Source organism: Pseudomonas sp. P108 (genome assembly GCF_032613195.1).
Classification (GTDB): Bacteria; Pseudomonadota; Gammaproteobacteria; order Pseudomonadales; family Pseudomonadaceae; genus Aquipseudomonas.
On the sequence record NZ_CP126691.1, the window covers coordinates 6,316,446 to 6,373,206 of the forward strand.

Genomic DNA, 56,761 nt, shown 5'->3' on the forward strand with positions numbered 1-56,761 from the left:
GCCCCGGGTCCTAAGATGCGCGATTAGCGCCAGACCGTGACTGACAAGTCAATCGTAACCTTGTATGTCTACGACCAAGGTCTAATCGCAGTGATTTGGTCCGTGCAGAGTAAAGATTTCCTGATAAACCCAAAAAGAATTTATTCATTCTTTTTCATATCATTTCGGAATATGGCCAGTATCTTGCCACCTCCGCCGGGAAACAGCGTATCGGCGACTAAGCTCATTCCTAAATGGTATTTGTTAGCCTTTTTTTATATCGATTAGCTTTGGCGTAACCCCAAATCGTCAAACCCTATCGAAAAGGCGACGCCATGATGGCCAAACGCGCACTATCTAGTCAATTTGTTACAGTTTGTGTGTCAGCACTGATTTCTTTTTCGGCCCATGCCGCCAACCTCACCGTGGGTTATCAAACCGGTATCGACCCGAGCAAAGTCCCCCAGGCTGACGGCGTCTACGAGAAGACCATCGGCGAAAAAATCGACTGGCGCCGTTTCAACAGCGGCCCGGAAGTTGTGACAGCCATTGCTTCGGGCGACGTGCAGATCGGCAACCTCGGTTCCAGCCCGTTGGCCGCCGCCGCTTCACGCAATCTGCCGATTGTGGCGTTCATCGTTTCAGCACAGATCAATGCCGCCGAAGCACTGGTGGTGCGTAATGGCAGCGGAATCAATACTCCGCAGGATCTGGTCGGCAAAACCATCGCCACTCCTTTTGTGTCCACCTCTCACTACAGCCTGCTCGGCGCACTCAAGCACTGGGGGCTGGATAGCTCGAAAGTCAAAGTGGTGAACCTGCAACCGGCAGAGATCGCAGCGGCGTGGAAGCGTGGCGATATCGATGGCGCGTTTGTCTGGTCGCCGGCGCTGGGGGAAATCCGCAAGACCGGCAAGACCCTGACCGATGCAGCACAGGTCGGTCAGTGGGGCGCGCCGACCTTTGAAGTCTGGGTGGCGCGCAAAGATTTTGCCGAGAAGCATCCAGAGGTTGTCGCGAAGTTCGCCAAGGTTACGCTGGACTCATTTGCCGATTATGCGGCGCATAAAGACAGCTGGACGGCCGACTCGGTGCCGGTACAGAAAATCGCCAAACTGACCGGTGCCAACGCCGCCGACGTGCCGGAATTGCTCGCGGGTTCAGCGTTCCCGGATGCCAAGGCGCAGCAAACCACGGCGCTGCTGGAGGGCGGCACGGCGAAGGCGATTGGCGAGACGGCGAAGTTTTTGAAGGAGCAAGGCAAGGTTGAAACGGTGCTGCCGGATTATTCGCCGTATGTCAGCGCGAAATTCATCACCCAGTAAAAAGCTTCGCGAGCAGGCTCGCTCCCACATGGGTTCATTGAACAAATGTGGGAGCGAGCCTGCTCGCGAATGGAACGCCTCGGTTACAGAGTCTTTTCGAAGATCTTCGAATTACGCTGATAGTTGTACAGCGACGCCCGCGCCGCCGGCAGACGCTCGACGCTGCTCGGCTCGAACCCACGCTCGCGGAACCAGTGCGCGGTGCGCGTGGTGAGGACGAACAAGGTCTTCAAACCCTGCGCCCGCGCTCGGGTTTCAATGCGTTCCAGCAACTCATCACCGCGACCGCCATGGCGGTACTCCGGGTTCACCGCCAGGCACGCCAGCTCACCGGCATCGGAATCGGCAATCTGATACAGCGCCGCACAGGCGATGATCATGCCTTCACGCTCGACCACGCTGAACTGTTCGATCTCGCGTTCCAGCACTTCGCGCGAACGACGCACCAGAATCCCCTGCTCTTCCAGCGGACTGATCAAGTCGAGCAAACCGCCGACGTCTTCAATCGCCGCCTCGCGCACCAGTTCGAATTGCTCCTGCGCCACAAGCGTACCGCCACCGTCACGGGTGAACAGCTCGGTCAGCAGCGCGCCGTCTTCGGCGTAACTGACGATATGGCTGCGCGCCACACCGCCACGGCAAGCTTCGGCGGCGGCATCGAGCAGTTCCGCCTGATAGTTGCTGCCCAGACGCTGCAAATGTGCCGGTACTTGTTGCGGACGCAGTTCGCGAACCAGTTTGCCGTTCTCGTCGATCAGGCCGAGGTCGGCGCCGAACAGCAGCAGTTTGTCTGCGCCGAGGTCGATGGCGGCGCGGGTGGCAACGTCTTCGCACGCCAGGTTGAAGATTTCACCGGTTGGCGAGTAGCCCAGCGGCGACAGCAGCACGATCGAGCGCTCATCGAGCAGACGGTTGATGCCCTTGCGGTCGACACGGCGCACTTCGCCGGTGTGGTGATAGTCGACGCCCTCGAGCACGCCGATCGGCCGCGCCGTGACGAGGTTGCCGCTGGCCACGCGCAAACGCGAACCCTGCATCGGCGACGAAGCCATGTCCATCGACAAACGCGCTTCGATGGCGATGCGCAATTGGCCGACCGCATCGATTACACATTCCAGGGTCGCGGCATCGGTGATGCGCATGCCGTGGTGGTAATGCGGGGTCAGGCCGCGGGCAGCGAGGCGGGTTTCGATTTGCGGGCGCGAGCCGTGCACCAGCACCAGGCGCACGCCGAGGCTGTGCAGCAGGACGATGTCGTGAACGATGTTGCCGAAATTCGGATGCTCAACGCCGTCGCCGGGCAGCATGACGACGAAGGTGCAGTCGCGGTGGGCATTGATGTAAGGAGACGCGTGGCGAAGCCAATTGACGTATTCGGGCATGAACCTGGGCCTGTAATAAATAGCAGCCTAAAAAGGGGCGAAACGGAAAACTCACAGCGGGCTGATGGTTATCGTCGGAACAGGCTTGGCGACACGCGCGCTCTCCTCATGAATACGGGTTGGATTCCCACTAATTTAACGACTTGCCCCTGTAGGAGCTGCCGCAGGCTGCGATCTTTTGATCTTCTGAAACAAAAGCAAAAGATCGCAGCCTTCGGCAGCTCCTACAAGGGATGCGTTCAATTCTTCAGGCAGTAATGTTCAATCAGTTGCCGTAATAGATGCACGGTAGGCTGCAAACGTGACATTTCAAGGTATTCGCCAGGCTGATGCGCGCAGGCGATATCGCCGGGGCCGAGCACGATGGTTTCGCAGCCAAGGCGCTGAAGATAAGGCGCTTCGGTGCCGAACGCTACTGCTTCGGCGCTATGACCTGTGAGCTTTTCGGCGATGCGCACCAGTTCGGCGTCTTCAGCCTGCTCGAATGGCGGCACTTCCGGGAACAGCGGTTTGTAATCGATCTTCACCTGATGGTGCTCGGCCACGGGGTTGAGCTTGCGCAGAATCTCCGCGCGCAGGACTTTCGGGTCCATGCCTGGCAGCGGTCGCAAATCGAACTCCAGCGAACACTGGCCACAAATACGATTGGGGTTGTCGCCGCCATGGATGCAACCGAAGTTCATCGTCGGCTGCGGCACGCTGAACTGCGGGTTGTTGAATTCACGTTGCCACAACAGGCGCAGGCCGCGCAGTTCGCCGATCGCATCGTGCATCGCTTCGAGGGCGCTGTGGCCCAGACGCGGATCCGACGAATGGCCGCTCTGCCCGAGGATGTCGATGCGCTCCATCATGATGCCTTTGTGCATGCGGATCGGCTTGAGCCCGGTCGGCTCGCCGATCACCGCTGCGCGGCCCAGCGGACGTCCGGCCTCGGCCAGCGCGCGGGCGCCGGACATCGAGCTTTCTTCATCGCAGGTGGCGAGGATCAGCAGTGGTTGCTTGAACGGCTGATCGAGCAGCGGCCGCACGGCTTCGATGATCAGCGCGAAGAAGCCCTTCATGTCGCAACTGCCCAGCCCGACCCAACGGCCATCGACCTCGGTGAGCTTCAGCGGATCGGTCTGCCACAACGCATCGTCGTACGGCACCGTGTCGCTGTGTCCGGCCAGCACCAGCCCGCCGGGACCGCTGCCGAAACTGGCGAGCAGGTTGAATTTGCCGGGGCTGACCTGCTGGATGTCGCAATTGAAACCCAGATCCCCCAGCCAACCGGCGAGCAAATCGATCACCGCGCGATTGGATTGATCGAGGTTCGGTTGGGTACAGCTGACCGATGGCGCGGCGATCAGCGCAGCGAACTGGTCTTGCATGGACGGCAAAGGCATCGCTGACTCCAACTCCCGATTTGAAGTCCATCATAGAGCCATCCGGCGTCAGGAATAAACCGCCGCAGGGCGTAGGACGAATCAGTCCTGTACACTGCACGGCCTTGGCAGCCACATATTCCCCGGCTGCGCTCCCGATCCTGGATTTTCCGGCCATGCAGAAAGAAACCGAAATCAAACTCCGCGTCAGCCGCGAAACCCTCGCCGCCCTGCGCGAGCACCCGTTACTGAAAAAACGCAACAAAAGTGGCTGGGAACGCCGTGAGTTGATGAACCAGTACTTCGACACCCCCGAGCGCGATCTGGCTCAGGCCAAAGTCGCCCTGCGCCTGCGCAAGGACGGTGACGAAGTGATTCAGACCCTCAAGACCCGTGGCCAGAGCGTCGCCGGTCTGTCCGAGCGTAATGAATACGACTGGAAATTGCCGAAAGCCAAGCTCGACGTGAAGAAACTCGACGGCGAATGCTGGCCCGAGTCGCTGGCCGAACTGGACAAGAAAACCCTCAAGCCAATCTTCACCACCGATTTCGTCCGTGAGCGCGCCGAAATCGCCTGGGGCCGTGGCAAGAGCAAAGTGGTCATCGAAGCCGCGCTGGATCTTGGTCACGTTGTCGTCGGCAAGCAGAAAGAAGAAATCTGCGAACTGGAACTGGAATTGCGCGAAGGCGAGCCTGCCGCGCTGCTGGAACTGGCCGCTGAACTGGCGGAAACCCTGGCGCTGATGCCGTGCGACATCAGCAAGGCTGAACGTGGCTATCGTCTGTACGACGCCAACAGTTACTCGCTGAGCCTGCCGGCGCCGGAGCTGACTGCGGAAACCCAACTCGACGACGCCTTCGCTGCGTTGAGCTGGCACTTGCTCGGCAGCAGCCAGCGTCTGGCCGAACAGTACCGTTTCAACGGTCACTGGCGCCTGTTGCTCGACTGGGTCGAGAACCTCGCGGAAATGCGCGCCCTGCTCAGCAGCCTCGGCCAGGCCGCGCCGCGTCAGTCGACCCACGACTTGCGCGTTGCTCTGGATGCGTTGCTGGAAGACTGGCGCCCGCTGGTGCAGGCCGGTATCGAAGACGAAGACGTGCGCAAAGCCGCGCCAGAGCAGTTCATCGAAGAACTCGAAGACCCGCGCTGGGGCTTGTTCTCGCTGAACACTTCGCGTTGGTTGCTGGCCCGCACCTGGACCGCCGAGCGCAACGTGCGTGGCAACCGTCAGGGTGGCGCGCAGTTGCACAGCTGGTTGCCGCGCACATTGGGCGAAGAAGCCACGGCCCTGCAGTTGCAGCGTTATCAGCAGCAGCCGGAAGATCTGGCTGAACAACTGCCGCGTATCGAGCGCATTCAGGTCTGGCTGCACCACGCACGCAATGTGCTGGAAATCCCGGAAATGGATCGCTTGTACGGCGAGCTGAACAAACTGGCGCAACTGGCCAACGAACCGACGATCACTGACGAACTGCTCGACGCACGCAAGCAGCAGGCGATTGCGGTTTACCAGAATCGCGCCTGGAAAATGCTGCTGCGCATGTAATACCGCTAAAAGATCGCAGCCTTCGGCAGCTCCTACAGGGTGTACACCCGCCCCATGTAAGAGCTGCCGCAGGCTGCGATCTTTTGCTTTATCGCAAGACAGGCAAACTGGTGGTGGACTTGATCTCCGACAGCGCCACAATCGAATTCACCTCCTGAATCCCCGGCACCAGCGACAGCTTCTCGAAGAAGAACCGCTCATACGCCTCAATGTCCGCCGCAACAATGCGCAGTAAAAAATCCACCGCGCCCATCAGCACATAACACTCCAGCACTTCCGGAAAGCCGCGAATCGCTTCGGTGAACTCGGTGAAGTTCGAACGCCCGTGCGCGTTGAGTTTGATCTCGGCAAAGATCTGCGTATTCAGGCCAATCTTCTTGCGATCGAGCAAAGTCACCTGGCCACGAATGATCCCCTCCTCCTTCATCCGCTGAATCCGCCGCCAGCACGGCGATTGCGACAGGCCGACCTGCTCGGCGATCTGCGCACTCGAGAGCGATGCGTCCTCTTGCAGCAGGGCGAGAATCTTGCGGTCGTAGCTGTCCAGTTCGCTGTGCATAAAAAAAGCTCAAATAACGCACTCTACGAATTGATCCAATCGATCAATCATCAATAACGCCGATCATAGCCAAGAAATACCCCGCACCGAATGTAAAAATTCCTCCAGAGATTTTGGAGACTCGTCATGCCGCACCTCGAAGCCGTAACCACCGCGCCAACCCGCGCCGATGTCTGGAACGTCAGTAACGCCCATTGCCTGGCGCAGTATCAGATTCTCGCCGAGGCTGAGCCGGACTTGCTGGTGCGGGTGCTCAACCTGTTCGCACTGCAATTCCTCACACCGGAACAAGTCAACGTGCAGCGCATGGATGACTTGATGTCGATCGACATTGTCATGGGCGGTTTCAGTTGGCATCGCGCGCAAGTGATCGCGGAAAAACTTCGTAACTTGATCAGCGTTTGCTCGGTGAACCTGCAAAACGCCGACAGCTTCTGGGATGCACCCGCGCAAGCCGCTGGCTGACAAATCCGGCAACGGCTTCGTCGGGTAGTGGCCCAACGGTCTGCGGGGCCACGACTATCCTTTTGCGCACTGTCGCTCAAAAGGAAGCCCGCATGTCCGTTCAACTCGCCACTCAGGACCGCTGGCTGGAACTCAACGAGGTGCTGCGTGAACTGGTCGCCCAAGGCTTTATCGGCCAGGACTCGGCGGAGCAGGCACTGAATGCCCGCCGTCGCCATGCAGCTCACGGCCAGATGCACCCGCTGGAATTCATCGCCAGTCAGCAACTCGATGACCTTAGCCGTCCAGGCAAACACCTCGACCTGGAAAGCCTGACCCTGTGGCTGGCGCAGCAGGCCGGTCAGCCGTATCTGCGCATCGATCCGTTGAAAATCAACGTCGCCGCGATCACGCCGTTGATGTCTTACGCCTTCGCACAACGGCACAAGATTCTCGCCGTAGCGGTCGACCGCGACTCGGTCACCGTGGCCAGTGCCCAGCCTTACGTCACCGGATGGGAAGCCGATCTCACCCACGTATTGAAACTGCCAATCAAGCGGGTGGTGGCCAACCCGGCGGATATCCAGCGCTTCAGCGTCGAGTTCTTCCGCCTGGCCAAATCGGTCAGCGGCGCCAGCAATGGCGATCAGCAGAGCGGTAACCTCGGCAACTTCGAACAACTGCTCAACCTCGGCGCCAGCGATCAGGAGCCGGACGCCAACGACGCGCACATCGTCAACATCGTCGACTGGCTGTTCCAGTACGCCTTCCAGCAGCGTGCCAGCGATATCCACATCGAGCCACGGCGTGAACAAGGCACCGTGCGCTTTCGCATCGACGGCGTGCTGCACAACGTCTATCAATTCCCGCCACAGGTGACCATGGCGATTGTCAGTCGCCTGAAAAGCCTCGGGCGGATGAACGTCGCCGAGAAGCGCAAACCCCAGGACGGCCGGGTCAAGACCAAGACCCCGGACGGCGGCGAAGTGGAGCTACGGCTTTCAACCCTGCCCACCGCGTTCGGCGAAAAAATGGTCATGCGGATTTTCGACCCTGAAGTGCTGCTCAAGGATTTCGATCAACTGGGCTTCAGCGCCGACGATCTGAGGCGTTGGCAGGACATGACCCGCCAGCCCAACGGCATCATTCTGGTCACCGGGCCGACCGGCTCGGGCAAGACCACCACGCTGTACACCACGCTGAAAAAACTGGCGACGCCTGAGGTCAACCTCTGCACCATCGAAGACCCGATCGAAATGGTCGAACCGGCGTTCAACCAGATGCAGGTGCAGCACAACATCGACCTGAGCTTCGCCGCCGGGGTGCGTGCACTGATGCGGCAGGACCCGGACATCATCATGATCGGTGAGATCCGCGACCTGGAAACCGCTGAAATGGCGATTCAGGCAGCGCTCACCGGGCACTTGGTGCTGTCGACCCTGCACACCAACGACGCCCCCAGCGCGATCAGCCGCCTGCTCGAACTCGGCGTGCCGCATTACTTGATCAAAGCCACCGTGCTCGGGGTCATGGCCCAGCGTTTGGTGCGCACCTTGTGTCCGCATTGCAAGGCGCCGCTGACCCTCGAGGACGAAGACTGGCAAACCCTGACCCGCCCGTGGCAGGCGCCGTTGCCGGGCAACGCGCAACGTGCCATTGGTTGCGTGGAATGCCGCGATACCGGCTATCGCGGCCGCGCCGGGGTCTACGAAATCATGCAACTGAGCGACAGCCTCAAAGCCTTTATCACCCCGGACACCGACCTCACCGCCATTCGGCGGCAGGCGTTCAAGGAAGGCATGCGCAGTTTGCGTTTGTCCGGCGCGCAGAAGGTTGCGGCAGGGCTGACCACAGTAGAGGAAGTGCTACGGGTGACGCCGCAGAGCGAGCAGAAATAAGTCACCATGGAACCGGATCGGGGAAATGGCGATCCAAGGCCCTAGTTAACCCCCAGGAGTCATCTCATCATGCGTCTCAAACTTGCTGTCGCCACTCTGGCCTTGCTGTCCCTTCCCGTTGGTTCGGCCATGGCGGACAGCTTTTGGCGTAACGTCATCTCGTCCGGTGCCACCACCGGTTCGACTTACCTGACCTTCAAGGATCACAAGCTGATCATCGCCGCACAGGACGATGCCGGCAGTTTCGTTGCCAGTGACGGCGGCATTCGCGGGCCGTATCTGGAAGCAGCGATGCAGAAGGTTCGCGCCGACAATCCGGGCCTGCAGGCGTCGGACATGGAACTGGCGAATGCGATTCTGGCGAAGAACGCCGTGGCTTCCGAGTAAGCCGTTCGCAGAAGCACAAATGCCGCTCATATGAGCGGCATTTTTTTGCCTGTCTTCTGAGCCCAGCACAAAACCCTGTGGGAGCGAGCTTGCTCGCGAAGGCAATTTCACATCCGAAATATGCGGCGACTGACACGCCGTCTTCGCGAGCAAGCTCGCTCCCACAAGGACTGCATACAGTCTGAATGTCAGCGGTAATCATCCACCGGGACACAGGCGCAGAACAGGTTGCGATCGCCATAGACATTGTCGACCCGATTCACCGCCGGCCAATACTTGTGCGCTTTGGTATGCGCATCCGGGGCAATGCCCTGCTCGATGCTGTAGGGCCGCTCCCAAACCCCGGTGACATCCGCCAGGGTATGCGGCGCGCGTTTCAGTGGGTTGTCCTCGGCCGGCCAGTTGCCGTTCTGCACTTCGGTGATTTCCGCGCGAATACTCAGCATTGCGCCGATAAATCGGTCCAGCTCAGCCTTGGACTCACTTTCGGTCGGCTCGACCATCAAGGTCCCCGGCACCGGGAAGGACATGGTCGGCGCATGGAAGCCGTAATCCATCAGACGCTTGGCGACGTCTTCCTCACTGATTCCGGTCTGCGCCTTCAAGGGCCGCAGATCGAGAATGCATTCGTGGGCCACGCGCCCATTGCGCCCGGTATACAACACCGGGAACGCGCCGGATAAATGCTGCGCCAGGTAATTCGCCGCCAGGATCGCCACTTCACTGGCGTCCGCCAATTGCGGCCCCATCATGGCGATGTACATCCAGCTGATCGGCAAAATACTTGCGCTGCCCCATGGCGCCGCGCTGACGGCGCCGTTCTGCGCCAACGGCCCATCGATTGGCACCACCGGATGATTGGCGACGAACGGCGCCAGGTGCGCGCGAATGCCGATCGGCCCCATGCCCGGGCCGCCACCGCCGTGGGGGATGCAAAAGGTCTTGTGCAAATTCATGTGCGACACGTCGGCGCCGATGTCCGCCGGCCGCGCCAGCCCGACCTGCGCATTGAGGTTGGCGCCGTCCATGTACACCTGACCGCCATGCTTGTGGATAACCTCGCAGATCTCGCTGATGCCCTCCTCGTACACACCATGGGTCGACGGATAGGTCGCCATCAGGCACGACAACTTATCCCCAGCCTCGGCGGCTTTCGACTTCAAATCTTCCAGATCGACGTTGCCGGCCTCGTCGCACTCGACGATCACCACACGCATCCCGGCCATTTGCGCTGAGGCCGGGTTGGTACCGTGAGCCGAGGACGGAATCAGGCAGATATCCCGCGCGCCCTGCTGTCGGCTCTCATGATATTTGCGGATCGCCAGCAGCCCGGCGTATTCGCCCTGGGCGCCGGAGTTGGGCTGCATGCAGATCGCATCGAACCCGGTGATTGCGCAGAGCCAGCGCTCCAGTTCTTCGATCATCAAGGTGTAACCAACTGCCTGCTCACGCGGCACGAACGGATGCAGGTTGGCGAATTGCGGCCAGGTGATCGGGATCATTTCGCTGGTGGCGTTGAGTTTCATCGTGCACGAGCCCAATGGGATCATCGACTGGTTAAGCGCGAGATCCTTGTTCTCCAGTTGTTTGAGATAGCGCAGCATCTCGGTTTCGCTGTGATGAGCGTTGAATACCGGATGGCGCAGATAAGGCGTCTTGCGCTGAAGGTTGTCGGGGATGCCGGAAACCAGTACTTCGGCGTCGAGATCGTCGACGTTCAGCCCGTGATCGGCACCGAGCAGTACATCGAACAGTTTCGCCACGGTGCGTTCATCGCAGGTCTCATCGAGACTCAGCCCGACCCGCCCACGCCCGAGAATCCTCAGGTTGATCTGTGCAGCCTGGGCGCTCTCGATAATCGCGGTTTGCGCACCGCCGACGTCCAGCGTCAGCGTGTCGAAGAACTGCGTATTGACCCGGCTGATGCCTTTGCGCTCAAGCCCCGCCGCCAGAATGCAGGTCAACCGGTGCACACGCTGGGCGATGCGTTTCAAGCCTTCCGGGCCGTGATAGACCGCGTAGAAACTGGCGATGTTGGCCAGCAGGACTTGTGCGGTGCAGATGTTCGAATTGGCCTTCTCACGACGAATATGTTGCTCACGGGTTTGCAGGGCCATGCGCAGCGCCACGTTGCCCCGGGCGTCCTTCGACACACCGATGATCCGCCCCGGAATCGCCCGTTTGTATTCCTCCCGACTGGCAAAGAACGCCGCGTGCGGCCCGCCATAACCCATCGGCACGCCAAAACGCTGAGAGGAACCGAACACCACATCGGCGCCCAACTCCCCCGGCGGTGTCAGCAATAGCAAGCTCAATAAATCGGTAGCGACACAAGCCAATGCCTGTTGCGCATGCAAGTGATCGATCAGTGGACGCAGATCGCAAACCTCGCCATGGGTGTCCGGATACTGCAGCAGTGCGCCGAACACCTGATGCTGTTTCAGGTTATCCACAGCGTCGATGATCAGCTCGAAGCCGAAGCCTTCGGCGCGGGTCTGCACCACGGAAATGGTTTGCGGGTGGCAGTTCTCATCGACGAAAAACAGATTGCTCTTCGACTTCGCCACACGCTTGGCCAAAGCCATGGCTTCCGCCGCCGCCGTGGCTTCATCGAGCAGCGAGGCGTTGGCCAATTCGAGGCCGGTGAGGTCGATGGTCAACTGCTGGAAATTCAGCAGCGCTTCGAGCCGGCCTTGAGCGATCTCCGGTTGATAGGGCGTGTACGCGGTGTACCAGCCGGGATTTTCCAGCACGTTGCGCAGGATGACGGTCGGCGTGAGGGTGCCGTGGTAACCCATGCCGATCAGACTGGTCCAGACCTGGTTCTGCTCGGCGTAACCGCGCAGTTTGGCCAGCGCGGCCTGTTCATCGAGGGCGGGCGGCAGATCCAGTGCGCGATTGAAGCGAATGCCCGGCGGCACGGTCTGCTCGATCAGTTCGACCCGGCTGCCGAGGCCGAGGCTGTCGAGCATCGCCTGTTGTTCGGCAGCATCGGGGCCGAGGTGACGGCGCAGGAAGGCATCGGGATCGCGTAACTGGCTCAGGGACGGCAACTGGGACATGACGGGCTCTCTCTTGGCTGGCGCTCAGCGTCAATGCAACACGGTCAAACCAGCATAGCAGCCGATGTGGCAACCCATTTTCAGTGCACCGCGTACCTCTGTAGGAGTGAGCCTGCTCGCGATAGCGTTCCTTCAGACGCCTTAAGGCTGACTGACACACCGCTATCGCGAGCAGGCTCACTCCTACAGGGGATTGCATCGTGCATGAAAAAGCCCCGACGAGTCGGGGCTTTGGGGTGTTGCTTAAAGCTTACTCGCCGATGGCAGCCTTATAAGCAGCAGCATCCAGCAGCTTGTCCAGCTCAGCCTTGTCGCTTGGCTTGAGCTTGAAGATCCACGCACCGTACGGATCGGAGTTCAGCAGCTCCGGCGAGCCGCCCAGCTCTTCGTTGATTGCGATGACTTCACCGCTGATCGGCGAATAGATGTCGGAAGCAGCTTTCACCGATTCAACGACGCCAGCCTGATCTTCAGCGGCGAACACCTTGCCCACTTCGGTCAGCTCGACGAACACCACATCGCCCAGCGCTTCCTGCGCGTGATCACTGATGCCCACGGTGACGGTGCCGTCAGCTTCCAGACGTGCCCATTCATGACTTTCGGCAAAACGCAGTTCAGCGGGGATATTGCTCATCTTCGGTGTCCTCGGAATTGGGTCAGCGGTCATGCCCGCCGGAAAAAGGTTAGATCAAAGTTTTGCCATGGCGTACGAAGGTCGGTTTGACCACTCGTACCGGGTACCACTTGCCACGGATTTCCACTTCGGCGCGGTCGGCGGTGGCCATCGGAACACGCGCCAGGGCAATCGATTTGCTTAGCGTAGGAGAGAAACTACCACTGGTGATCTCCCCTTCGCCAACATCGGCGATACGAACCACTTGATGAGCACGCAAAACACCGCGCTCTTCCAGCACCAGGCCGACCAGTTTGTGTGCAACACCGGCGGCTTTTTCCGCTTCCAGCGCGGCGCGGCCGATGAACTGGCGCGAGGCCGGCTCCCAGGCAATGCTCCAGGCCATGTTCGAAGCCAATGGCGAAACGTCCTGATGAATGTCCTGACCGTAGAGGTTCATTCCGGCTTCAACGCGCAGAGTGTCGCGGGCGCCGAGGCCGATCGGGGAAATGCCGGCGCCGACCAGATCGTTGAAGAACCCCGGCGCCTGACTGGCCGGCAGGCAGATTTCCAGACCATCTTCACCGGTATAACCGGTACGGGCGATAAACCAGTCACCGTCGGTGTAGCCTTCGAAGGGCTTGAGGTGCTGGATCAGCGTAGCGCGCGACTGGGTCACCAGTTCGGCAATCTTGTGCCGGGCCTGCGGGCCTTGTATGGCGAGCATCGCCAGCTCGGTGCGCTCCTGCAGTTGCACGTCGTAATCGCCGCGCTGCGCGTTCATCCAGGCCAGATCCTGATCGCGGGTGGACGCGTTGAACACCAGACGATAAGCGTCATCGAGGCGGTAGACGATCATGTCGTCGACGATGCCGCCGCGCTCATTGAGCATGGTGCTGTACAACGCACGGCCGGGGCGGTGCAGGCGGTCGACGTCATTGGCCAGCAAATGCTGCAGCCAGGCTTTGGCCTGGGGGCCGGTGACATCGATCACGGTCATGTGGGATACATCGAACACCCCGCAATCGCGGCGCACTTCGTGGTGCTCCTCGACCTGCGAGCCGTAATGCAGGGGCATGTCCCAACCGCCAAAATCGACCATCTTCGCGCCGAGGGCGAGATGCAGGTCATACAGAGGCGTACGCTGTCCCATGGGTTTCTCCTTCCGGGCGTGGCGAAGGTGCGGACAGTCGCTGCACAGCGTGAAAGCCTTGTAATAGAAGGCCTTCAGCCAATTTCAGCGAAAAGATCTGTCAGACGAACCGCACCGAATGCCGCGCATTGTAGCCGCATGATTCAGGACTCACTACTAAGTGTTTCGATGGCCGGAGCGGCGAATCAGGCCGATGACCGGTAACAATCCAACCAGAACCAGAGTCAGCGCCGGCAAAGACGCCCGCGCCCATTCGCCTTCGCTGGTCATTTCAAAGATGCGTACGGCCAGCGTATCCCAGCCAAACGGGCGCATCAGCAGGGTCGCGGGCATTTCCTTGAGCACATCGACGAACACCAGCAACGCCGCGCTCAGCGTGCCGGGCAGCAACAGCGGCAGATACACTTTGAAAAACAGTCGCGGCCCACTGACACCCAGGCTACGTGCCGCTTCGGGCAAAGAGGGCCGTATACGCGCCAGACTACTTTCCAGCGGGCCGTACGCGACCGCCACAAAACGCACCAGATACGCCATCAGCAACGCCGCCAGGCTGCCGAGCAGCAACGGTTTGCCTGCGCCACCGAGCCAACTGGAAAGCGGAATCACCAGCTCACGATCCAGGTAACTGAAAGCCAGCATGATCGACACCGCCAGCACCGAACCCGGCAAGGCGTAGCCAAGATTGGCCAGCCCAACGCCGGAGTTGATCGCCTGCGTGGGTGCCAAGCGCCGGGCAAACGCCAGCAAAAAAGCAACGCTGACGGTAATCAACGCGGCCATGCCGCCCAGATACAGGGTGTGCAGGATCAGCCCGGCGTAGCGCTCATCGAGATCGAAACGCCCGCGCTGCCAGAACCAGACAACCAGTTGCAGCACCGGAATGACGAAGGCGCAGGCGAACACCAGGCCGCACCAGCTCATCGCCGCGAAAGCCTTGAGTCCACGCAAGTGATACAGCGCTTTCACCCGAGGTCGCTCGTTACTTGCCCGGTTGGCGCCACGCGCGCGACGTTCGCCGTACAGCACCAGCATTACCACCAGCAACAACAGGCTGGCCAGTTGCGCCGCACTCGGCAGGCTGAAGAAGCCGTACCAGGTCTTGTAGATCGCTGTGGTGAAGGTGTCGAAGTTGAACACCGACACGGCACCGAAATCTGCCAGGGTTTCCATCAGCGCCAGCGCCACGCCTGCACCGATGGCCGGACGCGCCATCGGCAACGCCACCCGCCAGAAGGCTTGCCACGGCGACTGACCAAGTACCCGCGCGGCTTCCATCAGGCCTTTGCCCTGCGCGAGAAACGCGGTGCGCGCCAGCAGGTAAACGTACGGGTAGAAGACCAGCACCAGCACGATAATCACCCCGCCGGTGGAGCGCACCCGTGGCAGGCGCAGACCGGTGCCGAACCATTCCCTGAGCAGTGTCTGCACCGGGCCGGCGAAGTCGAGCAGGCCGACGAAAACGAAGGCCAGCACATACGCGGGGATGGCGAATGGCAGCATCAGCGCCCAGTCGAGCCAGCGCCGCCCGGGGAATTCGCAGAGGCTGGTGAGCCAGGCGAGGCTGACACCGAGCAGCGTCACACCGACACCCACGCCAACGACCAGCGTCAGGGTGTTGCCCAGCAGGCGTGGCATCTGGGTTTCCCACAGGTGCGACCAGATTTGCTGATCGATGGTTTGCCAAGAGAGCAGTAGAACGCTCAGGGGCAACAGCACCAGCGCGGCGATGGCGAAGACGATGGGGTACCAGCGGCGTTGGGCGGGGTGGGCCACTTTTGGTTCTCTGAGGGATTGGGTGTTCTTGGATTGAGTATTTCAGGTTGGGATTGCTGCCCTCACCCTAGCCCTCTCCCGGAGGGAGAGGGGACTGACCGCGTAGTTTATGAGAATTACGCCGACCTGAGATATCGAGTCGAACTCAAGTTTCGAAAACAACACAGATCGGCTCCCTCTCCCTCCGGGAGAGGGCTGGGGTGAGGGCAGCGATCTAAAGTGAACAGTGTTATCGGAAAAGCCTCAGTTCCAACCCGCCCGATCCATCATCCGGATCGCCTCGGCCTGACGCTTGCCCGCCACTTCCACCGGCAAGGTATCAGCAATGAACTTGCCCCACGCCGCCACTTCTTCCGAAGGCGCCACCGCCGGGTTGGCCGGGAACTCCTGGTTCACGTCAGCGAAGATCTTCTGCGCCTCAGGCGTGGTCATCCACTCAACCAAAGCCTTGGCCGCTTCCGGGTGCGGCGCATGTTTGGTCAGGCCAATGCCCGACAGGTTCACGTGCACACCGCGATCGGCCTGATTCGGCCAGAACAGTTTTACCGGCAACTCCGGCTTCTGCTTGTGCAGGCGACCGTAGTAGTACGTGTTGACGATGCCAACGTCGCACTGCCCGGCATTGATCGCTTCGAGCACCGCAACGTCATCGGAGAACACGTCGGTGGACAGGTTGTTGACCCAGCCCTTGAGGATTTTTTCGGTTTTCTCGGCGCCATGGACTTCGATCATGGTCGCGGTCAGCGACTGGTTGTAGACCTTCTTCGCCGTACGCAGACACAGGCGCCCTTCCCAGTTCTTGTCGGCCAGCGCTTCGTAAGTGGTCAGTTCACCCGGTTTCACCCGTTCGGTGGAGTAGGCGATGGTCCGCGCGCGCAGGCTCAGGCCGGTCCAGGCATGGCTGGACGAGCGATACTGCAGCGGAATGTTGGCGTCGATGGTCTTCGAAGTGAACGGTTGCAGGATGCCCATCTGCTCGGCCTGCCAGAGGTTGCCGGCGTCAACGGTGAGCAGCAGGTCGGCGGTGGCGTTTTCACCTTCGGCCTTGATGCGCTGCATCAGCGGCGCTTCCTTGTCGGTGATGAACTTGATCTTCACCCCGGTCTTGGCGGTGTAGGCATCGAAGACCGGCTTGATCAGTTCATCGATGCGCGACGAGTAAACCACCACCTCATCAGCGGCCTGGGCCGTGGTGCTACCGATCAGGGTCAGGGCCAGTGCGGTCAGAAGACGCTTGGGTGCCAACATGGGAGTGGTCTCTCGGTCGGGAAATGTGGGCCAAATGATAAGGACTCACATTTACCACCTCAATCGAACTCTTTTTGAAGGAGTTACCAGATGTTGCACAGTTTGAAAATTGTGGCGCCTGGACGGGCGCCATCGCGAGCAGGCTCACTCCTACATTTGAAATGCGATCCCCTGTAGGAGTGAGCCTGCTCGCGATGAGGCCATTAGCAGCAACGAAAAGATCAGGGCTTGGCCAGCGCCGGAAGATCCCCGGTCAACCCGAGGGCTTCACGCACAAACAGCGCCTTCGCCTCCGGCATCTGCTCCACCAGCTTCAACCCGGCATTCCTTAACCAACGCACCGGCAACGGATCAGCCTGGAACAACCGCTCAAACCCTTCCATCGCCGCCATCAGCGCGAGGTTGTGTGGCATGCGCCGACGCTCGTAACGGCTCAGCACTTTCACATCAGCCAGACGCTCACCGCGCTCCGCCGCCTGCAACAGCACTTCGGCCAACACCGCCGCATCGAGGAAGCCAAGGTTCACACCCTGCCCCGCCAACGGGTGAATGGTGTGCGCCGCATCGCCGATCAGCGCCAGGCCTTCGGCCACGTAACGCTTGGCATGACGCTGACGCAGTGGCACGCACAGACGCGGATCAGCACTGATCACTTCGCCCAGACGACCTTCAAAAGCGCGTTCCAGCTCCCGGCAGAAATCCACTTCGTCCAGCGCCATCAAGCGCTCGGCCTCACTCGGCGTGGTCGACCAGACGATCGAACACCAATCCTGCTGCCCGTCACGCTCCAGCGGCAAAAACGCCAACGGCCCGTGATCGGTAAAACGCTGCCACGCAGTCATCTGATGCGGCTTGCTGCTGCGCACGCTGGTAACGATGGCGTGATGCAAGTAATCCCACTCACGCGTCGCCACACCGGTCAGACGTCGCACTGCCGAGTTGGCACCGTCAGCGGCAATCACCAACGGCGCACGTAACTGACGACCGTCAGCCAGCGTCAGCAGCCAGTCATCGCCCGAGCGGCGCATCTGTTCCAGTCGCGCGTTGGCCAGCATGCCCAGATCGCAATCGTGCAAACGGTCGAGCAAGGCATCCTGCACCACACGGTTTTCGACGATATGGCCAAGCACCTCGGCGTGCACACTGCTCGCCGAGAAATGGATCTGCCCGGTGCCGCTGCCGTCCCAGACATGCATGTCGGTGTACGGACTGCTGCGGCGCTTGGCGATGCCTTCCCACACGCCAAGGCGTTCGAGGATTCGCTGACTGGCGGCCGACAAGGCGCTCACTCGCGGCTCAAACGCCGCTTCGGCATCGAACGGTTTGACGCTCAGCGGGCTGCCGTCGAGCAGCAGGACTTCGAGTCCGCTGTCCTGCAACGCCAACGCCAAAGCGCTGCCGACCATTCCGGCTCCGACAATCAGCAGATCTGCGCGCATTTCCATGCTTTAAGCCTGTCTCGCTTGCGGCTTGAGCCGCACGTAAAGGGTTTTACCGACCCGCGCCACCAGATTACCGGCGCCGTCATGAATGTCGACCTGCAACTGCGGCAGGTATTTCTCACCATTGGCGGTTTGCCGGCGAATCTCGGCGAGCAAGGTCTCGTCGATAGTGAAGCGGGCGAACACCGGGCCTTTGCCCGGCGCAATGAAATCGATGTCGGCAGCTTTGTCCCAGACGATGTAACGCGAACCGAGGTTTTCCATGAGCATCAGCATGAAGAACGGGTCGACCATCGAATACAGGCTGCCGCCGAACTGGGTGCCGACGTAGTTGCGGTTGTACCAGCCGAGGCCCATCGACACCTGCACATCGCGAAAGTCATCGCTGATGTGCCGAACCCGAACACCGGCGCCGAGGTACGGCGGGTAGAACGTCATCACCCAGCGCATCAATCGTGCTTTCCCGAATTTGCCGGTTAACCACTTAAGCATCCGGTCGTGTTCCCAAACCCATGGCCTGACGGGCAAACCAGCGCTTGGCCGGTGGCAGCAGATCAAGGCCGAGCAGGCCGATGTTGCGCCCCAGCGAAACCAGCGGTTGCGTGCTGCCGAACAGGCGCGTGACCTGATCGGAGAAACCGACGGTGAGATCCTGATCGAGACGCTGACGCTCGCGATACGTCTGCAACGTGGCGAGGTCGCCGAGCGGTTTATCGCTGGCCAACAGCGCAGCCGCCAAAGCATCGGCATCACGCAGCGACAGATTGAAACCCTGCCCGGCAATCGGGTGCAGGCTGTGCGCCGCATTGCCGAGCACGGCCAGATGCGAGCGCACTTGTTCTTCGGCCTCAACCAGCGTCAGCGGATACAAATGCCGTGCGCCGACCTGTTTCAGCGTGCCGAGGCGGTAACCGAACACGCCCTGCAATTCGCTGAGGAAATCGCGCTCGCTCAGATCGGCCAAGCGCTGCGCGTCCATACCCAAACGGGTCCAGACCAAAGCGCAGCGGTTTTCGGGCAGCGGTAGCAGCGCCATCGGCCCTTCGTCGGTGAAGCGCTCGAAGGCCATGCCGTTGTGCGCTTCGCTCGGGGTGATGTTGGCGATCAGCGCGCTCTGGTTGTACGGACGCTTGCGCACGTTGATGCCCAACTGCTCGCGCAGCCCGGAGCGACCGCCATCGGCGAGTACCGCGAGGTCGCATTCAAGGGTGGTTTCATCATTGAGGGTCAGGCGATAGCCGTCGGGCAGCGGTTCCATGCGCGTGACTTCCGCCGGGCAGCGCCAGCTGATCACGTCTTTGTCGACGTGCTGCCACAGGCACTGACCGAGCCAGGCGTTTTCCACCACGTAACCGAGTGCCGGCACGCCCTCTTCCATCGCCGACAAGCGCGCGGTGGAGAAGCGGCCACGGTCGGAAACGTGAATCTGTTTGATCGGCTCGGCACGGCGGGAGATTTCCTGCCACACGCCCAAGCGTTGATAGATCTGTCGCGAGCCGAAGGACAACGCCGAGGAACGTGCGTCGTAGCTCGGCTGCCAACTGTCACCGGGAGCGAACGGTTCGATCAGCACGATCTTCCAGCCACGCGCCTTGGCTCCGGCCTGCAAGGCCAACGCCAGACTGGCGCCGACCAGACCGCCACCGATGATTGCCAGATTGACTCGACTCATGCCGCGTGGGTCCTTGCTTGCGCCATCAGCGCTTCGATTTCTGCGACGGTTTTCGGCACGCCGCTGGTGAGGATTTCACAGCCCGTTTTGGTCACCACCACGTCGTCCTCGATGCGCACGCCAATGCCGCGCCATTTCTTCGCGACGTTCTGATTGTCCGGGGCGATATAAATGCCCGGCTCCACGGTCAGCGCCATGCCGACTTCCAGCACGCGCCATTCGCCGCCGACCTTGTACTCGCCAACGTCATGCACATCCATGCCCAGCCAGTGACCGGCGCGGTGCATGTAAAAGGCTTTATAGGCTTCGCTGGCGATCAATTCGTCGACCTCACCCTGCAGCAAACCGAGTTTCACCAACCCCGTGGTGATAACGCGAACCGTGGCTTCGTGCGCCTGATTCCAGTGTTTGTTCGGGGCGATTTCGGCGAATGCGGCTTCCTGCGAGGCCAGCACCAACTCGTAGATCGCTTTCTGCTCGGGTGAAAACGTGCCGTTGACCGGCCAGGTGCGGGTGATGTCGCTGGCATAGCAGTCGATCTCGCAACCGGCGTCGATCAACACCAGGTCACCGTCCTTGAGCACCGCGTCATTCTGCTGGTAATGCAGAATGCAGCTGTTGCGCCCGGCGGCAACGATCGACCCGTAGGCCGGCATCTTCGCCCCGCCCTTGCGGAATTCGTAATCGAGCTCGGCTTCGAGGCTGTATTCGTGGAGCCCGGCCCGACTGGCCTGCATCGCGCGGATGTGGGCTTGCGCCGAGATCCGTGCGGCTTCGCGCATCACCTTCACTTCTGCCGCCGATTTATACAGACGCATGTCGTGCAGCAGATGATCCAGGGCAACGAATTCGTTCGGCGGCTGGGCGCCAAGGTGCGCTTTAGAGCGGATCACGTTGATCCAGTCCATCAGGTGACGATCAAATTCGGGGTTGCTGCCCATCGCCGAATACACCCGGTCACGGCCTTCGATCAGGCCCGGGAGAATGTCGTCGATGTCGGTGATCGGGAAGGCGTCGTCGGCGCCGAAGTCGCGGATCGCGCCTTCTTGCCCTGCACGCAAACCGTCCCACAACTCGCGTTCGGCATTGCGCTCACGGCAGAACAGCACGTACTCGCCATGTTCGCGGCCGGGCATCAGGACGATGACGGCTTGCGGCTCGGGAAAGCCGCTGAGGTACTGGAAATCACTGTCCTGACGGTAGACGTGCTCGACGTCGCGGTTGCGAATAGCGACTGCGGCGGCGGGCAGGATCGCGATGCTGTTGGGTTCCATCTGCGCCATCAGGGCCTTGCGGCGACGGCTGTATTCCGCTTTCGGGATATGGGTCATGGGCAGATGGCTTTCCCTGGCACGCGATTAATGCAGCGACGGCTTGGCGGCTGGCGGCACGTCGGCTTTCTTGGTTTCCGAGAACAGCAGCAGCGGCGCAACGCGCAGGTACTCCATGACTTCCATGTAGTCGGTCTCGCCGTCTTCGGATTCTTCGAGGGCGTCCTGCACTTGGGAAATGGCAGCCAGATCCTGCAGCACTTCGGTGGCTTCAGTGCTGAGCATGCTGCTGTCGCGGCAGTTCAGGCCGAAACCGCTGAGGAAGCCCTGGCACCACTCGCCCAGTGCAGCGGCGCGGTCGGCCAGCGGTGCGTCATCGGTCGGCAGCAGCAGAACGACGGTGACGTCGTCGCCGGTCAGCTCGCCTTTGACCATCTCTTGCAGGCCGATCAGGGCGTTGCGGACGTTGTCCTGGATGTCGCCTTCGAGCAGTTCGGCGGCGTCGATCAACCAGCCTTCGTTATCGAAGCCGGCACCGGCGCAGCTGCGTCCGAGCAGCACGCCGTGCAGTTCGGCAGGCGAGACGTTGTGGCCGCTGGAGGTCAGCAGGGTGGCAAAGGCTTGGTACGGGGAATTCGCAATGGTCATGGGCAGCTAGGCGCCAGACGGCGCTATGTCTAGAATGAAGGCCTTGTATCCTACATCGACAGACTCGCCAAGACTATTAAAGGCTGTCCGCCAGCTATCCCATCAGACAGACTCCGACCCAGTGGACACAATGGAAGACACCGACCTGCAAGCGCTGATGGCCAGACTCGAACTGCTGATTGGCCGAGTCGAGCAACTAAAGAGTCAAAACGCACTCTTACTAGCTCAGGAAAAAACCTGGCGCGAGGAACGCGCTCACCTCATTGAAAAAAACGAAATCGCCCGGCGTAAGGTCGAATCGATGATTTCGCGCCTCAAGGCCCTGGAGCAAGACTCATGAGTTCAAGCAATAGCGTCACCGTGCAGATCCTCGACAAAGAATATTCGATCATCTGCCCGCAGGAAGAACGCAGCAATCTGGTCAGTGCCGCCCGCTACCTCGATGGCAAAATGCGCGAAATTCGCAGCAGCGGTAAAGTCATCGGCGCCGATCGCATTGCTGTGATGGCCGCGCTGAACATCACCCATGACCTCTTGCACAAAGAAGAGCGCCCGGATATCCAGGCCAGCGGTTCGACCCGTGAACAGGTGCGCGACTTGCTCGATCGTGTCGATCTGGTCCTCGCCGACGATCAGAACACCACCAAGGGCTGATTCGACTGGCCGCTTGCGGTATACTCGCGGCACTCCCTGGGGTGCTTGCCAGTTGACGATGTCCCTGAGCCGATTCGCACTACCCTGGAAGTTGCACGTTGGGCTGGTGTGCATGTCCGCTAGACGGAAAGCCTTAAAGTCTACTGCATCTTCCACCTTGAACTTTCGGGTTCAAGGGCTAAGTTGACAGCGGTTCATCCGGGGAGCCTGATTCGAATCCGATGTCGGTGAAAACCGCCATCGGATTTTTTATGCGTACGTTTTTGCATCCATCCTGCCGAAGCCGAACCATGACCGAAGCCGCGCTGCTGCCCCGCCCGCAACTCCGCCGCCTGCTGCGCAAGGCACGCCGCTCACTGAGCAAAAGCGAGCAACGCCAGGCCGCCAAAGGCCTGTACCGGCAATTGGCGCAAGACCCGCATTTTCGCCGGGCCAAACATATCTCTCTGTACCTGCCCACCGACGGTGAAATCGATCCGCGCCTGCTGCTGCGTGAAGCACAGCGTCGGGGCAAGGCAACGTACCTGCCGGTGCTGAGTGCCTGGCCACGAACCAAAATGGTCTTTCAGCGAATTCGTCCCGGCGAGAAACTCAAACCCAATCGCTTCCGCATTCTCGAGCCGCGCGCCAATCTGGCGCAGCAACGCAAGGTCTGGGCGCTGGATCTGGTGTTGTTGCCACTGGTGGGTTTTGACGATGTCGGTGGGCGACTGGGGATGGGCGGCGGCTTCTACGATCGCAGCCTGGCGTATCTGGCGCGGCGTAAAAGCTGGCGCAAGCCGACGCTGTTGGGACTGGCTCATGAGTGTCAGAAGGTCGAACGCTTGGCGCAGGCGAGTTGGGATGTACCGTTACAAGGCACGGTCAGCGACAAGGCGTGGTATTTCGCAGGATAGGACGCCGCGCAGATCAGCGGCGTCGAAAAACCAGTGTCAGCGCTTGAAGGCTGTCGACTGTTGTACTTGTTGCGCGACTTCAATCGGCGCGTCTGCCTTGTTCGACCAAAGGCTCTGCGCGTAACCGGTGGTTACAACGCCCAGACCAAACAAAATGACCAAAGTCCATAGCAAATCCGGTTTGCGTTTCATCGATTGCCCCCCTCAAGGCACATCATCACGATGACAGCAGCGGTTTCCGTTCGTAGGCCGTGCAGCAGCGTCAAGCTTTAAAGGCCGGCATTTTGCGACAACGTGAACCTGCGCGCAAACGCTGACGTCAACCGACTGTCGGTTTGTCATAAAATTGCCCGACAACCTGCCCAATGACCGTTTCAGGAGCAAAAAACCATGGCCTATTGGCTGATGAAGTCCGAGCCCGACGAACTCTCGATCAAAGGTCTGGAAAAACTCGGCAAAGCGCGCTGGGACGGGGTTCGCAATTATCAGGCGCGCAATTTTCTGCGCTCGATGGCAGTGGGCGATGAGTTCTTTTTCTATCACTCCAGCTGCCCGGAGCCGGGAATTGCCGGAATTGGCAAGATAATCGAAGCGGCGTACCCGGATCCCACCGCACTGGAGCCGGAAAGTCATTACTTCGACCCGAAGGCGACGCCGGAGAAAAATGCCTGGAGTGCGATCGATGTCGAGCACGTCGAGACGTTTACCCGGGTGTTGAAGCTGGATTATCTGAAGCAGCAGACGGCGCTGGCGGAGATGCCGTTGGTGCAGAAGGGGTCAAGGTTGTCGGTGATGCCGGTGACGCCAGAGCAGTGGGCGGCGGTGATTGCGCTCAAGCCTTGAAGAATATGTTGCCTGAAACATCGCCATCGCGAGCAGGCTCACTCCTACAGGGGAACGCATTCCAACTGTAGGAGTGAGCCTGCTCGCGATGGGGCCAGCCCGGACAACGAATGGCTTATTGAATGATCAGGTTGTTGAACAACAGATCCTCAACCACCGGCTTGCCGGTCTCGTCATTCATCACTTGCTGGGTCTGCTTCAACGCTTCCTGACGCAGCTTCTCTTTACCTTCGATGCTGCCCATCGCCTCGGTGGTCTGCTGAGTGAACAGCGCTACCAGCTGATTGCGAATCAACGGTTCGTTGGCCTTGACCAGTTTGCTCGCCTCTTCGCCACTCACACGCAGCGCCACATCGGCCTTGTAGACCTTGAGCTTCGGTGTGCCGTCCAGCCCGTAGTTACCCACAAACGGTGGGCTCAGGGTGATGTAACTTACCTTCGGCGCCTCGCCTTCTTTGGCTTCTTCGGCCAGCGCTGCCACAGGCAGAGACAGGGCCAGCAACAACATGATCCACGCTTTCACAATTCGCTCCTTATCCGGTTTGCGGCCTAGCATAACGACCCGCCGCGCAAGCACAAGCTTATGGCTGACTATCAGGGCCGGGCATGCTCGTTGACCCGTTGACTGACACACCTACACTTATCGGCCATCACTCCCAAAGGAATAGCCCTGATGAAAGCCGTGCTGTGCAAAGCCTTCGGCCCTGCCGAATCGCTGGTGCTGGAAGACGTCGCCAGCCCTGTCGCGAAGAAGAATGAAATCCTGCTGGACGTGCACGCCGCCGGGGTCAACTTCCCGGACACGCTGATCATCGAGGGCAAGTATCAATTCAAGCCGCCCTTCCCGTTCTCGCCGGGTGGCGAAGCGGCTGGCGTAGTGAGCGAAGTCGGCGAAAAAGTCAGTCACCTCAAGGTTGGTGACCGCGTCATGGCCCTGACCGGTTGGGGCAGTTTCGCCGAACAGGTCGCGGTGCCCGGCTACAACGTGCTGCCGATTCCGCCGTCGATGGACTTCAACACCGCCGCCGCCTTCAGCATGACCTACGGCACCTCGATGCACGCGCTCAAACAACGCGCCAATCTGCAAGCAGGCGAAACCCTGCTGGTGCTTGGCGCATCCGGTGGCGTCGGCCTGGCGGCGGTGGAAATCGGCAAAGCCATGGGCGCCCGCGTCATCGCTGCCGCCAGCAGCGCGGAGAAACTGGCGGTGGCCAAAGCTGCCGGCGCCAATGAGTTGATCAATTACAGCGAAACCAGCCTCAAGGACGAAATCAAACGCCTCACCGACGGCCAGGGTGCCGATGTGATTTACGACCCGGTCGGCGGCGATCTCTTCGACCAAGCCATCCGCGCCATCGCCTGGAACGGACGCTTGCTGGTGGTCGGCTTCGCCAGCGGGCGCATTCCGGAACTGCCGGTCAACCTTGCCCTGCTCAAAGGCGCGGCTGTACTTGGTGTGTTCTGGGGCTCCTTCGCCCAGCGCCAGCCGCAAGACAATGCGGCGAACTTCCAGCAATTGTTCGGCTGGTTCGCCGAGGGCAAGTTGAAACCGCTGGTATCGCAGGTCTATCCACTGAGCAATGCGGCGCAGGCGATCAATGATCTTGGCCAGCGCAAGGCTGTGGGCAAGGTGGTGGTGCAAGTGCGCTAATTAACAATGAAAGCGCTTCAACCACCGGGCGACGCCGCAATGTCGCCCGGCATCAGATGCTCCTGAACCTTTTCGCTACGCGACTGGATCAACTGCCCCTTGTCATCGAAGCGCAAAACAATCAGCCAGTCATAAACATTCACTGGCCATTTCGGCTGTCCGATCAACGCCGGGCCATCGCCGCCGAAAGCGGCAATCAGTTTATTGATGTGGCCGTGATGCCAAGCGATCAGCACGGTTTTCGCCTGATTATTCTTGCGCAGCGAGCTGACCAGTTTGTCGACGTCGTTATTGGCGTAGGGCTGTTCAATCGGCAGTTGCAGGCGTTGGGACAGTGGAATCAGCGTCTGTCGCGGGCGGATGCTTTCCGGGCTGTCGGCGGTAGCGATCAGACGTTGGGGCGTGTGTGTCTGGTCGTCCAGCTGCAAAGAGGTGAAATAGTCCGCGTAGGCTGCGGCGCGCTGTTCGCCCTGGGCATTGAGTTCTCGGCCGACATCAGGCTTTTCCGCATGGCGGACGATCAATACGGTGACATTGCGCAGGCCTGGCGCTGCAGAACCCTGTGCGAAGTTCAACACCAGCACTGCAGCAGCCACCGCAACAACCATCAACAGTCTGGGCAATAGCCTGCGAACTTTCGGCGTCATCGTTTATCTCGAGAAATCAGGCGATCTGTAGATCGCGAGTCTAAGACACAACGTCCCGAGCGCGACAAAAACGCCCTGTTCTTACAGCTGAGCGACAGGTTCGTAAAGGAACGCGCGACTTCCAACATTTTCCGCTATTTGCTCGATGCGAACCGGTGCTATTTTCGGTAACGAAACTGTAACATTCGCATCCGCAGTCAAAACAAGAAATCTGGAGCTCTTGAATGTTTGCTTTCTTTCGTCCTGCCGCACATCAGGCTCCATTGCCTGAAGAAAAAATAGACAGCACTTACCGACGCCTGCGCTGGCAGATTTTCGCCGGTATTTTCTTTGGCTACGCGGGTTATTACCTGCTGCGCAAAAACTTCTCCCTGGCCATGCCGTACCTGATCGACGAAGGCTACAGCCGCGGTGATCTGGGTCTGGCGATGTCCGCGATCGCCATCGCCTATGGCTTATCGAAATTCCTCATGGGCCTGGTGTCCGACCGTTCCAACCCGCGCTACTTCCTGCCGTTCGGCCTGCTGGTCTCGGCCGGGGTGATGTTCATTTTCGGTTTCGCGCCGTGGGCAACGTCCAGCGTGACCATGATGTTCATCCTGCTGTTCATAAACGGCTGGGCCCAGGGCATGGGTTGGCCGCCAAGTGGCCGGACCATGGTGCACTGGTGGTCGCAAAAGGAACGCGGCGGCGTGGTGTCCGTGTGGAACGTGGCGCATAACGTCGGTGGCGGCCTGATCGGCCCGCTGTTCCTGCTCGGCATGGGCCTGTTCAACGACTGGCACGCAGCGTTCTACGTACCGGCAGCCGTGGCGCTGGGCGTGGCCGTGTTCGCGTTCATCACCATGCGCGACACCCCGCAATCGGTTGGCCTGCCGCCGATCGAGAAGTACAAGAACGATTACCCGGAAGGCTACGACGCCAGCCACGAAGACGAATTCAGCGCGAAAGAGATCTTCGTCAAATACGTGCTGCGCAACAAAATGCTCTGGTACATCGCCATGGCCAACGTCTTCGTCTATCTGCTGCGTTACGGCGTGCTGGACTGGGCACCGACCTACCTGAAAGAAGCCAAGGGTTTCACCGTCGACAAGACCTCGTGGGCCTATTTCTTCTATGAGTGGGCGGGGATTCCGGGCACGCTGCTGTGCGGCTGGATGTCGGACAAGATCTTCCGTGGCAACCGTGGCCTGACCGGCATGGTGTTCATGGCACTGGTGACCGTGGCAACGCTGGTTTACTGGCTGAATCCGGCCGGCAACCCGACCGTCGACATGATCGCGCTGTTCTCGATCGGCTTCCTGATCTACGGCCCGGTGATGCTGATCGGCCTGCAAGCGCTAGAGCTGGCACCGAAGAAAGCCGCCGGCACTGCCGCAGGCTTCACCGGTCTGTTCGGTTATCTCGGTGGTTCGGTCGCGGCCAGTGCCGCGATGGGCTACACCGTGGACCATTTCGGCTGGGATGGCGGTTTCGTGCTACTGGTGGGCGCTTGCCTGCTGGCGATGGCCTTCCTGGCCCCGACGCTGTGGCACAAGCAAGTCGCCAGTCAGAGCCGTGAAGCAGTCGCTTGATCCGACTGTGATTTACAGCGCTTGAGCCGCGCCTCCAGATTGCGGTCTGGCATGGCGTGGCTGCGCAGGGCGTGCGCGGTCTGCTCGACATAATCGCGAGTAGTGCCGTAACGCCCGCTGGCGCTCTCGAACACCTGGCTCAGCACATGATCCGGCAAGTTGCCGGCATAGCTGGGCAGGTGTCGCTCCAGAACGAATCCCAACGCTTGCACCTGAGTGCCGTCTTCGAGCCGGCAGTTGAGCCAGTGTGGCCGATAGGATGGCACCGGCATCTCGCGTTTCCACAAGGCGTACAGCGCCGCATCGAGATTGTCTTCCGGCAAGCGATAGGCGAAGCCGCTGCACGAACCGCCGCGATCCAGACCAAATACCAGACCGGGCATTTCCGGCGTCCCGCGGTGCTCGTGCGACCACAGGTACAAGCCGCGATGGTAGCCATGCACGCGTCCGCGCACCCGCTCCACTGCCGAACACTCCGGCCGCCAGATCAGCGAACCATACGCGAACAGCCACACCGGCCCGCCCTTGTGGCGCGCCATGGTCGATTGCATGGAAGCGAGAAGTTGTTCGTGCGTCAGCTGCGGCCCAAGATCGAGCCGCGGAGGGTAATTCAAATTCAGAAAAGCGTTTTCAATGGCGCTCATGGCGAATAGCGTTCAGCTCCCCGCGGGTGAAGAATTACTTAATAGAACGCACCGCTGTAACAATAAGGCACATATGTTTTAAGGCAATTTGAGTGCCATGGCACAGTTCTTAATTGATTGCCTGATTGATATATAACCTAGCGGTATTTATGCAATTACATAAATACCGATCGGCTATATAGAGAGTTATAACGGATTCAGGAGCGGGGAGCGTAAGCGAACACGTCGGCACGCATTTGATGGGCGTCCATCCCGGCTTCGACCAATGCGTCCAGCGTGCCGTAGACCATTGCCGGCGAGCCGCTGGCATAGACGTGCAGCGGTTTCAGGTCAGGGAAGTCTTCACAGACTGCCTCGTGCAACATGCCACAGCGCCCTTCCCAACCGCATTGATCACTGACGACTTTGTGCAGGAACAGATTGGGTAATTTCAGCCACTCGTCCCAGTGTTCGATCTCATAGAAGTCTTCCGGACGGCGCACGCCCCAGTACAGATGCACGGGATGTTTGAAGCCGTTGGCGCGGCAGTGCTCGATCAAGGCGTGAATCTGGCCCATGCCGGTACCAGCGGCAACCAACACCAGCGGCCCGTCGGGCAGCTCGGCCAGATGCGTATCGCCGAACGGCAGCTCGACCCGCACCATCGCGTTGCGTTGCAGCTGTTCGATCAGGCTCAGTGCACTGGCTTCGCGCGCCAGCACGTGGATTTCCAGATCACGCCCGCCGTGCGGCGCAGAGGCCATGGAAAACGCTGACTTCTCACCGTTCTCGCGCTCGATCATCAAGTACTGCCCGGCGTGATAGCGCGGTGGCTTGCCGGCCGGAGCGCGCAGGCGAACGCGCCAGGTGTCGCCACCCACATCGCGGCATTCGATGACCTGACACGACAGGCTGCGCACCGGCAGTTCTCCCAGCGCGAGCACGCCATCCCACAGCAGGATGCAGTCTTCCAGCGGCTCGGCTATGCAAGTGTAGAACTCGCCGTGGTCGTGCACCTTGCCGTCCTGCGCGACACTACCTTCAACCAGCAGCGCCGCACACACATGACAATTGCCGTTGCGGCAGCTTTGCGGGCATTCGTAGCCCAAGCGCCGCGCGCCGTCGAGAATCCGCTCACCGGGCTGTATCTCAAGCACTGCTCCGGAGGGCTGCAGGGTTACACGCATCAATCTATTCCTAACTGATTCCAGATGGCATCGATCCGTTGGGTGACGGCGTCGTCCTTGACGATCACGCGGCCCCACTCGCGAGTGGTTTCGCCCGGCCACTTGTGGGTGGCATCGAGGCCCATTTTCGAGCCCAGGCCAGAGATCGGCGAGGCGAAGTCGAGGTAGTCGATCGGCGTGTTATCGATCATCACCGTGTCGCGCTTGGGGTCCATGCGCGTGGTGATGGCCCAGATCACGTCGTTCCAGTCGCGGGCGTTGATATCGTCGTCGGTGACGATAACGAACTTGGTGTACATGAACTGTCGCAAAAACGACCAGACACCGAGCATCACGCGCTTGGCATGCCCTGGATACGACTTCTTCATGGTCACGATGGCCATGCGGTACGAACAGCCTTCAGGCGGCAGGTAGAAGTCGGTGATTTCCGGGAACTGCTTCTGCAGGATCGGCACGAACACTTCGTTCAGCGCCACGCCGAGAATCGCCGGCTCATCCGGCGGACGGCCGGTGTAGGTGCTGTGGTAGATCGGTTTGACGCGGTGGGTGATGCGTTCGACGGTGAACACCGGGAAGCTGTCGACTTCATTGTAGTAACCGGTGTGATCGCCGTACGGGCCTTCATCGGCCATTTCGCCGGGGTGGATCACGCCTTCAAGGATGATTTCGGCGGTGGCCGGCACTTGCAGGTCATTGCCGCGGCACTTGACCAGTTCGGTGCGGTTACCGCGCAAGAGGCCCGCGAAAGCGTATTCGGAGAGACTGTCCGGCACTGGCGTCACAGCGCCGAGGATGGTCGCCGGATCCGCGCCAAGGGCCACGGACACCGGGAACGGCTGACCCGGATGCTTCTCGCACCACTCGCGGAAGTCGAGGGCACCGCCACGGTGACTGAGCCAACGCATGATCACCTTGTTGCGGCCGATGACTTGCTGACGGTAGATGCCGAGGTTCTGGCGTTCCTTGTTCGGGCCTTTGGTGACGGTCAGGCCCCAGGTGATCAGCGGGCCGACGTCGCCGGGCCAGCAGGTCTGCACGGGCAGCATCGCGAGGTCGACGTCGTCGCCCTCGATGACCACTTCCTGGCACACCGCGTCTTTGACGACTTTCGGCGCCATCGAAATGATTTTGCGGAAGATCGGCAGCTTCGACCACGCGTCTTTCAAGCCCTTCGGCGGCTCGGGTTCCTTGAGGAACGCCAACAGCTTGCCGATTTCGCGCAGCTCGCTGACCGACTCGGCGCCCATGCCCATGGCCACCCGCTCGGGGGTTCCGAACAGGTTGCCGAGCACCGGGATGTCGTAGCCCGTCGGCTTTTCGAACAGCAGCGCCGGGCCCTTGGCCCGCAGCGTGCGGTCGCACACCTCGGTCATTTCCAGCACCGGCGAGACGGGAATCTGGATGCGTTTCAACTCTCCGCGCTGCTCAAGCTGCTGCACGAAATCCCGAAGATCCTTGAATTTCATTGACGATGGCACCCTCAAAATAGGCGTACATCCTACCTGCTCTGACGGGCAAACAGCAGCCCGTCAGAGCCTGGCATCAATCAATTGTCGCTGGTGCCCAGCATCAATGGCGCAAACAACGGGCTCAGTCTGGCGCTGCCAACGTCCGAAAGATGATCGGCATCCTTGTACTGCGAGTGGCCGTCGACATCGATGGCGCACAAGCCGTCCTTGCACATCAGCGGCGTCGGATCGATGACATGAATGCCGGAATCAGCGGCGCTCATCGAACCGAACAACGAAGTGAAAAACTGCTGGCGAGCCAAGTGCTCGTTGAGCGGGCGACCGAGACCGTCTGCCGAACGGCCGATGCGCGCCAGACTGGTCAGACGGTCGATGAAGCTCTTGTGTTGCAGTGGCACTTCCTTGAACAGCCAGACTTGCACGCCCGCTTCACGCAGCTCGGCCACTTGCGCCTTGAGGGCGACGGCCATGCGCTGCTCTGCCTGACGTGGGTTGTCCTTGCGATCAAGCAGGAACTGTAGATCGCCATCGCCGTCTTCACGACCATAAACGTACAGGCTCCAGTTTGCCGCCAACACCACGTCCTTGATCCCCAGACTCGTGACGCGGTCCATGTTGCGCTGGTTGAAGTCTTTGCACTGAGGGCGCAAGTGGTCATCGATGATCGGCGGGCACCCGGTCAAACTGTACAACCACACCGGCTGCACGTTGCGCCCGGCATTGCCTTCGATGGCCGGCAACAATGCAGCGGCGTGACTGTCGCCCCAGAACATTTTTGTCGCCGTAATATGTTGATCACCGCCCACAAGGCAGGATTTGGTCAACGCCTTATCGGTGCTCAAGTGCATGCAATTCGACTGCCCGGCGTTCCACTCACGCGATTGCGCATATTCCAGCGCCTTGCCGGTCAGACGCTGCGGAACACCGTCTGCCGAGCGAATCGCCGAGCCGGTGATCGCCAGAACCGTGATCGACACCAGACCGCCGACCAATACCGAATTACGGCTGGCAAACACACGCTTCTCACGAAACGGCAGCTCGATGTATCGCAGGCTCAGCCAAGCCAGCGCCAACGCCAGGGCCATCCAGCCAATTGCCTCCAACGGCTGGATGCCATCGATGGAAATCGCGTTGGCATACACGTAAACCGGCCAATGCCACAGGTACAGCGAATAGGACAGCAGGCCGATCCACACCAGAACCGGGATACTCAACAACCGGCCGGCCCACGTTGGGCCCTGTGCGCCTGACCAGATCAACGCCGTCGTACCCAATACCGGCAACAGCGCCGCCCAGCCCGGGAACACGGTGGTTTTGTCGTAGGTAAACACGGCAAACAGCACCGCCGCCAACCCTGCCAGGCCAACGGACTCACGCAGCCACGGCCGCGCGACATGTTTGGGCACGGGTATGACCGCCAGCATGGCCCCGCAGAGCAGTTCCCACGCGCGGGTCGGCAGGGCGAAAAAAGCAAATTCCGGCCGGCGTTCGATGTAGACAATGTTCAAACCGAACGACACCAGCAGCACAGCGAACAACATCCAGCGCCAATGACGGACGTAGCGCATCATCAGCACCATCATCAGCGGGAAGAAGATGTAGTACTGCTCCTCCACCGCCAGCGACCAGGTATGCAGCAACGGCTTGAGCTCCGAGGCGGGCTCGAAGTAACCGTCTTCGCGCATGAACAGGATGTTGGAAATGAACAGCGACTGGTAACGAATCGTCCGTCCCAGCTCAGCCAGATCTTTGGCCGTCAGCAACAGCCAGCCCAATGCCAGCGTCACTACAACAACCACGGTCAATGCCGGCAGGATGCGCCGGGCGCGACGCCCCCAGAAGTCGAGGAAACTGAAGCGCTGGGCGCTGATTTCACGGAACAGGATTGAGGTAATCAGAAAGCCGGAAATGACGAAGAACACATCAACGCCGACAAAACCGCCGCTGAATGTATTGAATCCGAAATGAAACAGTACGACGGGAATAACCGCCAGTGCCCGTAATCCGTCGATATCACGGCGATTGCCAAACGTGTGCATAACCTTTCTTATCCTTGTAGGTACAAACCGCTCCAGACAAGGACAGTAGCGCGTTACGAAAGTTATTTGTTACGGACACAAAAAAAACGCCCCCTTTCGGGAGCGTTCTTTTTTACAGCGCGTGTATTACTTGCGCTTCATCGACAAGAAGAACTCGTCGTTGGTCTTGGTCGTCTTCAGCTTGTCGACCAGGAACTCGATGGCAGCCACTTCATCCATCGGGTGCAGCAGCTTGCGCAGGATCCACATACGCTGCAGTTCGTCGTCGGCAGTCAGCAACTCTTCGCGGCGGGTGCCGGAGCGGTTGATGTTGATCGCAGGGAACACACGCTTCTCGGCGATCTTGCGATCCAGAGGCAGTTCCATGTTGCCGGTACCCTTGAACTCTTCGTAGATCACTTCGTCCATCTTCGAGCCGGTTTCAACCAGCGCGGTGGCGATAATGGTCAGCGAGCCGCCTTCTTCGATGTTACGCGCAGCACCGAAGAAACGCTTTGGCTTCTCGAGGGCGTGGGCATCGACACCACCGGTCAATACCTTGCCGGAGCTCGGGATCACGGTGTTGTAGGCACGGGCCAGACGGGTGATGGAGTCAAGCAGGATCACCACGTCTTTCTTGTGTTCAACAAGGCGCTTGGCCTTCTCGATCACCATTTCGGCAACCTGTACGTGACGGGTCGGCGGCTCGTCGAAGGTCGAGGCAACCACTTCACCGCGCACGGTGCGCTGCATTTCGGTCACTTCTTCCGGACGTTCGTCGATCAGCAGCACGATCAGGTGAACTTCAGGGTTGTTACGGGCGATGTTCGCTGCGATGTTCTGCAGCATGATCGTTTTACCGGCTTTCGGCGGTGCAACGATCAGACCGCGCTGGCCTTTGCCGATCGGGGCGCACAGGTCGATTACACGACCGGTCAAGTCTTCGGTGGAACCGTTACCGGCTTCCATCTTCATGCGCACGGTCGGGAACAGCGGGGTCAGGTTCTCGAAGAGAATCTTGTTTTTCGCGTTCTCGGGACGATCGAAGTTGATCGTGTCGACCTTGAGCAGGGCGAAATACCGCTCGCCTTCCTTCGGAGGGCGGATCTTGCCAACGATGGTGTCACCGGTGCGCAAGTTGAAGCGGCGGATCTGGCTTGGCGAGACGTAGATATCGTCCGGGCCGGCCAGGTAGGAAGCGTCAGCGGAGCGCAGGAAGCCGAAGCCGTCCTGGAGAATCTCCAGCACGCCATCACCGGAGATTTCCTCGCCGCTTTTCGCGTGCTTTTTCAGCAGGGAGAAAATCACGTCCTGCTTGCGCGAACGGGCCATATTTTCTATGCCCATCTGTTCGGCCAATTCGAGCAGTTCGGTAATCGGCTTTTGCTTGAGTTCAGTCAGATTCATATAGGAATGACGTAATCATTTATGGAGGGGGGGAAATTAAGCTTTTGGCTTAATGAGGCCGCGCCGCGGAGAAGGCGACAGGATCGCGAACTAATTCGAAAAGGAGTGCGTCGGCGACGGCTAGCAGGGGGCAATGGAGAAACCAGTGCGGGGCCGAATGTACCACCTGAGTTTCGGAGCGTCTAGCCCTGAATATGCAAAAAGCCCCGCTAATTGCGGGGCTTTTTTTCAGGCACTTTACTGCGACGCTTAGATGTTGGCGTCGAGGAAAGCCGCCAGTTGCGACTTCGACAGCGCGCCGACTTTGGTCGCTTCAACGTTGCCGTTCTTGAACAGCATCAGGGTCGGGATACCACGCACGCCGTGCTTGGCCGGGGTTTCCTGGTTCTCGTCGATGTTCAGTTTGGCAACGGTCAGCTTGCCTTTGTAAGTCTCGGCAATCTCGTCCAGAACCGGAGCGATCATTTTGCAAGGACCGCACCATTCAGCCCAGTAATCGACCAGGACAGCGCCTTCGGCCTTGAGTACGTCGGCTTCGAAGCTAGCGTCGCTAACGTGTTTGATAAGATCGCTGCTCATGGAATTCTCCAGGTTGTAAGCAAAAAAACGTGGCCCATCATAGCCGCCCTTCCCCTGTTCAGGAAGCCGCAGTTGATTGAGTCTTGCTATGGCACTCGATGAGTTTGGGTATAGCTCAAGTCACGCCGTGGCGGGGGCAATGAAGGAAATTCCGGTGCGCAGTGCGGCATTGCGCACGTGTTCCTGCATGGCTTTTTGCGCCGCACCGGACGCCCGGCGCGCGAGGGCCCGCAGGATCTTGCGGTGTTCCTGCCAGGTTTCCATGGCGCGCTCGGCGCGGATGAACGGTAGTTTCTGGCTTTCCAGGAACATTTCAGCGCTGGCCGTAAGGATGCTCAGCATCGCCTGATTGCCGCTGGCCAGGAGGATCCGTCGGTGAAATTCGAAGTCCAGTTTCGCGGCGGCGTCAAAGTCGCCGGCCTTCAACTGATCGCGCATGGCCGCGACATTGTCTTCCAGAGCATCCAGATCGAACGTGCTCAAGGTCACCGCCGCCAGCCCCGCCGCAAAACCTTCCAGTGCATAGCGCAACTGAAAGATATCCAATGGCGACGCCTGCGCCGCGAACGACCAGCCCGGTGCGTTTTCGCCGCGCGACAACTCCACTGGCGACTGCACGAACACGCCTTTGCCCGGCTGAATACTGACCACGCCCAACGCACTCAACGATGACAGCGCCTCACGCAAAGACGCCCGACTGACACCCAGTTGCAGCGCCAGATCCCGCTGCGACGGCAAAGCATCGCCCGCACCGAAACCCTGCTCGGTGATCAGTTTGCGGATCGCTTGCAGCGCCACTTCGGGTACCGCACGGGAAATCGAGTTCATGGTTTTCAGACGCGCCAGGCCAATGTGCGGCTAGTTGTAAAGCTATTCGGCGAGTCCGGCAAGTCGTGCCCCAGCAGGGTTCGGCGAACCTGGCAGATGCGCCATGGCAGTGCGAAAAACAACCTGACTGTTCAGACCAGTAAGACCGAACAAAGCCGCTGAAACTGCGGCCTGCCGGGATAAAAGGCACGTCTTGGCACGGCCCATGCTCTGTCCGATCGCAGAAATCACTTCCCGCCGATCCGGAGATTGTTCATGACCAAGCGTTACAGCGCCCTCCTCGCCGCCCTGTTTTCCAGTCTGCTGCTCAGCCAGGCTCCCGCTCACGCCGACGGTCTCGACGACGTGGTCAAACGCGGCACGCTGAAAGTCGCCGTGCCCCAGGATTTCCCGCCGTTCGGCTCGGTCGGCCCGGACATGAAGCCTCGCGGCCTGGACATCGACACGGCGAAACTGCTGGCCGACCAGCTCAAGGTCAAACTCGAACTGACCCCGGTCAACAGCACCAACCGCATCCCGTTCCTGACCACTGGCAAAGTCGACCTGGTGATTTCCAGCCTCGGCAAAAATCCTGAGCGCGAGAAAGTCATCGACTTCTCCCGCGCCTACGCTCCGTTCTACCTCGCCGTATTCGGCCCGCCAGACGCCGCCATCGCCAGCCTCGACGACCTCAAGGGCAAGACCATCAGCGTCACCCGTGGCGCCATCGAAGACATCGAATTAACCAAAGTCGCCCCCGAAGGCGTGACCATCAAGCGCTTCGAAGACAACAACTCGACCATCGCCGCTTACCTCGCCGGCCAGGTCGACCTGATCGCCAGCGGCAACGTAGTGATGGTCGCGATCAGCGAAAAGAACCCGAAGCGCGTGCCGGCGCTGAAAGTGAAGCTCAAGGACTCGCCGGTTTACGTCGGCGTGAACAAGAATGAAGCGGCGCTGCTGGCCAAGGTCAACGACATCCTGACCACCGCCAAGGCTGACGGCGCACTGGAAAAGAATTCGCAGACCTGGCTGAAAGAGCCGCTGCCGGCCGATCTCTGATCGACTGCGCGGGAGACCTTCATGGCTTATCAGTTCGATTTCATGCCGGTGGTGGAAAACACCGACCTGCTGCTGCGCGGGGCGCTGTTCACCCTTGAGCTGACAGCCATCGGTGCGTTGCTCGGGGTCGGCGTCGGGATTGTCGGGGCGTTGGTGCGGGCGTGGAACATCCGCCCGTTCTCGGCGATCTTCGGCGTCTACGTCGAGTTGATCCGCAATACGCCGTTTCTGGTGCAGTTGTTCTTCATCTTCTTCGGCCTGCCGTCGCTGGGCGTGCAGATTTCCGAGTGGCAGGCGGCGGTGCTGGCGATGGTGATCAACCTCGGTGCCTATTCGACCGAGATCATCCGCGCCGGCATTCAGGCGATTCCGCGCGGGCAACTGGAAGCCGCAGCGGCATTGGCGATGACGCGCTTCGAGGCGTTCCGCCATGTGGTGCTGCTGCCGGCACTGGGCAAGGTCTGGCCGGCGCTGAGCAGCCAGATCATCATTGTCATGCTCGGCTCGGCGGTGTGTTCGCAGATCGCTACCGAAGAATTGAGCTTCGCTGCCAACTTCATTCAGTCGCGCAACTTCCGCGCTTTTGAAACCTACGCGCTGACCACGCTGATCTACCTGTGCATGGCGCTGCTGATTCGCCAACTGCTGAACTGGATCGGCCGGCGCTACATCAGCAGGAGCCGCGCATGAGCGATTTCACCTTCTGGGACATCCTGCGCAACCTGCTCGTCGGCCTGCAATGGACGCTGGCGTTGTCGCTGGTGGCGTTTATTGGCGGCGGCCTCGTCGGGTTGCTGATCCTGATCATGCGCATCTCGAAAAATCCTCTGTCGAGCAACATCGCCCGTACCTGGATCGAACTGTTCCAGGGCACGCCGCTGCTGATGCAGCTGTTTCTGGTGTTCTTCGGCGTGGCCCTGGCCGGGATCGAAATCTCGCCGTGGATGGCCGCGGCGATTGCCCTGACCTTGTTTACCAGCGCCTATCTGGCGGAGATCTGGCGCGGTTGCGTCGAATCGATTTCCAACGGCCAGTGGGAAGCCTCGGCAAGTCTGGCGCTCAATCCGCTGGAGCAACTGCGCTACGTGATCCTGCCGCAAGCGCTGCGCATCGCCGTGGCGCCGACCGTGGGTTTCTCGGTGCAAGTGGTCAAAGGCACCGCCGTCACCTCGATCATCGGTTTCACCGAGCTGACCAAGACCGGCGGCATGCTCGCCAACGCCACGTTTGAACCGTTCATGGTCTACGGCCTCGTCGCCCTCGGCTACTTCCTGCTCTGCTACCCCTTGTCCCTCAGTGCGCGCTACCTGGAAAGGAGACTGCATGCCTCTGCTTAGAATTTCCGCCCTGCATAAATACTACGGCGATCACCACGTGCTCAAAGGCATCGACCTCAGCGTCGAGGAAGGCCAGGTCGTGGCAATCATCGGCCGCAGCGGCTCGGGCAAATCCACCCTGCTGCGCACGCTTAATGGTCTGGAATCGATCAACGACGGCGTGATCGAAGTCGACGGCGAGTATCTCGACGCCGCGCGCGCCGACCTGCGCAGCCTGCGACAGAAGGTCGGCATGGTGTTTCAGCAGTTCAACCTGTTCCCGCACCTGACCGTGGGCGAAAACGTCATGCTCGCGCCGCAGGTGGTGCAGAAAGTGCCGAAAGCCAAGGCAGCGGAACTGGCGCGAGAGATGCTGGAACGGGTTGGCCTCGGGGAAAAATTCGATGCCTTCCCGGATCGGCTTTCCGGCGGCCAGCAGCAGCGCGTAGCGATTGCCCGGGCACTGGCGATGTCGCCGAAAGTGTTGCTCTGCGACGAGATCACCTCGGCGCTCGACCCGGAACTGGTCAATGAAGTGCTCAGCGTCGTGCGGCAACTGGCCAAGGAAGGCATGACACTGATCATGGTCACCCACGAAATGCGTTTTGCCCGCGAGGTCGGCGACAAACTGGTGTTCATGCACCACGGCAAGGTGCATGAGGTGGGGGATCCGAAGGTGTTGTTTGCCAATCCGCAGACGGCGGAGCTGGCGAACTTTATTGGCACAGTTGAAGCAACAGCCTGAATCTGCCTTATCCTGATCGTTCCCACGCTCCGCGTGGGAATACAGCCAGGGACGCTCCGCGTCCCAAAAGCGGACGCAGAGCGTCCGGTGAGGCATTCCCACGCAGAGCGTGGGAACGATCAGGTTCGGGGTGCGCACTCCGGCGGTTTGAACCGTGCGCGTTGGCGCCAGCGTTTGATCGTGGCACGATGTCGAGGTTATCGACCGAGACCCCCTGACCATGCCGCAATCCCAAGCCAAGAATCTGTCCCTGATCGCCGCAATCGACCTGGGCTCGAACAGCTTTCACATGGTCGTGGCCAAGGCCCAGAACGGCGAAATCCGCATTCTCGAGCGCCTTGGCGAGAAGGTTCAACTGGCCGCGGGCATCGACGATGAGCGCAAGCTCAACGAAGAATCGATGCAGCGCGGCCTCGATTGCCTCAAGCGCTTTGCCCAACTGATCAACGGTATGCCGCTCGGCGCCGTGCGCATCGTTGGCACCAACGCTTTGCGTGAAGCGCGCAACCGCCTCGAATTCATCCACCGCGCCGAAGAAATCCTCGGCCACCCGGTGGAAGTCATCTCCGGTCGTGAAGAAGCGCGCCTGATCTATCTGGGCGTGTCGCACACCCTCGCCGACACCCCGGGCAAACGCCTGGTTGCCGACATCGGCGGCGGCAGCACCGAGTTCATCATCGGCCAGCGCTTTGAGCCGCTGCTGCGCGAAAGCCTGCAGATGGGCTGCGTCAGCTTCACCCAGCGCTACTTCAAGGACGGCAAGATCACCCCGGCCCGCTACGCCCAGGCGTACACCGCGGCGCGGCTGGAGATCATGAGCATCGAACACGCCCTGCACCGCCTGACCTGGGATGAAGCCATCGGCTCCTCGGGCACCATCCGCGCCATCGGCCTGGCGCTGAAGGCCGGCGGCCATGGCACTGGCGAAGTGAATGCCGAAGGTCTGGCCTGGTTGAAGCGTCGGCTGTTCAAGCTCGGCGACGTCGACAAGATCGACTTTGAAGGCATCAAACCGGATCGCCGGACCATTTTCCCGGCGGGCCTGGCGATTCTCGAAGCGATTTTCGACGCCCTCGAACTGCAACGCATGGATCACTGCGACGGCGCGCTGCGTGAAGGCGTGCTCTACGACCTGCTCGGCCGCCATCATCATGAAGACGTGCGCGAACGTACGTTAACTTCGCTGATGGAGCGCTATCACGTCGATCTGGAGCAGGCGGCGCGTGTGGAACGCAAAGCTTTGCACGCGTTTGATCAGGTGGCGGTGGACTGGGAACTGGATGACGGCATCTGGCGCGAACTCCTCGGTTGGGCAGCGAAAGTGCACGAAGTCGGCCTCGATATCGCGCACTATCACTACCACAAGCACGGCGCCTACCTGATCGAGCACTCGGACCTTGCCGGCTTCTCCCGCGAAGACCAACAGATGCTCGCGCTATTGGTGCGCGGCCACCGCCGCAACATTCCCAAGGACAAGTTTGCCGATTTTGGCGACGACGGCGACAAGCTGATTCGCCTGTGCGTATTGCTGCGCTTTGCGATCCTGTTCCACCATATTCGTGGCACCCAAGCGATGCCGCAGGTGGTGCTGCACGCCAAGGGCAACACCCTGGATGTGGAATTCCCGGAGAACTGGCTGGATGAGAATCAGCTGACTCAGGCGGATTTCGGGCTTGAGGCGGATTGGCTGACGCGGGTGGGCATCGTCCTCACCGTTCACTGAGTTGAATCTCCGGTGCAAAAAAGGCGATCCTTCTGGATCGCCTTTTTTATAGGGTTCGACTTGAGAGCGGAGGTGAACCTTCCCCTCACCCCAGCCCTCTCCCGAGGGAGAGGGAGCCGATTTGGGGGCTTTTCAAATCCTGAGTTCGACTCGATTTCTCAGGTCGGAGCATAGCGTAAGACACCTCGGTCAGTCCCCTCTCCCTCCGGGAGAGGGCTAGGGTGAGGGGCTTTTGACCTTCAAGGCTTTAGCTGCTCACCGGCAAGATCGGGCTGCCCAACCGCTCCAGCAACGTCGCCTGCGCACTGCGCGGGTTCTGGTTGCCGGTCGGCGTGTTGCGGATGTAACGACCATCCGACTGCAAGCTCCAGCTGTGGGTATTGTCGGTCAGGTACAGCTCCAGCTCTTTCTTCACGCGAGTCAGCAGTTTTTTGCCTTCGACCGGGAAGCAGGTCTCGACGCGCTTGTCGAGGTTGCGCTCCATCCAGTCGGCGCTGGAGAGGAACATCTGCTCGTCGCCGCCATTGAGGAAGTAGAACACCCGGGTGTGCTCAAGGAAGCGGCCGATGATCGAGCGCACATGGATATTGTGCGATACCCCGGCAATCCCCGGACGCAGACAGCACATGCCGCGCACCACCAGGTCGATACGCACACCGGACTGGCTGGCCTTGTACAGCGCGCGAATGATCTTCGGATCGGTCAGCGAGTTGAACTTGGCAATGATGTGCGCCGGCTTGCCTTCAACAGCGAACTGGGTCTCGCGGGCAATCATGTCGAGCATGCCCTTCTTCAGGGTAAACGGCGCATGCAGCAGCTTCTTCATGCGCAGGGTTTTACCCATGCCGATCAGCTGGCTGAACAGTTTGCCGACGTCTTCGCACAAAGCGTCGTCGGAGGTCAGCAGGCTGTAGTCGGTGTACAGCTTGGCGTTGCCGGCGTGGTAGTTACCGGTGCCGAGGTGCGCGTAGCGGACGATTTCGCCGGCTTCGCGACGCAGGATCAGCATCATCTTGGCGTGGGTCTTGAAGCCAACCACACCGTAAATCACCACCGCACCGGCCGCTTGCAGACGGCTGGCCAGTTGCAGGTTGGATTCTTCGTCAAAGCGCGCACGCAATTCGATGACCGCCGTCACCTCCTTGCCGTTACGCGCGGCATCGACCAGCGCATCAACGATCTCGGAGTTGGCGCCGGAACGGTACAGCGTCTGGCGCACAGCGAGAACGTGCGGGTCTTTCGCCGCCTGACGCAGCAGGTCGACCACCGGGGTGAATGACTCGAACGGGTGCAGCAGCAGAATGTCCTGCTTGCTGACCACGCTGAAAATGTTTTCGCTGTTCTGCAGCAGTTTCGGGATCTGCGGGGTGAACGGCGTGTATTGCAGCTCCGGATGGCTGTCCAGACCGGTGATGCTGAACAGCCGCGTCAGGTTGACCGGGCCGTTGACCTGATACAGCTCGCTCTCGCTCAGGTTGAACTGCTTGAGCAGGTAATCCGAGAGGTGTTTCGGGCAAGTGTCAGCGACTTCCAGACGCACCGCATCACCGTAACGACGCGAGAACAACTCGCCACGCAGGGCGCGGGCCAGGTCTTCGACGTCTTCGGAGTCGAGCGCCAGGTCGGCGTTTCGGGTCAGACGGAACTGGTAGCAGCCCTTTACCTTCATGCCCTGGAACAGGTCATCGGCGTGGGCGTGGATCATCGACGAGAGGAATACATAGTTGTCGCCGGGGCCGCCGACTTCTTCCGGCACCTTGATGATCCGTGGCAGCAAGCGCGGCGCCGGGATGATCGCCAGACCGGAATCGCGACCGAAGGCGTCGATACCTTCCAGCTCGACGATGAAGTTCAGGCTCTTGTTCACCAGCAACGGGAACGGGTGCGTCGGGTCGAGGCCGATCGGGGTGATGATCGGTGCGATCTCGTCGCGGAAATAGCGGCGCACCCAGGTTTTGATCTTGACCGTCCAGTTGCGGCGACGGATGAAGCGCACCTGATGCTTTTCCAGCTCCGGCAACAGAATGTCATTGAGGATCGCGTACTGACGGTCAACATGACCGTGGACCAGCTCGCTGATCCGTGCCAGCGCTTGATGCGGCTGCAGACCATCGGCACCGGCCTGTTCACGGGCGAAGGTGATCTGTTTCTTCAGGCCGGCGACGCGGATTTCAAAGAATTCATCGAGGTTGCTGGAGAAGATCAGCAGGAACTTCAAGCGTTCCAGCAACGGATAGGACTCGTCCAGCGCCTGTTCCAGCACGCGGATATTGAATTGCAGTTGCGAGAGCTCGCGGTGGATGTACAGGCTGCTGTCATCCAGGCCCGGAATGGTAATCGCCGGCACCGCCGCCGCAGGTTCGGCCACCGGCGCGGGTGGCGCAGGCTCCAGTTCCGGCGGGGTCTCGGTGATTTGCTCGACCACCGGTTGAGCTTCTTTTACTGCAACTTCCGTGAGTCCTTCGGTATTCATTGAATGTTCCTGGGAGGGCTATTTCTGCTCTCGTAACAATTGAGCGGCGCGGACAGCAAAGTAAGTCAGGATGCCATCAGCGCCGGCACGTTTAAAGGCGGTCAGTGATTCGAGAATCACCGCCTCGCTCAACCAGCCATTCTGGATCGCCGCCATGTGCATGGCGTATTCGCCGCTAACCTGGTAGACGAAGGTCGGCACTTTGAAGGCATCTTTTACCCGGAAAAGAATGTCCAGGTAGGGCATGCCCGGTTTGACCATGACCATGTCCGCGCCTTCAGACAAGTCCGCACCCACTTCGTGCAGCGCTTCGTCGCTGTTGGCCGGATCCATCTGATAAGAGGCTTTGTTGGCCTTGCCGAGGTTCGACGCCGAACCGACCGCATCACGGAACGGGCCGTAATAGGCGCTGGCGTACTTGGCCGAGTAGGCCATGATCCGCACGTTGACGTGACCGGCGATTTCCAGCGCTTCGCGAATCGCCTGAATGCGACCGTCCATCATGTCCGACGGCGCGACAACCTGAGCGCCGGCTTCGGCATGGGACAAGGCCTGACGGACCAGTGCGTCGACAGTGATGTCGTTCTGCACGTAGCCCGCTTCATCGAGTATGCCGTCCTGGCCGTGGGTGGTGAACGGGTCAAGCGCGACGTCGGTAATGACACCCAGTTCCGGGAAACGCTCACGCAGCGCGCGGGTGGCGCGCTGGGCGATGCCTTCGGGGTTCCAGGCTTCAGCGGCGTCGAGGGATTTCAGTTCAGGAGGGGTGACCGGGAACAGCGCCAGCGCCGGAATCCCCAGCTCGACCCATTTGGCCGCTTCTTCGAGCAGCAGATCGATCGTCAGCCGCTCTACCCCGGGCATCGAGGCCACGGCTTCGCGGCGATTTTCACCGTCGAGCACGAACACCGGCAGGATCAGGTCATCGACCGTCAGCACATTTTCCCGCACCAGCCGACGCGAAAAATCATCACGACGATTGCGGCGCAGGCGCGTGGCAGGGAACAGACGGTTGGCTGGGGTAAAGCTCACGGCGGACTCCTGAGCCCGCGCAAACGGGCGAGCGTGACAGTTATAGACGGCCATTATGACGAACAGATGACAGTTGTGTGAGGCCCGTGACATGTAGCCGCATTCCATTCTCAGTGTAGGAATTGTTCACGTCGAGACACATTTGGACACTTTCATGAATGTGTCCGAAGGGTTAGGCTGCGCGTTCATTTCGCCAGCACCCAGACAATGCTCCAACAATTTCTGCATGACTTTGGCTACTTTGCCTTGTTCCTCGGCACGTTTTTCGAAGGCGAAACCATTCTGGTGCTCGCGGGCTTCCTCGCGTTCCGTGGATACATGGACATCAATATGGTGGTGGTCGTGGCGTTCTTCGGCAGCTATGCCGGCGATCAGCTGTGGTACTTCCTCGGCCGCAAGCACGGGCGCAAGTTACTCGCGCGCAAACCGCGCTGGCAGATGATGGGCGATCGCGCGCTGGAGCATATTCGCAAGCATCCGGACATCTGGGTGCTGAGCTTCCGTTTCGTTTATGGCTTGCGCACGGTGATGCCGGTGGCGATCGGCCTGTCGGGTTATCCGCCGGGACGTTATCTGCTGCTTAACGGCATTGGCGCTGCGATCTGGGCGACGGCGCTGGCCGCTGCGGCTTACCACTTCGGTGCGGTGCTGGAAGGCATCCTCGGCAGCATCAAGAAGTACGAGCTATGGGTATTGGGCGCGTTGCTGGTGCTCGGCGTTGGTCTGTGGCTGCGCCGCCGCTTCAAGAATGCGCGATTGGCCAAGCAGGTTTACGCCGACGAGCAAGCCGCGAAAGCGGCACTGCTGAATCAAGCCGAAGCGTCCAAACCTGCCGAACCGAAGACGCCAGCCGAGTAACTCGCTGGCGACTGGCTACAGCCCGCCGGCACTGAGCGGGCTGGCCGACGCTTTCAGTCAGATACGTCACTTTTGTCCTCGCTGCTCTGGCGCATTCAAGTTCGCCAGCGGCGTTCTCACGCCGGAAATCTCCCGCTTGTTACGCAGCAGGCAACCGCAATTAATGAACACCCCGCCGTTGTTGCGATCCATGTAGAAAGCGTTCCATGCAGGTGCAGCCACCACTTCAGCCTATGGCAACGCGCGACAATTTAGTGGACATTTAGCGCCATGAATCTGGAGAGAAACCCATGAGCAAAAAAGTTGCAGTGATCCTGTCCGGCAGTGGCGTGTACGACGGCGCCGAGATCCATGAAAGTGTCATCACCCTGCTGCGCCTCGACCAACGCGGCGCGCAGGTGCAGTGCTTCGCCCCGAACATCGCGCAATTGCATGTGATCAATCACCTGACCGGCGAAGAAATGCCCGAGTCGCGCAACGTCCTGGTGGAATCGGCGCGCATTGCACGTGGCAACATCAAGGACATCCGCGAAGCCGACGTCGACGACTTCGATGCGCTGATCGTGCCGGGTGGGTTTGGTGCGGCGAAGAACCTTTCGAACTTTGCCGTTGAAGGCGCAGGCTGCACTGTGCAGCCTGAGGTGCTGGCCTTGGCCGAGGCGTTCGCCGAAGCCGGCAAACCCGTTGGCCTCATGTGCATTTCCCCGGCGCTGGCGGCGAAGATCTATGGCCCAGGCGTGACTTGTACCATCGGCAACGACGCCGACACGGCCACGGCAATGAACAAGATGGGCGCCACCCACGAAGACTGCGCGGTGACGGAAATCATCGAAGACAAGGCGCGCAAACTGGTGACAACCCCGGCTTACATGCTGGCGCAGAACATCAGTGAAGCGGCGTCGGGGATCAACAAACTGGTCGATCGCGTGCTCGAACTGACCCACGAAAACGACGCCTGATCCCCCCGTATGATCGTTCCCACGCGGAGCGTTGGAACGATCATCATAAGACTCAGGGTTTGCGGGTCAGGCGTGTGAGGATCCGGTCCAGCGCATTGGCAAACGCTTGTTTCTCGCGATCGCCGAACGGTGCGGGTCCACCGCTCATCTGGCCTTGCTCGCGCAGATCGGTGAACAGGTTGCGCACAGCCAGCCGCTCGCCCATGTTCTGCGCATCGAACTCCTTGCCGCGCGGATCCAGCGCCGCCACACCCTTCTTCACCAAACGATCAGCCAACGGGATATCGCTGCAAATCACCAGCTCACCCGGCACCGCGTGCTCGACCAGATAATCGTCTGCCGCATCCGGGCCGCTCGGCACCACGATCAGCTTGACGATGGCCAGCCCCGGCTTGATCTGCGGCTGCCCGGCCACCAGCACCACTTCGTACTGACGCTTGAGGGCGAACTTCACCACCAGATCCTTCGCCGCCCGTGGACAGGCGTCGGCATCGATCCATACACGCATTTTCTTTACCTCTAAAAGCAAAAGATCGCAGCCTTCGGCAACTCCTACAGAGTGCGCGTCGCGCCGCAATATTGCGACATGCTACGCCCCTGTAGGAGCTGCCGAAGGCTGCGATCTTTTAAGGGAGCACTCAATCAAGCAGCCGAAACCCGTCGCTTCTCCGCCATCCAACTGCGCCCGTACAACACCACAATCGCCAGAATCGCCACCGCCTGCGCCGTCAACGAATAGGCATCGGCATGAATCCCCAGCCAATCGAATTCAAAGAACGCCACCGGCCGCGTGCCGAAGATCCCGGCTTCCTGCAACGCCTTCACGCCATGCCCGGCAAACACCACCGACAGCGCACACAGCAGCGCCGCGTTGATGCTGAAGAACAGCGTCAGCGGCAGTTTCGCCGAACCGCGCAGGATCACCCACGCCAGACCCACCAACAGCACCAGTGCGGTTGCACCACCCGCGAGCACCGCGTCATGCCCGGCCGGGCCGGCCTGCAGCCACAGGGTTTCGTAGAACAGGATCACTTCGAACAACTCGCGGTACACCGAGAAGAACGCGAGGATCGCGAAACCGAAACGTCCGCCGCCACCGACCAGACTGCTCTTGATGTAATCCTGCCAGGCCGCTGCGTGGCGACGGTCATGCATCCACACGCCGAGCCACAAGACCATGACACTGGCGAACAGCGCCGTCGCGCCCTCAAGCAACTCACGCTGAGAACCGCTGACATCGATCACATACGCCGCCAGCGCCCAGGTGCCGAGGCCGGCCAGCAGCGCCAGGCCCCAACCGACGTTGACGCTGCGCACCGCCGATTGCTGGCCGGTGTTGCGCAGGAAGGCGAGGATCGCCGCCAGCACCAGAATCGCTTCCAGACCTTCGCGCAGCAGAATCAGTAAACCGGAGATGTAGCTCAGGGACCAGCTCAGACCATCGCTGCCAAGCAGGCCGGCAGACTCTTTCAACTTGGCCTTGGCCGCCTCCAGACGCTGCTCGGCCTGCTCGACCGGCAAGCCGTCCTGCAACGATTGCCGATACGCCATCAGCGATTTTTCAGTGTCCTTGCGCACGTTGGCGTCGACGTTATCCAGCGAACTCTCGACCAGTTCGAAGCCTTCCAGATACGCCGCGACCGACAGGTCGTAAGCCTGATCGTGTTCACCGGCGCGGTACGCGGCAAGACTCTTGTCCAGCGTTGCGGCGGTGTAGTCGAGCAACTGCGCCGGGCCACGCTTGACCTGCGGCGGCTGCGCGCGCTGCGCACGGAACGTCGCCGCCGCTTGTGGGCCTTCGGCAGCCTGTACTTCGGCCGGGGTCTGGCGAGCCAGATCGGCAATGTTGTAGGTCTTCTCGGACTTGGCCGCCGCCGGATCGGCGCTGAAGCCGGCGATGTAAGTCGCCAGATCCCAGCGCTGCCGATCGTCAAGCTGATCGGCAAACGCCGGCATGTCGGTACCTTCGACGCCTTGGCCGAGGGTGTTGTAGATCGCATACAGGCTCAGGTGATCCAACCGCGCCGCATCACGCAGATTGGCTGGCGCCGGGCTCATGCCGAGCCCCGCCGGGCCGTCACCGGCGCCGCTGTCACCGTGGCACACCGAGCAATTCTGCGCATAGAACGGCGCACCACGGCTTGGGTCCGGGGTGATGATCGGTGCCTGACTGACTTCATACGCCACCGCCAGTTGCGCGCCCAACTGCCGCGCCTGACGGGCCACTTCGGCGCCGTCCTGCTTCGCGGTGATCGCTGCCTTCAATGCGCTGACACCTTGCTCCAACGCAGCCTTTTCCGGCTTGGCCGGCATACCGGCGATCAAGCCTTGCAGCGCCCGCGTGAACTCCAGTTGCTCGCGATATTCGGAGTCATCGACCACCTTGCCTGCGGCTACCGTCGGCGGGTAGTCGGCGCTGATGTAATCGAGCAGGTGCAGCGCTTGCGGCGCGCCTTCCACGGTATCGGCCAGCAGATTGAAGCTGCTCAGGGCAAACAACGGGAACACCAGCCAGGCCAGGAAACGGGACGAGGCAGTCATGAAGAATTCTCAAATGGAAATGCGAAGTTACATATTGTTCACTTCGAACGCATTTCCCTCAAGCTTTGTCGGCATTCAGCGCAACACCGCGGCGTGCAGCGAGCTGATTGATCGGCTTTGAAGCGTCATCCATGGCACCCCGGCAGCTGCAAAGCGCCCGTATAATGCGCCATCATTTCGCCCTCTCCGTTCAAGGAAGAACCCGCTCATGCGCCACTGTTTGTTGCCGTCCCTGCTGATCGCCACCCTTGTGCAACTCAGTGGTTGCGCCGCTTACCGTGATTACGACATGGAACTGCAACAGACCACGCAACAGCTCAAGGCCGGCAATATCGACGCCTCACTGGCCTTGATCGAGGCGCACAACCCGGATGAAGAGAAGGATTTGCTCTATTACTTCGAGAAGGGTGCGGTGCTGAGCGCTGGCGGTGAGTTCCCGCAGAGCCAGGTTGCCTGGCGCAGCGCCGAGCAAATGGTCATACAGCGCCAGGACACCATTGAAACCACGGGCGACAAATTGCTCGCCGCCATGGGCAATCACTGGGGCAGCATCATCAATGACAAGCTGCGCCGCTACGATGGTTACGACTACGAAAAAGTCATGCTGACCACACAAATGGCCCTCAACCAACTGGCCATGAATGATTTTGACGGTGCTCGCGCCGACATCAGGAAAACCCACGAGCGCGAAGCGCTGATCGCCCGGCAACGGGAAATGGAATACGAGCGTGTCGAAGAAGCGGCCAAGGCCAGCGGCGCCCGCGTCCATTACAAGGATCTGCAAGGCTACCCGGTGGTCATGCTGGAATCACCCGCCGTCATTGCCTTGAAAAACGGCTACCAAAGCGCGTTCAGTCACTATCTCGCCGGGTTCACCTACGAAGCACTCGGCGAGAAAGACCTGGCAGCGCCCGGCTATCGTCAGGCGATCGAGCTGCGCCCGGACATGGCGTTTTTCCAACAGGCCTTGCGCGACCTCGACAGCCCTGGACTGAAGGCAGACGAAAGCGATGTGCTGATCATCGTGCAGAGCGGCCTGGCGCCGGCCCGCAGTTCCGTGCGCGTGCCCTACCCGGTGAAGCTCGCGGACGGGCAAGTCATCGTTGCCAATGTTTCGTTTCCCGTGATGATCCCTGACACCTCAACCCCGGCGTTCAATCAAGTGGCTATTGATGGTCGACAGAAAAAGCTGATCGCGGTCAACAGCATTACCGACATGTCTTTGCGCACCCTGCGTGACGACATGCCGGGCATTATCCAGCGCACAACCTATCGGGCATTTCTGGCGGCCGATGTTCAGGCCACGGACAATCGACGCGATCCGAGCAAAGCCTCCTACGTCACTCACTGGGACGGTTTCGAGCAGGCCGACACCCGCACCTGGCGCACCCTGCCTAACCTTACTCAGGTTGTGCGCCTGCGTTTGAAAAAAGGTGACCACCTGATCAGCCTGCCCAACACGCCCGGGGTTGCGCCACTGAAGATCCGCATCGACCAGAAACGCCAGGTCATCGGCCTGCGTGCCTTGGGTGATCGGGTGTTTGCCAATGGCAGCGCATTCCAGTCGGATGTGGCGCCGGCAAAGAGCGTGGTATCCAACCTGAAATAAGTAATGGCACCAAACTAACAAGTGCGATTAAAAAGCTATTACATAGCCATCACCACCCGCTTATAATGCCGCGCCCTCGCTATCGCGAAACGGCATTAAAGCTCCTCTGGTTATGAGGAATTGGCAGGAGGCCAACGCCACTGTCGATGGGTCACACCAGCCCGACCAGCATTCGCGGCTGTATTTACTCCAGGGAAGAAGTACCCCCATGGCATTCCGCGCCCCCACTCTGATCGCGCTCAGCGCCGTCACTCTGCTGTCCGGCTGTTCGGCGTTTCGCAACTACGACTCCGAACTGGCCCAGACCAATCAGCAACTGGCCTCCGGCAACGTCGACGCCGCGCTGACCCTGCTGGAAAAGAACAACACCGGCCCGGACAAAGACCTGCTTTATTACTTCGAGAAAGGTGAGTTGCTGCGCGCCAAGGGCGACCTGTCCGGCAGCCAGAATGCCTGGACCAGCGCCGATCAAGTGGTGGGCAAGTGGGAAGACTCGGTCAAACTCGACACCGACAAGTACCTGGCTCAATTCGGCAGTTTCCTGGTCAACGACAAAGTGCGTCGCTACGAAGGCTATGACTACGAAAAAGTCATGCTGACCACGCAGATGGCCCTGAACCTGCTTGCGATCAACGATTTCGACGGCGCACGCACCGCGATCAAAAAGACTCACGAACGTGAGGCAGTGATCGCCGAACTGCGCGACAAGGAATACCTCAAGAGCGAGGAAGAGGCCGAGAAAGAAGGCATCAAGACTCAGTACAAAGACTTGCAGGGTTATCCGGTCGCCAGCCTCGACGCGCCGGAAGTGGTTGGTCTGAAGAACAGCTACCAGAGTGCGTTCAGCCATTACCTGTCCGGTTTCGTCTACGAAGCTTTGGGCGAAAAAGGCCTGGCTGCACCGGGCTACCGCAAGGCCGCCGAACTGCGCCCGAACACGCCGCTGCTGGAGCAGGCGCTGGTTAATCTCGACAAGCCGAACAAGTCCGACGACAGCGACATCCTGATCGTGGTGCAAAGCGGTCTGGCGCCGGCCCGCGATTCGATCCGCGTACCGTTGCCATTGCCGATCTCCAACAACGTGGTGATCACGCCGCTGTCGTTCCCGATCATCAAGCCTGACACTTCCACCGCGACGTTCGCGCAGATCGGCGTTGATGGTCAGCAAGTCGATCTGACCGCGCTCAACAGCACCACTGCCATGTCCCGCCGCGCCCTGCGTGACGACATGCCGGGGATCATTCTGCGCACCACCGTGCGGGCGATCACCAAAGGCGTGGCGCAAAAGCAGATCAATGAAACCAACCCGCTGGCCGGTCTCGCCGTGGGTATCTCTTCAGCTGTGCTCGAAGGTGCCGATACCCGTACATGGCGCACCCTGCCGGACAACACCCAAGTGGTACGTCTGCGTCTGAAAAAGGGTGAGCACCAGGTCAGTCTGCCGAGCGCCGTCGGCGGTTCGCTGGTCAAGGTCACCGTCGATCAGCGTTATCAGGTGATCACCCTGCGCGCCGTGGGCAACCAGGTGTTCGCCGGTGGCCTCGCCGCACACGTCATCCCGAGCGCCGGCGCGACCAACGTCGCCAGCCTCAAACAACCTTAAGAACGGAGTCTTTGCATGCGCTTCAAACTCATCGCCGTCGCCGCCCTCGCCTTGCTGGCGAGCGGCTGCGCCACCCCGCCACCGCCAGAGCCGGGCAGCGCCGCGAGCAAAGTCGTGGCCATGGGTCCGCAGAAACACATCGTCGTCGGCGCCATGCGCGTCGCCCGCGAAAACGGCTTCATGACGGTCAATGTGCAGTTGAGCAACACCCTCAACAGCAACAAGATTTTCTACTACCGCTTCGCCTGGCTCGGCGCGGAAGGTTTCCCGATTGCCGAAGAAGAAGTGTGGAAAAGCCAAATGATGTACGGCGCCCAGACCAGCTTCATTCAGGGAATTGCCCCGACCCCGAAAGCCATGGACTTCCGTCTGGAAATCAAGACGCCGTAAGCCTGTCACCCAATTCCTGTTTTAGAGAGCACTCCCATGTTTGCACGCTTTTCCTGCATCGCCGTTATCGCCCTGCTGGCCTCCGGTTGCGCCAATACTTCGCCGACCCTGGGCAGCAAGAACATCAGCTACGGCGACACCAAAGCGGTTGAAACCGTAACCAACGAATTCGGTTCGACCGACCTGCAAATGATCGCCGAATCGATGACCCGCTCGCTGGCCCAGTCCGGCATCCTGCAGGGCCGTCCGGTGGTTCAGGTCTACGACGTGAAGAACAAGACCAGCGAGTACATCGACACCCGCGAAATCACCACCAGCATCAAGACTCAGCTGATGAAGACCGGCGTAGCGCGCTTCGCCAGCGACAACAACGCGATGCAGAGCCAGGTTGACCAGCTCAAGCTGCAAAACCAGAGCGGCCTGTACAAGAAGAGCACCGTGGCCAAGACCGGCAACATGGTTGCCGCCAAGTACCGCATCGAAGGCTCGATCAGCTCGATCGTCAAGCGCAGCAGCGACTACAAGGACGTCTTCTACAAATTCAGCCTGCAACTGATCGACGTTGAAAGCGGTCTGGCCGAGTGGATGGACGAAAAAGAGATTCGCAAAACCACGGAGCGTTAATTGATGCGCGCATGGATTGGCATGATGGCCCTGGCTTGCGCGTTCAGCGTGCAAGCGGCCCCGAAAGTCGCGGTGACGGATCTGGCCTATCAGGAACGTGTGGAGCAATACATCCACATCGTTTCGGCCCAGAGCAATCACCGCGAGGGTTACTACAGCTCCAGCGGCTCCTCGAGCTACAACGAGATCGAAGCGAGCACCAGCTACATCGAGCAAGGCGAGTTGCGCAAATTCACCGGCGACATCAAGGGTGAAATCCTGCGCACCGGTATGTTCCAGCTGGTGCAAGGCACGCCGTACACCGCGTCGTCCAAGGGTGATGTCTTTGATGTGATCAAGCGCATCAAGGCCGGTAACTTCAAGGGCGCCGACTACGTGTTGTTCGGCACCGTGTCCGATATCGACTTCACTCAGGACATCAACGAGCTGGCGAACACCGACAGCTATTCGGCGGTGCTGGGCCTGACGTTGGTGGCGGACTTCAGCCTGATCAACACCAAGACCTTCGAAATCACGTCGGCCTTCACGGCGATGGGTGAAGCGCAGGACACCAAACTGGTGAACCATCGCGACATCAAGATCTCACTGAACCGCCCACGAGTGGTGCGTGACGTGTCCAAGGCCTTGGGCGAAGACGTGGCCGGGCAACTGAGCATGCAGCTCGGTGGCAGCGGTTACGAGCAGCCGCGCGAAGCACCGCAGCGCAACAATCTGCCGCGTGATACCGCGCCGGTGATCTTGCGCTGATGACTGGCTCCTGATCATTCCCATGCTCCGCGTGGGAATGCATCCCGGGACGCTCTGCGTCTTGGCCACAAAAAAGGCGACCGGCAAAGGTCGCCTTTTTTGTGCCCGCGATGTTTATGCCGCCGCTTTGCGCAACGTTGCCATAAACGCCGCCGCGCCGATGAACAACCCGGCAAACGTGCGGTTCATGCGCTTTTGCTGCTGCGGTGTGCGCAACAGACGCAGGACCTTCGACGCCAGACCGGTGTAGCCCGCCATTACGATCAGGTCGACGAAGATCATCGTCACACCGATCACCACGTACTGAATCAGCAGCGGCGCGTGCGGATTGATGAACTGCGGCAGCACCGCCAGCATGAAGACCAGAGCCTTGGGGTTGCTGATGTTCACCAGAAAGCCGCGGAACACCAGCGCCAGCGGCTTGCCGATCGGCCGCACCGCCGCGTCATCGCTCATGTCCATGGGCAGCGCGCGCCATTGCTTGATGGCCAGATAAACAAGATAAGCCACACCGAACCACTTGATCGCGTGGAAGGCCGTGGCCGAAGCGGTCAGGATCGCGCCGACACCGGCGCCGACAATCGCGATTTGTACCGCCAGGCCAATCTGCAGGCCGAGGGCGTTCCAGTAACCGCGCCAGAAACCGTATTGCAGACCGCTGGACATCGACGCAATGGCGCCAGCACCCGGGGACAGACTGATCACCCAGCAGGCGGCAAAAAACGCCAGCCATGTTTGAAGCTCCATCGCACACCTCGACTCATGCTCGTGACAAATGCCTAAGCTAATGCGGGTTTGAATGGATGACTACCGATTTTTTGCTGAATGTTGCAGGTGCTCGCGAAGGCGTCAGAACAGACGCCGCAGAATCTACTTCTCGAAACCGCTCGACGGAAACACATCCGTCCCACGCCAACGCCGTACCGAGCGCTGGAAGAACAAGCTGTTCGGCACCTGCACCATCGCGCTGCCAGTCCCCAGCTCTTCAGCCTCGATCAACGTGGTGTAGAGCAGATTGATCGCCACCACTCGACCCTTCACGCCTGGCTTGTCCGTGGTGTCCACCAGCTCGACGATATCCCCCAACCGAAACGGCCCGACCGTGAAGATCAGAATCGCGCAGAGCAGGTTCGACAGCACGCTCCACATCGCAAAGAACGCGACCGCTGCCACCGCGACGAAACCCGACAGCGCCGTCCACAGCACCGTGGCCGAGACACCGAGACGTTCCAGCACAAAGATCAGTGCACTGCCCATGATCAGCCAGCGCAGCACACCACGCAGCGGCATCAGCAACTGCGGCGGGAACGGATAGCGCTCACCCAATCTTGTCAGGCCTTTGGCGACGAAGCGCTGGGTGAGGTAACCGGCCAGCAGGATCAGCAGAATCTGCACCGTGAACCAGACCGGCTCGACCCACACCGCCGGTAGCGGCAGCTTGAACGCTTCCATCAGGACAGCGCCTCCAGCTCCGCCTGCATGCTTTCCAGCACCTCGAGGGCTTCCATCCACGCCTCTTCCAGCTCGCCTTCACGAACCTTCAGCTTGGCCTGCTCGGCGAGCAGATCACGCAATTCGTTCTTGCGCGCCGGCTCGTAGATGTCGCTGTCACCAAGGCTGGCGTCGACCTTGGCGAGCTTCTCGTGAAGCTTGCCCAGTTCGGCTTCGAGCTTGTCGGCTTCACGCTTGTGCGGGGCCAGTTGCTGACGCAACGCAGCCGCCGCCTGACGCTGGGCCTTCTTGTCGGTCTTGTCCGGGTTCACCGGGGTGTTGCTGACCGGGGCATTGCGCTGACGGTATTCCACCAGCCAGCGCGCGTAGTCTTCGAGGTCGCCATCGAACTCTTCGACCTTGCCGTCAGCGACCAGGTAGAAGTTGTCGGTGGTGCTCTTGAGCAAGTGCCGATCGTGAGACACCACCAGCACCGCACCGCTGAATTCCTGCAGCGCCATGGTCAGCGCCAGGCGCATTTCCAGATCGAGGTGGTTGGTCGGTTCGTCGAGCAGCAGCAGGTTCGGCCGTTCCCAGGCGATTAGCGCCAAGGCCAGACGCGCCTTTTCACCACCGGAGAAATTCAGCACTGGCTCGTCGATGCGCGCGCCACGGAAGTCGAAACCGCCGAGGAAGTCACGCAGGGTCTGCTCACGCTCGGTCGGCGCCAGACGCTGCAAGTGCAGCAATGGGCTGGCCTTGGAATCCAGCGAATCGAGCTGATGCTGAGCGAAGTAGCCGACCACGGTGTTCTCGCCACGGGTCAGGCGCCCGCCGAGCGGTGACAGCTCGCCGGCGAGGTTCTTGATCAGCGTCGACTTACCCGCGCCGTTCGGACCCAGCAGGCCGATCCGCGCACCCGGGGTCAGTTGCAGCTTGACCTTCTCCAGGATGGTTTTGTCGCCGTAGCCCAAACGCGCATCGGACAGGTCGATCAGCGGGCTGGAAATCTTGGTCGACTCGCGGAAGACGAAATCGAACGGCGAATCAACGTGGGCCGCCGACAGCTCTTCCATCCGCTCCAGTGCCTTGATCCGGCTCTGCGCCTGACGGGCCTTGGTCGCTTGCGCCTTGAAGCGGGCGATGTAGCTTTCCATGTGCGCACGTTGCGCCTGCTGCTTCTCGTAGGCCTGTTGCTGCTGGGCCAGACGCTCGGCACGGGCGCGTTCGAATGCGGTGTAGCCGCCGCGATACAAAGTGATCTTGCGCTGATCGACATGCGCGACGTGATCGACGACTTCATCGAGGAAATCGCGGTCGTGAGAAATCAGCAGCAAGGTGCCCGGGTAGCTTTTCAGCCACTCTTCGAGCCAGATGATGGCGTCGAGGTCCAAGTGGTTGGTCGGCTCGTCGAGCAGCAACAAGTCCGATGGGCACATCAATGCCTGCGCCAGATTCAGACGCATCCGCCAGCCACCGGAGAAATCGCCTACCTGACGATCCATCTGCTCGTTGGTGAAACCCAG

At 60.3% G+C, this 56,761-nt stretch carries 54 protein-coding genes and 1 other RNA gene (1 of these 55 running past the window's edge); 24 read left to right on the forward strand and 31 right to left on the reverse strand.

Going from position 1 to position 56,761, the window contains the following annotated elements:
- Positions 1-314 precede the first annotated feature (314 nt).
- A complete protein-coding gene (tauA, locus tag QOM10_RS28045) occupies positions 315-1,304 on the forward strand; it encodes a taurine ABC transporter substrate-binding protein (protein WP_410479192.1) in 990 nt (329 codons plus the stop codon).
- Positions 1,305-1,387: 83 nt separating this feature from the next.
- Here tauA and argA read toward each other — a convergent pair whose 3' ends face one another.
- Together argA and argE are read right to left on the reverse strand one after the other, a co-directional pair.
- Positions 1,388-2,686, reverse strand: coding sequence for an amino-acid N-acetyltransferase (gene argA / locus QOM10_RS28050; protein WP_064389470.1), 1,299 nt, complete (start codon positions 2,684-2,686; stop codon positions 1,388-1,390).
- Between the two features lie 239 nt (positions 2,687-2,925).
- On the reverse strand, positions 2,926-4,071 hold the full coding sequence (gene argE / locus QOM10_RS28055) for an acetylornithine deacetylase (protein ID WP_316917293.1): 1,146 nt from the start codon (positions 4,069-4,071) through the stop codon (positions 2,926-2,928).
- Positions 4,072-4,226: 155 nt separating this feature from the next.
- Between argE and QOM10_RS28060 the strand changes: the two genes are divergently transcribed.
- Positions 4,227-5,597 carry an inorganic triphosphatase gene (locus QOM10_RS28060; protein ID WP_102901393.1) on the forward strand — a complete coding sequence of 457 codons (1,371 nt, stop codon included), beginning with the start codon at positions 4,227-4,229 and terminating at the stop codon, positions 5,595-5,597.
- An 88-nt stretch (positions 5,598-5,685) separates the two neighbouring features.
- Here QOM10_RS28060 and QOM10_RS28065 read toward each other — a convergent pair whose 3' ends face one another.
- On the reverse strand, positions 5,686-6,156 hold the full coding sequence (locus QOM10_RS28065) for an Lrp/AsnC family transcriptional regulator (RefSeq protein ID WP_007913818.1): 471 nt from the start codon (positions 6,154-6,156) through the stop codon (positions 5,686-5,688).
- Positions 6,157-6,282: 126 nt separating this feature from the next.
- On the opposite strand from QOM10_RS28065, the gene QOM10_RS28070 reads away from it, so the two are divergent.
- From QOM10_RS28070 to QOM10_RS28080, 3 genes are all read left to right on the forward strand, one after another.
- On the forward strand, positions 6,283-6,621 hold the full coding sequence (locus QOM10_RS28070) for a hypothetical protein (protein ID WP_150793162.1): 339 nt from the start codon (positions 6,283-6,285) through the stop codon (positions 6,619-6,621).
- A 92-nt stretch (positions 6,622-6,713) separates the two neighbouring features.
- Entirely contained in the window at positions 6,714-8,498 is a 1,785-nt protein-coding gene (locus QOM10_RS28075; protein ID WP_095119877.1) for a GspE/PulE family protein, read from the forward strand.
- 66 nt (positions 8,499-8,564) lie between these two features.
- On the forward strand, positions 8,565-8,885 hold the full coding sequence (locus tag QOM10_RS28080) for a DUF2388 domain-containing protein (protein WP_174245147.1): 321 nt from the start codon (positions 8,565-8,567) through the stop codon (positions 8,883-8,885).
- A gap of 188 nt (positions 8,886-9,073) precedes the next feature.
- Here QOM10_RS28080 and gcvP read toward each other — a convergent pair whose 3' ends face one another.
- The 10 genes from gcvP to QOM10_RS28130 all read right to left on the reverse strand — a co-directional run bounded on the left by gcvP (position 9,074) and on the right by QOM10_RS28130 (position 21,767).
- Entirely contained in the window at positions 9,074-11,947 is a 2,874-nt protein-coding gene (gene gcvP, locus QOM10_RS28085; RefSeq protein ID WP_316917294.1) for an aminomethyl-transferring glycine dehydrogenase, read from the reverse strand.
- A gap of 250 nt (positions 11,948-12,197) precedes the next feature.
- A complete protein-coding gene (gene gcvH, locus QOM10_RS28090) occupies positions 12,198-12,581 on the reverse strand; it encodes a glycine cleavage system protein GcvH (protein ID WP_122596654.1) in 384 nt (127 codons plus the stop codon).
- Positions 12,582-12,630: 49 nt separating this feature from the next.
- The gene (gene gcvT / locus QOM10_RS28095) at positions 12,631-13,713 is read right to left on the reverse strand and encodes a glycine cleavage system aminomethyltransferase GcvT (protein WP_316917295.1); all 1,083 of its coding nucleotides are present in this window, start codon (positions 13,711-13,713) and stop codon (positions 12,631-12,633) included.
- 156 nt (positions 13,714-13,869) lie between these two features.
- Positions 13,870-15,486, reverse strand: a complete 1,617-nt coding sequence (locus QOM10_RS28100; RefSeq protein ID WP_316917296.1) for an iron ABC transporter permease — start codon at positions 15,484-15,486, stop codon at positions 13,870-13,872.
- Between the two features lie 243 nt (positions 15,487-15,729).
- Positions 15,730-16,734 carry an extracellular solute-binding protein gene (locus tag QOM10_RS28105; protein ID WP_077574973.1) on the reverse strand — a complete coding sequence of 335 codons (1,005 nt, stop codon included), beginning with the start codon at positions 16,732-16,734 and terminating at the stop codon, positions 15,730-15,732.
- 221 nt (positions 16,735-16,955) lie between these two features.
- A complete protein-coding gene (locus QOM10_RS28110) occupies positions 16,956-18,173 on the reverse strand; it encodes a 2-octaprenyl-3-methyl-6-methoxy-1,4-benzoquinol hydroxylase (protein ID WP_316918403.1) in 1,218 nt (405 codons plus the stop codon).
- Between the two features lie 9 nt (positions 18,174-18,182).
- Positions 18,183-18,668, reverse strand: a complete 486-nt coding sequence (locus QOM10_RS28115; RefSeq protein WP_083367602.1) for a DUF4442 domain-containing protein — start codon at positions 18,666-18,668, stop codon at positions 18,183-18,185.
- Positions 18,661-19,848 (reverse strand): 2-octaprenyl-6-methoxyphenyl hydroxylase, encoded by a 1,188-nt coding sequence (gene ubiH / locus QOM10_RS28120; RefSeq protein ID WP_077574976.1) that lies wholly within the window; start codon positions 19,846-19,848, stop codon positions 18,661-18,663. The genes QOM10_RS28115 and ubiH overlap by 8 nt, the downstream gene beginning before the upstream one ends.
- Positions 19,845-21,179, reverse strand: coding sequence for a Xaa-Pro aminopeptidase (pepP, locus tag QOM10_RS28125; protein ID WP_316917297.1), 1,335 nt, complete (start codon positions 21,177-21,179; stop codon positions 19,845-19,847). Before pepP ends, ubiH begins: the two co-directional genes overlap by 4 nt.
- Before the next feature lie 27 nt (positions 21,180-21,206).
- On the reverse strand, positions 21,207-21,767 hold the full coding sequence (locus QOM10_RS28130; RefSeq protein ID WP_007911199.1) for a YecA family protein: 561 nt from the start codon (positions 21,765-21,767) through the stop codon (positions 21,207-21,209).
- Positions 21,768-21,897: 130 nt separating this feature from the next.
- Here QOM10_RS28130 and QOM10_RS28135 point away from each other — a divergent pair, with 130 nt between their 5' ends.
- The 4 genes from QOM10_RS28135 (at position 21,898) to QOM10_RS28150 (ending at position 23,317) form a co-directional block, all read left to right on the forward strand.
- Complete coding sequence (locus QOM10_RS28135; protein WP_007911197.1) at positions 21,898-22,107, forward strand: TIGR02449 family protein; 210 nt, start codon at positions 21,898-21,900, stop codon at positions 22,105-22,107.
- Positions 22,104-22,421, forward strand: a complete 318-nt coding sequence (locus QOM10_RS28140) for a cell division protein ZapA (protein ID WP_034151990.1) — start codon at positions 22,104-22,106, stop codon at positions 22,419-22,421. Before QOM10_RS28135 ends, QOM10_RS28140 begins: the two co-directional genes overlap by 4 nt.
- A gap of 30 nt (positions 22,422-22,451) precedes the next feature.
- A non-coding RNA gene (ssrS, locus tag QOM10_RS28145) (6S RNA) lies at positions 22,452-22,630 on the forward strand.
- Between the two features lie 81 nt (positions 22,631-22,711).
- On the forward strand, positions 22,712-23,317 hold the full coding sequence (locus QOM10_RS28150; RefSeq protein WP_316917298.1) for a 5-formyltetrahydrofolate cyclo-ligase: 606 nt from the start codon (positions 22,712-22,714) through the stop codon (positions 23,315-23,317).
- Positions 23,318-23,353: 36 nt separating this feature from the next.
- Here QOM10_RS28150 and QOM10_RS28155 read toward each other — a convergent pair whose 3' ends face one another.
- Positions 23,354-23,509: a hypothetical protein gene (locus tag QOM10_RS28155; protein WP_016985917.1), complete on the reverse strand. Its 156-nt coding sequence runs from the start codon at positions 23,507-23,509 to the stop codon at positions 23,354-23,356.
- A gap of 198 nt (positions 23,510-23,707) precedes the next feature.
- Between QOM10_RS28155 and QOM10_RS28160 the strand changes: the two genes are divergently transcribed.
- Positions 23,708-24,160 (forward strand): EVE domain-containing protein, encoded by a 453-nt coding sequence (locus QOM10_RS28160; RefSeq protein WP_160042289.1) that lies wholly within the window; start codon positions 23,708-23,710, stop codon positions 24,158-24,160.
- Between the two features lie 115 nt (positions 24,161-24,275).
- Here QOM10_RS28160 and QOM10_RS28165 read toward each other — a convergent pair whose 3' ends face one another.
- Positions 24,276-24,683 carry a flagellar basal body-associated protein FliL gene (locus QOM10_RS28165; RefSeq protein WP_127930178.1) on the reverse strand — a complete coding sequence of 136 codons (408 nt, stop codon included), beginning with the start codon at positions 24,681-24,683 and terminating at the stop codon, positions 24,276-24,278.
- Positions 24,684-24,833: 150 nt separating this feature from the next.
- Between QOM10_RS28165 and QOM10_RS28170 the strand changes: the two genes are divergently transcribed.
- Positions 24,834-25,811, forward strand: coding sequence for an NADPH:quinone oxidoreductase family protein (locus tag QOM10_RS28170; protein WP_316917299.1), 978 nt, complete (start codon positions 24,834-24,836; stop codon positions 25,809-25,811).
- A gap of 17 nt (positions 25,812-25,828) precedes the next feature.
- On the opposite strand, the gene QOM10_RS28175 is transcribed toward QOM10_RS28170, so the two are convergent.
- Entirely contained in the window at positions 25,829-26,458 is a 630-nt protein-coding gene (locus QOM10_RS28175; protein ID WP_316917300.1) for a flagellar basal body-associated protein FliL, read from the reverse strand.
- 224 nt (positions 26,459-26,682) lie between these two features.
- Between QOM10_RS28175 and glpT the strand changes: the two genes are divergently transcribed.
- Positions 26,683-28,032 (forward strand): glycerol-3-phosphate transporter, encoded by a 1,350-nt coding sequence (glpT, locus tag QOM10_RS28180; protein ID WP_016985912.1) that lies wholly within the window; start codon positions 26,683-26,685, stop codon positions 28,030-28,032.
- Here the strand turns inward: glpT and QOM10_RS28185 are convergent.
- The 7 genes from QOM10_RS28185 to QOM10_RS28215 form a co-directional block, all read right to left on the reverse strand.
- Positions 28,008-28,676 (reverse strand): gamma-glutamylcyclotransferase, encoded by a 669-nt coding sequence (locus QOM10_RS28185; protein WP_127930181.1) that lies wholly within the window; start codon positions 28,674-28,676, stop codon positions 28,008-28,010. The genes glpT and QOM10_RS28185 overlap by 25 nt on opposite strands.
- Before the next feature lie 197 nt (positions 28,677-28,873).
- Positions 28,874-29,842, reverse strand: coding sequence for a CDP-6-deoxy-delta-3,4-glucoseen reductase (locus QOM10_RS28190; RefSeq protein WP_034151997.1), 969 nt, complete (start codon positions 29,840-29,842; stop codon positions 28,874-28,876).
- On the reverse strand, positions 29,842-31,308 hold the full coding sequence (gene ubiD / locus QOM10_RS28195; RefSeq protein WP_150749811.1) for a 4-hydroxy-3-polyprenylbenzoate decarboxylase: 1,467 nt from the start codon (positions 31,306-31,308) through the stop codon (positions 29,842-29,844). The genes QOM10_RS28190 and ubiD overlap by 1 nt, the downstream gene beginning before the upstream one ends.
- 80 nt (positions 31,309-31,388) lie before the next feature.
- Positions 31,389-33,350 (reverse strand): acyltransferase family protein, encoded by a 1,962-nt coding sequence (locus QOM10_RS28200; protein WP_127930182.1) that lies wholly within the window; start codon positions 33,348-33,350, stop codon positions 31,389-31,391.
- Positions 33,351-33,476: 126 nt separating this feature from the next.
- Positions 33,477-34,736 (reverse strand): transcription termination factor Rho, encoded by a 1,260-nt coding sequence (rho, locus tag QOM10_RS28205; RefSeq protein ID WP_003229334.1) that lies wholly within the window; start codon positions 34,734-34,736, stop codon positions 33,477-33,479.
- A gap of 249 nt (positions 34,737-34,985) precedes the next feature.
- Positions 34,986-35,315 carry a thioredoxin TrxA gene (trxA, locus tag QOM10_RS28210; RefSeq protein WP_003206727.1) on the reverse strand — a complete coding sequence of 110 codons (330 nt, stop codon included), beginning with the start codon at positions 35,313-35,315 and terminating at the stop codon, positions 34,986-34,988.
- 120 nt (positions 35,316-35,435) lie between these two features.
- Entirely contained in the window at positions 35,436-36,143 is a 708-nt protein-coding gene (locus QOM10_RS28215; RefSeq protein WP_102901411.1) for a FadR/GntR family transcriptional regulator, read from the reverse strand.
- A 255-nt stretch (positions 36,144-36,398) separates the two neighbouring features.
- Here QOM10_RS28215 and QOM10_RS28220 point away from each other — a divergent pair, with 255 nt between their 5' ends.
- From QOM10_RS28220 to ppx, 5 genes are all read left to right on the forward strand, one after another.
- Entirely contained in the window at positions 36,399-37,184 is a 786-nt protein-coding gene (locus tag QOM10_RS28220; RefSeq protein ID WP_007911166.1) for a transporter substrate-binding domain-containing protein, read from the forward strand.
- Positions 37,185-37,205: 21 nt separating this feature from the next.
- On the forward strand, positions 37,206-37,874 hold the full coding sequence (locus tag QOM10_RS28225; protein WP_007911165.1) for an amino acid ABC transporter permease: 669 nt from the start codon (positions 37,206-37,208) through the stop codon (positions 37,872-37,874).
- A complete protein-coding gene (locus QOM10_RS28230) occupies positions 37,871-38,521 on the forward strand; it encodes an amino acid ABC transporter permease (protein ID WP_110718085.1) in 651 nt (216 codons plus the stop codon). The genes QOM10_RS28225 and QOM10_RS28230 overlap by 4 nt, the downstream gene beginning before the upstream one ends.
- A complete protein-coding gene (locus tag QOM10_RS28235) occupies positions 38,508-39,245 on the forward strand; it encodes an amino acid ABC transporter ATP-binding protein (protein ID WP_007911148.1) in 738 nt (245 codons plus the stop codon). Before QOM10_RS28230 ends, QOM10_RS28235 begins: the two co-directional genes overlap by 14 nt.
- Before the next feature lie 220 nt (positions 39,246-39,465).
- Positions 39,466-40,968 carry an exopolyphosphatase gene (gene ppx, locus QOM10_RS28240; RefSeq protein ID WP_016985904.1) on the forward strand — a complete coding sequence of 501 codons (1,503 nt, stop codon included), beginning with the start codon at positions 39,466-39,468 and terminating at the stop codon, positions 40,966-40,968.
- 247 nt (positions 40,969-41,215) lie between these two features.
- Here ppx and ppk1 read toward each other — a convergent pair whose 3' ends face one another.
- Together ppk1 and hemB are read right to left on the reverse strand one after the other, a co-directional pair.
- A complete protein-coding gene (ppk1, locus tag QOM10_RS28245; protein WP_127930184.1) occupies positions 41,216-43,441 on the reverse strand; it encodes a polyphosphate kinase 1 in 2,226 nt (741 codons plus the stop codon).
- Positions 43,442-43,459: 18 nt separating this feature from the next.
- Positions 43,460-44,473, reverse strand: a complete 1,014-nt coding sequence (gene hemB / locus QOM10_RS28250) for a porphobilinogen synthase (protein WP_150749815.1) — start codon at positions 44,471-44,473, stop codon at positions 43,460-43,462.
- Positions 44,474-44,680: 207 nt separating this feature from the next.
- Here hemB and QOM10_RS28255 point away from each other — a divergent pair, with 207 nt between their 5' ends.
- Complete coding sequence (locus tag QOM10_RS28255) at positions 44,681-45,331, forward strand: DedA family protein (RefSeq protein WP_127930186.1); 651 nt, start codon at positions 44,681-44,683, stop codon at positions 45,329-45,331.
- Between the two features lie 66 nt (positions 45,332-45,397).
- On the opposite strand, the gene QOM10_RS28260 is transcribed toward QOM10_RS28255, so the two are convergent.
- The gene (locus QOM10_RS28260; RefSeq protein WP_263596559.1) at positions 45,398-45,523 is read right to left on the reverse strand and encodes a hypothetical protein; all 126 of its coding nucleotides are present in this window, start codon (positions 45,521-45,523) and stop codon (positions 45,398-45,400) included.
- Between the two features lie 98 nt (positions 45,524-45,621).
- Here QOM10_RS28260 and elbB point away from each other — a divergent pair, with 98 nt between their 5' ends.
- A complete protein-coding gene (gene elbB, locus QOM10_RS28265; protein WP_016985900.1) occupies positions 45,622-46,290 on the forward strand; it encodes an isoprenoid biosynthesis glyoxalase ElbB in 669 nt (222 codons plus the stop codon).
- A 52-nt stretch (positions 46,291-46,342) separates the two neighbouring features.
- Here the strand turns inward: elbB and QOM10_RS28270 are convergent, their stop codons facing one another.
- Together QOM10_RS28270 and QOM10_RS28275 are read right to left on the reverse strand one after the other, a co-directional pair.
- The gene (locus QOM10_RS28270; RefSeq protein WP_127930187.1) at positions 46,343-46,798 is read right to left on the reverse strand and encodes a YaiI/YqxD family protein; all 456 of its coding nucleotides are present in this window, start codon (positions 46,796-46,798) and stop codon (positions 46,343-46,345) included.
- A 134-nt stretch (positions 46,799-46,932) separates the two neighbouring features.
- A complete protein-coding gene (locus QOM10_RS28275) occupies positions 46,933-48,831 on the reverse strand; it encodes an FTR1 family protein (protein ID WP_316917301.1) in 1,899 nt (632 codons plus the stop codon).
- A gap of 208 nt (positions 48,832-49,039) precedes the next feature.
- Between QOM10_RS28275 and QOM10_RS28280 the strand changes: the two genes are divergently transcribed.
- The 5 genes from QOM10_RS28280 to QOM10_RS28300 all read left to right on the forward strand — a co-directional run bounded on the left by QOM10_RS28280 (position 49,040) and on the right by QOM10_RS28300 (position 53,804).
- Complete coding sequence (locus tag QOM10_RS28280) at positions 49,040-50,440, forward strand: hypothetical protein (RefSeq protein WP_316917302.1); 1,401 nt, start codon at positions 49,040-49,042, stop codon at positions 50,438-50,440.
- 208 nt (positions 50,441-50,648) lie between these two features.
- Entirely contained in the window at positions 50,649-52,043 is a 1,395-nt protein-coding gene (locus QOM10_RS28285; RefSeq protein WP_127930190.1) for a COG3014 family protein, read from the forward strand.
- 15 nt (positions 52,044-52,058) lie between these two features.
- Positions 52,059-52,433, forward strand: a complete 375-nt coding sequence (locus QOM10_RS28290; RefSeq protein ID WP_127930191.1) for a YcfL family protein — start codon at positions 52,059-52,061, stop codon at positions 52,431-52,433.
- A 36-nt stretch (positions 52,434-52,469) separates the two neighbouring features.
- On the forward strand, positions 52,470-53,057 hold the full coding sequence (lpoB, locus tag QOM10_RS28295; RefSeq protein WP_016772610.1) for a penicillin-binding protein activator LpoB: 588 nt from the start codon (positions 52,470-52,472) through the stop codon (positions 53,055-53,057).
- A 3-nt stretch (positions 53,058-53,060) separates the two neighbouring features.
- Positions 53,061-53,804, forward strand: coding sequence for a penicillin-binding protein activator LpoB (locus QOM10_RS28300; RefSeq protein WP_316917303.1), 744 nt, complete (start codon positions 53,061-53,063; stop codon positions 53,802-53,804).
- 114 nt (positions 53,805-53,918) lie between these two features.
- Here QOM10_RS28300 and QOM10_RS28305 read toward each other — a convergent pair whose 3' ends face one another.
- The 3 genes from QOM10_RS28305 to QOM10_RS28315 form a co-directional block, all read right to left on the reverse strand.
- Entirely contained in the window at positions 53,919-54,551 is a 633-nt protein-coding gene (locus QOM10_RS28305; RefSeq protein ID WP_095049367.1) for a LysE family transporter, read from the reverse strand.
- Between the two features lie 123 nt (positions 54,552-54,674).
- Positions 54,675-55,256, reverse strand: a complete 582-nt coding sequence (locus tag QOM10_RS28310) for a mechanosensitive ion channel family protein (RefSeq protein ID WP_095119850.1) — start codon at positions 55,254-55,256, stop codon at positions 54,675-54,677.
- A protein-coding gene (locus QOM10_RS28315; protein ID WP_127930193.1) for an ATP-binding cassette domain-containing protein crosses the window boundary here: on the reverse strand, positions 55,256-56,761 show its 3' portion. The gene runs 405 nt beyond the window's last position; 1,506 of the gene's 1,911 nt are visible here — the last part of the coding sequence; its start codon lies off the right edge, out of view — the gene reads right to left on this strand; its stop codon occupies positions 55,256-55,258. Before QOM10_RS28315 ends, QOM10_RS28310 begins: the two co-directional genes overlap by 1 nt.

Bases quoted from the DNA above. Each gene is read 5' to 3' on its own strand.
- pepP (WP_316917297.1), bottom strand. From the start codon at position 21,179: ATGACCCATATCCCGAAAGCGGAATACAGCCGTCGCCGCAAGGCCCTG.
- QOM10_RS28290 (WP_127930191.1), top strand. From the start codon at position 52,059: ATGCGCTTCAAACTCATCGCCGTCGCCGCCCTCGCCTTGCTGGCGAGC.
- argA (WP_064389470.1), bottom strand. From the start codon at position 2,686: ATGCCCGAATACGTCAATTGGCTTCGCCACGCGTCTCCTTACATCAAT.
- rho (WP_003229334.1), bottom strand. From the start codon at position 34,736: ATGAATCTGACTGAACTCAAGCAAAAGCCGATTACCGAACTGCTCGAA.
- QOM10_RS28285 (WP_127930190.1), top strand. From the start codon at position 50,649: ATGGCATTCCGCGCCCCCACTCTGATCGCGCTCAGCGCCGTCACTCTG.
- QOM10_RS28310 (WP_095119850.1), bottom strand. From the start codon at position 55,256: ATGGAAGCGTTCAAGCTGCCGCTACCGGCGGTGTGGGTCGAGCCGGTC.
- QOM10_RS28070 (WP_150793162.1), top strand. From the start codon at position 6,283: ATGCCGCACCTCGAAGCCGTAACCACCGCGCCAACCCGCGCCGATGTC.
- QOM10_RS28075 (WP_095119877.1), top strand. From the start codon at position 6,714: ATGTCCGTTCAACTCGCCACTCAGGACCGCTGGCTGGAACTCAACGAG.
- lpoB (WP_016772610.1), top strand. From the start codon at position 52,470: ATGTTTGCACGCTTTTCCTGCATCGCCGTTATCGCCCTGCTGGCCTCC.
- QOM10_RS28275 (WP_316917301.1), bottom strand. From the start codon at position 48,831: ATGACTGCCTCGTCCCGTTTCCTGGCCTGGCTGGTGTTCCCGTTGTTT.
- glpT (WP_016985912.1), top strand. From the start codon at position 26,683: ATGTTTGCTTTCTTTCGTCCTGCCGCACATCAGGCTCCATTGCCTGAA.
- tauA (WP_410479192.1), top strand. From the start codon at position 315: ATGATGGCCAAACGCGCACTATCTAGTCAATTTGTTACAGTTTGTGTG.
- gcvP (WP_316917294.1), bottom strand. From the start codon at position 11,947: ATGTCCCAGTTGCCGTCCCTGAGCCAGTTACGCGATCCCGATGCCTTC.
- QOM10_RS28185 (WP_127930181.1), bottom strand. From the start codon at position 28,676: ATGAGCGCCATTGAAAACGCTTTTCTGAATTTGAATTACCCTCCGCGG.
- QOM10_RS28260 (WP_263596559.1), bottom strand. From the start codon at position 45,523: ATGGATCGCAACAACGGCGGGGTGTTCATTAATTGCGGTTGCCTGCTG.
- QOM10_RS28105 (WP_077574973.1), bottom strand. From the start codon at position 16,734: ATGTTGGCACCCAAGCGTCTTCTGACCGCACTGGCCCTGACCCTGATC.
- gcvH (WP_122596654.1), bottom strand. From the start codon at position 12,581: ATGAGCAATATCCCCGCTGAACTGCGTTTTGCCGAAAGTCATGAATGG.
- QOM10_RS28135 (WP_007911197.1), top strand. From the start codon at position 21,898: ATGGAAGACACCGACCTGCAAGCGCTGATGGCCAGACTCGAACTGCTG.
- QOM10_RS28155 (WP_016985917.1), bottom strand. From the start codon at position 23,509: ATGAAACGCAAACCGGATTTGCTATGGACTTTGGTCATTTTGTTTGGT.
- QOM10_RS28200 (WP_127930182.1), bottom strand. From the start codon at position 33,350: ATGCACACGTTTGGCAATCGCCGTGATATCGACGGATTACGGGCACTG.
- QOM10_RS28060 (WP_102901393.1), top strand. From the start codon at position 4,227: ATGCAGAAAGAAACCGAAATCAAACTCCGCGTCAGCCGCGAAACCCTC.
- QOM10_RS28225 (WP_007911165.1), top strand. From the start codon at position 37,206: ATGGCTTATCAGTTCGATTTCATGCCGGTGGTGGAAAACACCGACCTG.
- QOM10_RS28235 (WP_007911148.1), top strand. From the start codon at position 38,508: ATGCCTCTGCTTAGAATTTCCGCCCTGCATAAATACTACGGCGATCAC.
- QOM10_RS28130 (WP_007911199.1), bottom strand. From the start codon at position 21,767: ATGACCATTGCGAATTCCCCGTACCAAGCCTTTGCCACCCTGCTGACC.
- QOM10_RS28170 (WP_316917299.1), top strand. From the start codon at position 24,834: ATGAAAGCCGTGCTGTGCAAAGCCTTCGGCCCTGCCGAATCGCTGGTG.
- elbB (WP_016985900.1), top strand. From the start codon at position 45,622: ATGAGCAAAAAAGTTGCAGTGATCCTGTCCGGCAGTGGCGTGTACGAC.
- argE (WP_316917293.1), bottom strand. From the start codon at position 4,071: ATGCCTTTGCCGTCCATGCAAGACCAGTTCGCTGCGCTGATCGCCGCG.
- QOM10_RS28300 (WP_316917303.1), top strand. From the start codon at position 53,061: ATGCGCGCATGGATTGGCATGATGGCCCTGGCTTGCGCGTTCAGCGTG.
- trxA (WP_003206727.1), bottom strand. From the start codon at position 35,315: ATGAGCAGCGATCTTATCAAACACGTTAGCGACGCTAGCTTCGAAGCC.
- ubiD (WP_150749811.1), bottom strand. From the start codon at position 31,308: ATGAAATTCAAGGATCTTCGGGATTTCGTGCAGCAGCTTGAGCAGCGC.
- QOM10_RS28140 (WP_034151990.1), top strand. From the start codon at position 22,104: ATGAGTTCAAGCAATAGCGTCACCGTGCAGATCCTCGACAAAGAATAT.
- gcvT (WP_316917295.1), bottom strand. From the start codon at position 13,713: ATGGGACAGCGTACGCCTCTGTATGACCTGCATCTCGCCCTCGGCGCG.
- ppk1 (WP_127930184.1), bottom strand. From the start codon at position 43,441: ATGAATACCGAAGGACTCACGGAAGTTGCAGTAAAAGAAGCTCAACCG.
- QOM10_RS28280 (WP_316917302.1), top strand. From the start codon at position 49,040: ATGCGCCACTGTTTGTTGCCGTCCCTGCTGATCGCCACCCTTGTGCAA.
- QOM10_RS28305 (WP_095049367.1), bottom strand. From the start codon at position 54,551: ATGGAGCTTCAAACATGGCTGGCGTTTTTTGCCGCCTGCTGGGTGATC.
- QOM10_RS28150 (WP_316917298.1), top strand. From the start codon at position 22,712: ATGACCGAAGCCGCGCTGCTGCCCCGCCCGCAACTCCGCCGCCTGCTG.
- QOM10_RS28230 (WP_110718085.1), top strand. From the start codon at position 37,871: ATGAGCGATTTCACCTTCTGGGACATCCTGCGCAACCTGCTCGTCGGC.
- QOM10_RS28110 (WP_316918403.1), bottom strand. From the start codon at position 18,173: ATGCGCGCAGATCTGCTGATTGTCGGAGCCGGAATGGTCGGCAGCGCT.
- QOM10_RS28175 (WP_316917300.1), bottom strand. From the start codon at position 26,458: ATGACGCCGAAAGTTCGCAGGCTATTGCCCAGACTGTTGATGGTTGTT.
- QOM10_RS28160 (WP_160042289.1), top strand. From the start codon at position 23,708: ATGGCCTATTGGCTGATGAAGTCCGAGCCCGACGAACTCTCGATCAAA.
- QOM10_RS28190 (WP_034151997.1), bottom strand. From the start codon at position 29,842: ATGCGTGTAACCCTGCAGCCCTCCGGAGCAGTGCTTGAGATACAGCCC.
- QOM10_RS28255 (WP_127930186.1), top strand. From the start codon at position 44,681: ATGCTCCAACAATTTCTGCATGACTTTGGCTACTTTGCCTTGTTCCTC.
- ubiH (WP_077574976.1), bottom strand. From the start codon at position 19,848: ATGAGTCGAGTCAATCTGGCAATCATCGGTGGCGGTCTGGTCGGCGCC.
- QOM10_RS28215 (WP_102901411.1), bottom strand. From the start codon at position 36,143: ATGAACTCGATTTCCCGTGCGGTACCCGAAGTGGCGCTGCAAGCGATC.
- QOM10_RS28065 (WP_007913818.1), bottom strand. From the start codon at position 6,156: ATGCACAGCGAACTGGACAGCTACGACCGCAAGATTCTCGCCCTGCTG.
- QOM10_RS28220 (WP_007911166.1), top strand. From the start codon at position 36,399: ATGACCAAGCGTTACAGCGCCCTCCTCGCCGCCCTGTTTTCCAGTCTG.
- ppx (WP_016985904.1), top strand. From the start codon at position 39,466: ATGCCGCAATCCCAAGCCAAGAATCTGTCCCTGATCGCCGCAATCGAC.
- QOM10_RS28270 (WP_127930187.1), bottom strand. From the start codon at position 46,798: ATGCGTGTATGGATCGATGCCGACGCCTGTCCACGGGCGGCGAAGGAT.
- QOM10_RS28115 (WP_083367602.1), bottom strand. From the start codon at position 18,668: ATGCTTAAGTGGTTAACCGGCAAATTCGGGAAAGCACGATTGATGCGC.